Genomic DNA, 57,671 nt, shown 5'->3' with positions numbered 1-57,671 from the left:
CGATAATATCAGCACCCGCTTGTGTCATCGCAATCGCATCTTCGCGGCTAAAGACATAAGGTGTGGTGAGTAAATCTTTTTCATGCGCTTTGCGGATCATCTCCACCTCAAGCCCATAACCCATCCCTGTTTCTTCTAAATTAGCGCGAAAATTACCATCAATTAAACCGACAGTTGGGAAATTTTGTACACCTGAAAAACCTGTTGCTTTTACTTCATCTAAAAATTTATCAAAGTTACAGAAAGGGTCTGTACCATTAACACCCGCTAGAACAGGGGTATGTTTAACAACCGGTAATACTTCTTTTGCCATATCCATAACGATTTCATTAGCGTTACCATAAGCTAATAAACCCGCTAAAGATCCTCGACCTGCCATACGGTAACGACCTGAGTTATAAATAACAATAAGGTCAATACCACCTGCTTCTTCACATTTAGCGGAAAGGCCAGTACCTGCACCACCACCAATAATGGGTTCATGGCGTGCAATCATTTCGTTGAATTTTTTTAGTAACGTTTCACGTGAATGAGTCATTCTTCTTTCTCCGTGGTTAACAAATAAGTTCCTGGTGTAAATCATAAATTTGTTGAGTAAACTCAACAGAGTTTATGTGATAAGGACTGATGACTAATTGACGAGTCTCTGTCTCTTTAAATGTTGTTATAAATGCATCAAAAAACGCTTGGTTTGCTGTTGGATCCCAGAAAGGACCCCCTTCAATATCCAGAGCAGAAAAACCGCCCTGTGGTAATACAAACCGTAATGGCCCTTCACACTGATTTAATTTTTCAGCGATCCAAATACCCAATTGACGGTTTTCCTCTGGTGTTGTGCGCATTAAGGTAACTTGCGCATTGTGATGATAAAACTGACGCCCTTTATATTTCTCAGAAATGCTAGATGGGCGACCAAAGTTCACCATATCTAATGCACCACAAGAACCGATATAAGGGGTTTTGGTGCGGGCGATTGCGCCAAAACGATCTTCATCACAAGCCAGTACGCCGCCAAACAAATAATCACACACTTCGGTTGTGGTCAGATCAAGCACACTATGAAGCAGGTGACTGTCTACCAATTTTTCCATTGCTTTTCCGCCACTTCCCGTTGCATGGAAAACAAGGCAGTCATAATTATTTTCAAGTTTTTGTGTAAGTTGTTGTACACAAGGTGTTGTTACACCAAACATCGTTAATGCGACTGCGGGTTTATCAATAACCTGTTCTTCTTGGTAAAAATAAACTGCACCCGCTATTTGATTCGCTGCATTTCTTAACACTTTCCGAGAAATGCGATTTAAGCCAGATACATCTGTGACGGAGTACATCATTGAGATATCACTTGCGCCGATATAGCCTGAAATATCGCCAGACGCCATCGTAGATACCATCAATTTAGGTACACCAATTGGCAAAGATTGCATTGCTGGTGTAATCAGTGCCGTTCCCCCTGATCCGCCTAGCCCAATAATGGCTAAGACATCATCACAGCGAGTTAAATAATGTTCAAAAGCAACAGACATCGCTTCTATGGCTTTACCTCTATCACCACAAAAAACGGCTTCTTTACCGTTAGGGTGAAAACAGGCTATTTCTGCTGCGCTAACATCCGCTTCCCTTGTTAATGCTGTAGGTTTGGTTGTCAAGTCAACGGTTTTAACCGGAAGGCCTGCTTTTTTAATTAAATCGCTGACATAAAAAATCTCAGCACTTTTAGTATCAAGCGTTGTGGCAATATAAATAGAACCAGCATACTGTTTCATCAGCCTTCCCATACCTTTTATGATTATCAACGAATAGATTATAATCATAATGAGACTTGAGTTTCATTTATAATAACACTGAATTGAGACTGGTGTCTCATTATTTTTTATTTTTTGTACGTTATTAGTCGATAAGGTGGTATTAATCACCTAAAGTAAACATTAGGTATTGTGAGTATTTACCTTAAGATAAGTTAGACACAGAAAAGTGTAGAAATAACGAAGGATTTTCTATGAGTTACAGTGATGAAACGGATGCGATGTCCGGTACACGAAAAAGAACCTACCAATTATTAGTAACAACCGCGTTGGGACTTTTTGAACAAGGAATGTTACCGACAGTGTCAGAATTAGCGGCACATGCAGGTGTTTCTAGAGCAACAGCATATCGTTATTTTCCAACACAAAGTGATTTAATCAGTGCCACCGTTGATGCAAGTTTGGCACCGATCATTGCATGGACACCGACTCCCGAAGATAATACACAACAACGTATGACTGAGTTGCTCAATCTTGCCTATCCTCAGATGTTTAAACATGAAGGTGCATTACGGGGAGCATTGCAAGTGTCATTGCAACAATGGGCAAAAGAAAGGCAATCAAGTGAATACGCAGAAAAGCGATTTATTCGTGGTCATCGTAAAGAGATTTTACTGAAAGTTATTGAGCCATTAAAAGCTCAATATCCCCCAGAAATGTGGGATAAAGTAATAAAGTCATTTTCACTGATTTATGGCTCTGAAGTCTTTTTAGTGATGAAAGATATCTGGAAAATGGATGATCAACAGGTCATTGATATGACTCAATGGATGGCAAAAGCTATCCTAAATCAGGCAAAATCTGATTATCCTGCAGATAACGATTAATTATTTGAATAAATCAGTTAAAATTGTATAAATCATTTACGTTTTAGCTATTGCAGGGATCGTTATGTCACACAAAACAGAAGACCAAGAGTGGCTGGTAGAACAACTACAATTTATTGCACAAGGCATCGGTAAAACATTATCGCCTTTTTGTGAAGTTGTACTTCATGATCTAACCGATAGTGAAAATACCATTATGGTCATTGAAAATAATCTATCAGGTAGAAAAGTCGGGGACAGAGCAACAGAATTGGGAATGGCACGTATTGAATCGTCCGATTTCCCACAAATTGTGGCTAACTACCCAAATCAATTTCCTGATGGAAGAACGGCGAAAAGTACGTCTATTGGTATTAAAGATAAACAAGGTAATTATGTTGCTGCGTTATGTTTAAATATCGATATTTCGATGATTAAAGGATTACAGATGGTACTTAACCAATTTGCAACCCTTGAAGAAGGTGATGATATTATTGAAACCTTTAGTTCCGTGACAGAAGATTCACTGAAAAAACGTATTGATGAGTTTTCTGCAACTTATTCAGTGACACCAAGAGCATTAAAGCCACATCAACGACGCGAATTGTTACTCTGCTTACAGGATGAAGGCTATCTTTCATTGCGTAAGGCAATGGAAATAACGGCACAATATCTTGGTGTTTCAAGAGCAACGGTATATAACGATTTAAAAGAATAGTGATTTATGTTGTCATTACGTTGTATTTAACGTTCCTTTTTTAAGTACCAAAGACTCATGAAGTCAACTAAAAAAAAGATATCACTTATTGATATCTTTTTTTATTTCTGTCAGTTTAATTTTATAATATGTCGTTTTTTTATTGAAAATAATAGATTGATTACTATTGTGTGATTTTTATAAATCTAAAAAAACAAAAGGAATACACTGTCTTTATTGATGAAAATGGAGGCAGTGAAAATGCTAGGTCATGTAACAATAGAAAGTCATGTAAATAACAGTCCAAATACTATAAATAATATTGATAATGCGCTTTGCTCTAAGTTTAATTCTTTATGTGAAAAAATTTATAATACAAATAATATTTATTCACAAGAAGTTAAAAGTAATGATAAATTATTATCTCAAAATGAAATTGAAAGTAAGTTTAATCATCTTATAAGTATAATAGATAACTCCGTAAATTTCTCAAACCAAGTATATATCGAATCTTTAACTGTTAATAATGTAACGAATGAAAATATTAATTCAAAACCGATAAATAAGTTAGATGAAAATATTGCAGAGAATTTAACTGAATTAGGAAAGAAAAAGTTAAATGTGAATGAAGAAATTAACTTTAAAATCAATAAAAAACACAGTCTTAAAAATCTAATATCACTCTTTATTTCTCCATTTAAATATATATCAAGGATGACAATTAATATAAATGTAAATATTATTAACCAAGAGCTTAGTAAAGAGTTAAATGAGTTTAATTTTAGTGATAAAGTGAAAGGTAATAAAGATGTCAAATGTTTCTTAGAGCGATTTGAACAGTTAAATAAAACATTTTTTATTAATATAGATAAAGTAAATAAAAAAATTAAAAAATCAGCAGAAAGAAATAGTGCTGATAAATTAATTAAATATTCAACCTTAGAAAAAGCATTAGAGTGTAAGTTTATTAATGATATTAAAAAATTAAAAAATGAACTAATTAATGACTTTATAAAAAGTAAGTTTATTTCTATTTATCCAGAGTTATCGAAAAAAATAAATAGCTGTTTAGATAAAACATTATACAAATCAGCAAACTCTAGTGATGTTAATGTGTTATTTTCATCTGAATCTATTAATAATCTAACAAGCGTATTAAAAGAGGTTATTAATGATGGTAATAACGGTATTTATTTTGATGATATTATTCTGAAAGCAGTTAAGTCAGTTATCAATGAAGAAGATAAAGAAAAAATAATTAATAATGAACGTAATGATATAAATTATATTAAAAGTGAAATTTCATTAGATATTATTAAAGGATTATTTAATAATCTTATTAATAATGAAAAATTTATTGATGAAAATGAATCACTTTCAAAGGTAAATATTTTAATTATGAAGTTTCATAATCATATTTTCAAGAATATTGGGAAGTTAGATAATAAAATAAATAAAAATTTTTATGAGAACATAAAGAAAAGTGATGAGGGTAATAATTTACTTACAAGGTTATTTAGAAACTCAAGTAATAATATTAATTATAAATGGGCACAAGATGCAGTGGTGTTATTGATAAATTATGAAACTTTCTCTAATGAAAATAGAGATATAAAAAAATATATTAGTAATGGAGTCGCAAATAACGGAGGAATAGGATCAAAAGTTAAGGAATCATCAGAATTAGAAGAAAAGTTAAAAAATATTTTTAATCGATTGGGGTTAGATGGAAATAATTTAGAGGGATCTAAAGATGAAGTATTAAGAAAGTATTTCGCTAATTATTTTGAGCATGTTTAATTTTTTAATTTATATAGTTAACAGTGAAGATATTAAATCTCGCATTAATTAATATGTATAAAATAGGGTGATTTATGAATATTAAAACAAATCTATTTGATTCTACTGCTGTATTTTATAAAATAAAACATCATCTTCCAACTAGAGAAGATTATGTTTGTACAAAGAGAATAAATAAAATAAAAAATACACCGGTTATTCCTTCTTTTAGTAAAAAAATCATTCATGCCTTTACTTTTTTATTTCATAAATTAGAGGTTAAATTTCTGATAAGAGATATAAAAAATAATAAATTATCTAGTTTTATTGATATAAATAAACATGATGATTTATTTAATGAAATTGATATTAAAATAAATAAAATAAAAGAAGAAGTTAAAATAGAAGGTAATGAAAGTAAGGTTTTATATGATTCTTTTGGTATTCACCCTTATTATGTCGATTCCTTCGCTAAAGATGAAATAAATAAAAAAGAGATGGAAATAGAAGCGTTAATCAAAGAAAAGCAAGAAATAAAAAATAAAAATTTAAACGCTATAAATAACATAATTTCTCATGCAAATGATAAATTCGATTTTTACAGTTTCTGTGATTATTTAACTGAAGTGAAAAGAGCTAAAGATTTTTTTTCATCATTAAATGATGCGGAACAAGAATACTCTGCTAGTAAATTAATTGTAGAAGATTTAAATGAGATTATTAAACATAGGTTAAATGCAATAGATGATAAAAGCATAAGAAATATTTTTGAGTTAATAAACTTAAAATTTAAATTTGAAAATATGCATTTAAATAAAAAGTATGATTTTATGCATAATTTTTCGAATGAAAAAGAAAGAGATCGTTTTATAAAATTAATTAATCTTTTCCTCATTAGTATAGATGAAGTACAAATACTTAATAAATTTGATAATAATATAAAAAATGAAATGAAATATAAATTATCAACTATTATGATGATAGCCCTTGAAAAAAATTCTGATAGTGAATGCTCCTTTGATAGCTTAAGGCAAGAATGGAGTGAGAAATATATTGGTGATACGTTTAAGTTTGTAACTGAAAGCACAACTCTGGAATCATCTAGACAGCCACAGATTAAAATATCTGCAGACGAAGAAATGGAAAATATTATAGAAATACCAATGAAATCATCAAATAACAACCAAGAAACAAATTTATTAATTGATAAATATAATAATATTGATGAGTATGAAGCTGAAATAAAAAATTATGTATCAATATTGAAAAATAAAATATCCGATTTTAAAGGACATGATAAATTAAATAATGAATTAGAATGGGATGATAATGTTAATGAGTTATTTGAGGTTGTTGAAAATAATAAAATAGATGATCCGTTAACTTATAAAATAAATAATACTGTTCTAAATTCAAATGATGGTTTTGAGAGAATAAAAGATAAAATAGATGATATGTTATTAGATCTTGGAAATACTATCGATGATAAATCTATTTCATTACCTATAATTAAAATAAAAAAGTTTTCAGCCGATGATTATAAAATAACTTTTGATGATGAAGTAAGTAAAAGTGAAGAAGATAAAAATTAAAAATTATAAAATTTTTCTTAAATAATATTTTTTATCACTAATAGGATAGTTTTCTAATGTGCCAAATATCTCAAATCCTTGTTTTTGATAAAAGGGCAGGGCTTGAAAGCTAAAGGTATCCACTTCAGCATATTTGGCACCTTTTTCTTTTGCTGCGTTTTCCATTGCTTGCAGTAATTCTGTCCCTATATTTTTTCCACGATAGGCTTTATCAACCCACAAATAGCGAATACGCAGCCAATTCCCTAAAATATCACCCGTGATCCCCCCCCTCTTTTTACCGTTTTCCTCTTTAAAAACCGCAAGAGGTGTGTATTGATCCATATGAATATAGTGAAGGTTGTGTGTTAACAGGCCTTCATAGATTTCATTAATCTCATTGTGAGTAGGATTGGTGGTGATTTTTAACGACATAATTGACTCTTAATATTAAGAAAAGTAATAAGAACATTACCACTATTTGGTTATTAAATATTTATATCGATGCTAGGATAGAACAATAATTAAAAAGGCCGGATAACACAACATGTCGTTTTTAAAAACTCTACCAGGTATTCTGTTTTGTGCATTAATTGGTGGTGTTCTCACACTTTCAGGTTTACCCATGGCGCTGATGTTTGGGCCGATTATAATTGTTATTATTGCTTATCGCTTTAAATGGGTACTTGCCGTTCCTAAGCACACATTGACGTTTATTCAACTTACTTTAGGGACTTCGGTTGGTTTGATGTTTAACCAAGTTCATTTAGGACGTGCTGATAGTTTAATTATTCTATTACTTACCCTTGTTATTTGTTTAGCGATTCAATTTTTTGTCAGTTACTTTTGGTTTCATCGCCATATTGGTTGGACAAAAGAAGAGTCAATGCTAGGAGCTGTACCAGGCGCAATGGCGGCTATTTTAGCGCTTACTGATCACACTAAAACGCCACCACAAAAAATTGTTATTTCTCATACTATTCGTTTAATGGTGCTGATTATTATGGCGGGTTTTATTGTGGGGTCAGATAAAGCCAATATGCCTGAGTTTGCTATACCTGAAATGACGTTGATTTCATTGTTGTGGTTATTATTGATTGTTGCTTTGGGGTTAGGCTCTGGGCTTTTATTACAGAAAATCCGATTTCCTGCTCCGTTTATGCTGACTTCATTAGGCAGTGCCGTATTTATTCAATCTTTTGTGAGTGAGCCTATTGCGTTTCCCATGTTACTAAATGAGCTAAGTATGGTTTTAATTGGGATGAATATTGGTGCTCACTTCGTTGTTTTTCCGTTGTCATCACTCATTAAAAATGCATTTTCTTCTGTGCAAGTGGTTATTATTAACGTGATTTTAACGGTGATTGTTGCGTATGGTGCAGCTTATCTCACGGGGGTTCCTTGGGCAACATTGATTTTAGCGTGGGCTCCCGGCAGTATGGAGGCGATGACATTTGCTGCCATCACCATGAATGTGGATGCTGCTTTTGTGATGTCGAATCATATTTTTAGAATGTTGATTATTCAAAGTATTCCCTCTGTTGCGCTGTATTGGGGGGAATATCGACAAAAGAAAAAGAATCATCACAAAGAAGAATAAAAGATAGCGGAAATAAGAGCGGAGTATTTGGATAACCCCTGCACAATAGCGTTTGGATTATATATTTTATGTCGCGACGCTATTTTAAAGAGGTTATCTTACTTTATAGTCTTAATTGGTTAGAAATGTCTGATGAGGTTGCATTATCAATAATTTAATAAACTTAGCGATTTATTTGCCAGTAGCTGACATTTTTTATTATGGGCGAGTTTGATGCCTTTTAAATCATTGTAACTATCTTCATTTAATTGTCCCATAGGGAGTGTTGAATAATTCGCCACATCCCACTTCTGAGACTGTGAAAAAACCATTAAGGCCCTTTCAATTTTCGGCTTTGATATTTGTTCATAACCACAATCTTTATTTAAAAAAAGGTAGATAGCTGTTAAATCTGCCAAGTCTTCTGCTTGCGTGTCGGTTAATGCTTTTGCACTCGAAGAAAAGAGTGTAGAAAAAGAAAGCGTTAGCGTGCAGAACAAGGCGAACATTTTTTTCATTAGGTATGCTGTTCCTTTGTGTGATGATTTAGCAAGTTTTGTTATTTGACTTAATGTAGTTAAAAGTTTTGCAAAGACCCGCTGTTTTGTCGGGTTTTAAATTGACCTTCCAGTAAGGGGAAACTTTAGCATTGGTAATAGTTTACAAGACTTTTTAATTCATCTTATTTCGATAAATACAAAATAGCGTGTTTTATTCAAAGGAATACATTATGCAACGTCGCGAATTTTTAAAATTAGGCGCCACATTAAGTGCTGTAACATTATTACCAAGTTGGAGTCGCTTTGCGTTTGCTCAAAGTAACACGCCTTCATTGGCTATTCCACCCCAAATTGCACCTGATGCTCAACAAAAGATTGTTCTTAATATTCAACAAGGTGTTTCTCAATTTATTCCAACTGCAAGCACAACCACGTGGGGTTATAACGGCAGTTTATTAGGGCCTGCATTGAAGCTTAAACGTGGCCAACCTGTGACTATTCATATTAATAATCAGCTACCTGAAACCACAACGGTTCACTGGCATGGTCTTGAAATTAGTGGTGAGGAGGATGGTGGGCCTCAAGCGACGATTGCACCAGGAAAGTCACGTACCGTCACTTTTACACCAGACCAAGCTGAATCTACCTGTTGGTTCCATCCCCATACACACGGTATCACAGGGCAACAAGTCGCAATGGGATTAGGTGGATTAGTTATTATTGAAGATGATGAAACCGCAAGCCGAAAATTACCTAGTCGTTGGGGTATTGATGATTTGCCTGTTATTTTGCAAGACAAGCGGTTAGACAGTGACGGGCAAATCGATTACCAACTTGATGTCATGACTGCCGCCATTGGTTGGTTTGGCGATATGATGTTAACCAATGGTGCCATTCAGCCTCAGCATATTGTGCCAAAAGGGTGGGTGAGATTACGTTTCCTGAATGGTTGTAATGCGCGTAGCTTAAATCTTGCCACAAGTGATGGCAGACCAATGTATGTGATTGCCAGCGATGGCGGATTACTTGCAGAGCCAGTCAAAGTGACTGAATTACCGATCTTAATGGGAGAGCGTTTTGAGGTTTTAGTGGATACCTCTGATGGACGCGATTTTGATATTGTCACCTTGCCGGTGCGCCAAATGGGTATGGTTTTAGCACCATTTGATAACGTATTACCTGTGTTACGTTTATTACCTTCAGCAGAAAAAGGGCAAGGTTTGTTGCCTGAGCAATTAGCACTTATTCCAGCATTGCCAACACTCAGTAATCTATCAACCCGTACATTACATTTACGTATGGATATGCGTTTAGATATGCAAGGTATGATGCTGCTAACAGAACGTTATGGTGATAAAGCGTTAGCGGGCATACATCATGGTATGAGTCATATGCGTCAAGGTAATGGCAATGGCATGATGGGGGGAGGCATGAATTGCGGTCATAGCAACGGTGATTTAGATATTTATAATGCGAATAGTATTAATGGCATTCCATTCTCAATGACAGATCCCGCATTCGATGTAAAACAAGGTGTTTATGAGCGTTGGGTTGTGTCTGGTCGTGGTGACATGATGTTACATCCATTCCATGTTCACGGTACCCAATTCCGTATTCTATCTGAAAATGGTAGAGCGCCTGAAAAACACCGCCAAGGCTGGAAAGATATTGTGAAAGTTGAAGGTCAATTTAGCGAAATTCTTGTAAAATTTGACCATTTAGCGACAAAAGAGCACCCATTTATGGCACATTGCCATTTATTAGAGCATGAAGATACTGGGATGATGGCAGGATTTACGGTTAGTCAATAATCTATCACTATAAAACTGATTAATATCAGTAAGATAAATCGATAAAAGGCACGAAATTAATATTTTGTGTCTTTATTTTCATTAAATCAGATCATCGCATGATGAAGGAACTTCTGGTACAATCGTTTGCTTTCCCCGTTAACCCAATCGAAATAAATCATGAAACATATTGTTGATGTCATGATCTCTGAAGAAGAGATCAAACAGCGTATTGCTGAGCTAGGTCGTGAAATCACAGAACATTACCGTCCACGTCAAGGTCAACATGATCTTGTCTTAATCGGCTTGTTGAAAGGTTCTTTTATTTTTATGGCAGATTTATGTCGTGAAATTGAAGTAGACCATGAAGTCGATTTTATGACGGTATCAAGTTACGGTAATGGTATGACGTCAACACGTGACGTTAAAATCATTAAAGATCTTGATGAAGACATTCGTGGTAAAGATGTTCTGATTGTTGAAGATATTATTGACTCAGGTAACACCTTAAATCGAGTTAAAGAGATTTTAAGTCTACGTGAGCCCGCTTCTATTTCTATCTGTACTTTATTGGATAAACCCTCTCGCCGTGAAGTGGATGTGCCAGTTGAGTGGATTGGTTACTCCATTGAAGATAAATTCGTTATTGGTTACGGCATTGATTACGCACAGCGTTATCGTCATCTGCCTTATATTGGGCATGTAACGTTATTAGATGAATAATCTATTACGAAAATAGCAGTGAAAAAACCCGCTTTATTTTAAGCGGGTTTTTGTTATTGAATTGAATATGCTTATTAACGCGGATGGCTTAATTTTGCCATCGCTTGACGATAAGAAAGCTCAAGTTTTTCACGGCTATCCGAGGTAACATCTAAATCGTGTAGTTCCCCGTTATTTAAACCGTAAACCCAGCCGTGGATCATCACTTTTTGTCCACGTTTCCATGCAGCTTGCATAATCGTTGAGTGGCCAAGATTATACACTTGTTCAATAACGTTTAGCTCACACAGTAGATTTAATCTATCTTGTGGGGCAAGCTCACCTAACATTGAACTGTGTTTATACCAAATATCGCGGATATGCAGTAGCCAGTTATTGATAAGCCCTAATTCAGTCCCTTCGATTGCCGCTTCAATACCGCCACAGCCATAGTGACCACACACAATAATATGCTCAACTTGGAGTACATCAACAGCATATTGGATCACAGAAAGACAGTTTAAGTCAGTGTGAATGACTAAGTTTGCTACATTACGGTGAACAAATAAGTCACCAGGTGCTGCATCGATTAATTTTTCTGCTGGGACTCGGCTGTCAGAGCAACCAATCCATAAAAAATGAGGTTTTTGGCCTTTGCAGAGATCTTTAAAAAACTGAGGATTTTCTTCAGTAACAGATTCTGACCATTGTTTGTTATTGGCTAATAGCTCTTCAATTTTTCTCATCATGACGTGACTGCCTGTAAATTTGGTTTCTCACCATTTGCGCTGACAGTACGCCAACACGAAATAGCATTGTGTTATTGTTGGATGCAAAAGATCCATTAAGAAAGGGTATTTTTATACCATTACTTTTGAATTAATCAGAGGGCTTTTTAAAGCCGAATGACAGATAATTGTCTGTTTTTTTTCGCTTTCAAATAAGATAGATCTTTTTATAGCATTTGTTTAATTAATTTATCAATACATTCTTTGATGTAAATAAAATGTGTAAAAAGATAACCGATTGTTAACCTTGCTATTGTACTATTCAGAAAATTATTTTTATTGGTGTTTTATAAATAAATCTTATATTTATAATTATCGGTTTAATAACAGTGAGGAAAACGAGCGTAATAAAAATACATATTCTTCGTTGATTAGGATAGTAAATGGCAGGATAATATCCATCAGTAAGATTGAGAGACAAGGGCAATAATTTTATTGGTATCAGCTTCACTAAATGATTGCGTTAGGAAATAACGTTTTTATTGCATAAGAATATAAGCAAAAAATAAAGAAGAGGTGTCTTATACGCTAATTTTCTTTCATATTCTCTTTTATTCTTCTTTATTGTAATAGTTAAAGTAAATTTATTTATTCATTTGTGTCATAAGCCCTAAAACGGTTTATTTGCCATCAAATTTTCTCTAGAATATCTTATTCCATTTTGATCTAAACTAAGCCCATTTTCTGAATCGAAGCGTGTGAGCAATGCGTGGCGAGAGTAATGCTTAGTTGAATAGCTATTTTCTGATTTCAGCTCAGTAAATGCTGAATAATGCAGTTGATAAAAGGTAATTCCCACTTATGACGTATGCATTGGAGTTAACGGAGTTAACGAAAACTTATCACAATGGCGTAAAAGCGCTAAAAGGAATTAATCTCACCGTTGAGGCGGGCGATTTTTATGCTTTATTGGGCCCTAATGGTGCAGGTAAATCGACCACAATTGGTATTATCAGCTCTTTAGTTAATAAGAGTAGCGGCAAAGTTAACGTCTTTGGCTATGACACTGACACCGATATGGTTAATGCAAAACGCCAATTAGGATTAGTGCCACAAGAATTTAATTTCAACCCCTTTGAAACTGTATTGCAAATTGTTCTCAATCAAGCGGGTTATTATGGCGTGCCCCGTAAATTAGCGTTAGAACGCGCTAAAACCTATTTAACACAATTAGATTTATGGGAAAAGCGTGAGGATAGAGCACGTTTTTTATCCGGCGGAATGAAGCGTCGTTTAATGATTGCACGTGCATTAATGCATCAACCGAAATTGCTTATTCTTGATGAGCCTACCGCAGGTGTTGATATTGAATTGCGTCGCTCAATGTGGACGTTTTTAAAACAATTAAACACGGAAGGAACAACCATTATTCTCACGACACACTATTTAGAAGAAGCAGAAATGCTGTGTCGGAATATTGGTATCATTCAGCGTGGTGAACTGGTCGAAAATACCAGCATGAAAAGCCTATTAGGTAAATTGGAGTCTGAAACCTTTATTCTAGACTTAGCGCCCAAAAGCCCATTACCTGAATTACAAAATTATCAATATCGTTTAATGGATACCTCAACATTAGAAGTCGATGTTAAAAGAGAACAAGGCTTAAACAGTGTTTTTGCTCAGCTTAATGCACAAGGTATTCAAGTATTAAGTATGAGAAATAAAGCCAACCGTCTTGAAGAATTATTTGTTCATTTAGTTAATGAAGAACACACCGTAGAAGGAGAGAGGGAATGATTCAGTTATATTGGGTAGCCCTCAAAACCATCTGGATTAAAGAAGTCACCCGTTTTGGTCGTATTTGGATACAGACATTAATTCCACCTGTGATCACGATGTCACTCTATTTCGTTATTTTCGGTAATCTGATTGGTAAACGCATTGGTGACATGGGCGGTGTTGATTATATGCAGTTTATTGTTCCTGGCCTGATTATGATGGCAGTAATAACAAACTCTTATGCGAATGTTTCTTCTTCTTTTTTTGGTGCTAAATTCCAACGTAGTATTGAGGAATTATTAGTTTCACCCGTTCCAACACATGTCGTTATCGCGGGATTTGTTGGCGGTGGTGTAGCTCGTGGTGTTTGTGTTGGCATATTAGTGACAGTGGTTTCACTCTTTTTCGTGCCATTAGAAATGCATTCTTGGACAATGGTTGTAGTGACGCTATTAATGACCTCTGTTGTGTTTTCACTCGCAGGATTATTAAATGCAATTTTTGCAAAAACCTTTGATGATATTAGTATTATCCCAACGTTTGTTTTAACCCCATTAACCTATTTAGGGGGCGTGTTTTATTCACTCTCACTCTTACCTGAATTTTGGCAAGGGGTCTCTAAATTAAATCCGATTGTTTATATGATTAGCGGTTTCCGCTATGGTTTTTTAGGGATTACGGATGTTTCTTTAACCGTGACGATCACCGTATTGTCCCTTTTCATTGCCGTCTTTTATGTTATTGCATGGTACTTAATTGAAAAAGGCCGTGGTTTAAGAAGCTAATCAAGAAAGCAAAATAGAAAGTTATAAAGTTTGAAATCGGTATCTTATATGAGAGATACCGATTTTTTTTGCCAATTTTTCAGCATAAATGTTAATTTTTATTTAAAACACAGCTTAGCTATTAACAAAACGATCTTTCTTGTTTAGTATACTAAACACATTGATAGGGGATAGAAAGGAAATGTAATGACAACGGCAAGCCAAACGAGTCAAGCACCTAAGGCGATCTCTCGTAATAAACTTTTATGTATTGCAGGTATGGGATGGACTTTTGATGCCATGGATGTTGGCCTACTTGCTTTTTTACTCACCGCATTAAAAGAAGATTGGGGACTTACTGCATCACAACTGGGTTGGATTGGTAGTGTAAATTCAATTGGTATGGCGGTAGGTGCTTTTGTTTTTGGTATTATTGCAGATAGAAAAGGACGAAAACCCGTTTTTATCTTCACGTTATTACTGTTTAGCTTAGGTTGTGGGTTAACGGCCTTAGCCAGCTCTTTAATGGTTGTGCTTATCTTACGCTTTTTTATTGGTATGGGGTTAGGTGGTGAATTACCCGTTGCCTCAACGCTAGTCAGTGAAAGCGTTGAAACTCATGAGCGAGGTCGTATTGTTGTTTTATTAGAGAGTTTTTGGGCTGTCGGTTGGTTAATTGCTGCGTTAATTGCTTATTTTATTATTCCTGATTACGGCTGGCGTATGGCAATGTTATTAAGCGCATTACCTGCAGTATATGCGCTTTATTTACGTTCTAAATTACCCGAGCCAATATCACCTTATATTTCACAGAAAAAAATACGTTTATCCATTCGCCAATCAATGGCATTAATTTGGTCACCCCAATATCGGCGTTCAACATTAATGTTGTGGATCTTATGGTTTTGTGTGGTTTTTTCTTATTACGGTATTTTCTTATGGTTGCCAAGTGTAGCTATGTTAAAAGGCTTTAGTTTAATTAAAAGCTTTCAATATGTGCTTATTATGACATTGGCACAGTTACCTGGTTATTTTACAGCAGCATGGTTTATAGAGCGTTACGGCAGAAAATTTGTTTTAGTGACGTATTTAGCAGGAACTGCCATTAGTGCTTATTATTTCAGTGTTGCCGATTCAACTGCGACACTGCTTATTTTCGGTATGTTGTTATCATTCTTTAATTTAGGTGCTTGGGGCGCTTTATATGCTTATACACCAGAGCAATATCCTGATGGAATACGAGCAACTGGTGTGGGAACGGCAACGGCAATTGGGCGTATTGGCGGAATATTAGGGCCTTTGATGGTGGGATATTTAGTTCAATATCAATTCCAAATAAGCTCAATATTTCTCATCTTTAGTTTTTCGATTGTTATTGGGATACTTGCTGTCATGTTATTAGGCCAAGAGACAAAAAATAAGCCACTTAACTCAATTTAATTCTGCTTTATGTGACTAAAAATACAGAAATTCCTTTTCTTGTAATATGATAGTGGTTAGGAATTTTATGAAGAAAGGGGATAAAAATGTCTCATTATGATGAGGTGGTTAAACAGGTTGATGATGCTATTGCGACAACCAGTATTGAAACTATGAATGAACTTTTAGTGGAATTAGGTAAAGATAAAACGATCGAATTTCCACTGCGTTATGAGCAACAAGAGCGTTTACGCACAGCTATTTTTCATCACGGTGAAAAACATCGCTAAATCAGATTTTTGCTAAGAAATAAGAAAATAAAAAGCGTTTGTACACTATCGATAAACAAGTACAAACGCTTTTCTTTTTTATCAATAAAATCGATACCGTTTAAAACGTTTTTTTACCTTCAAGTACAGCTATTCTATTTTCAATTGATGGATGCGTTGAGAAAAACGAGTCTCCTTTATTAAAAATAAAGGCTGCTTTACGGTAAGCGCGTCCCGTTGAGCCATCTTCAAAATTTTCAGTATCATGTTGTGCTGAAATTTTTTTTAATGCATTAATCATTGCTTGATTATCTTGGGTTAAATCAACGGCAGCAGCATCAGCCATATATTCACGAGTACGAGATAAATAAAAATAGAGCACTTGCGTAATAATCGGTAAAACAAGGTTTAATACAATTAAAATTAATCGTGCTTTGCTAGCGGCATCATTACTTTTACCACCTCGACTACCGGAAGCAATATATAAACGACTGCCAAAGATATTGGTTACCGTCAGAATAACATTCGCTAAAATACCGACATAGAGCGTTAACCTCGAATCACCATGAATAATATGCCCTGTTTCATGAGCTAATACAGCTTGAACTTCTTGGCGATTAAGGCGATTTAATAATCCTGTTGTTACCCCAATAAAGGCATTTTTCTCAGACCAACCCGCTGCAAATGCATTGGCTTCTGGCGTCTCAATAATATAAAGCTTAGGAATATAGCCCAGCGTTGCACTTAAACTAAGTTCTTCAACAATATTAAGTAATTGTCGCTCTTGAGCATTCAAAGTTTCATCTGGGCTGACTAATTTAGCATTCATTCCTGTCAGCATAATTTTATGCCCTTTGAAATGAATAAAAAGAAGCAATAAAATTGAGATAGCTAGAATAATTAATGAGGCAATGGGAAGAGACTGGAATGTCAGAAATGCCAACATATTATCAGTGAGATCTACATAGGGATCAGCGCCAATAGCGGTATCCACCAGCAAACCAATAATGAGCATTAATAATAAATACGTTGCTATAACAAAACGCGTTCGAATAGCATTTTTTCGTAGAACACTTCTGAAATCCATTAGTGACTCCAAACAGCACCGCGAAGTGCTGTTTTTATTAATCAAGAAGGAATAAATATCTTTTTATCACACTGAAATTTAATCGAAATTAATGCGGCGAGCTTCTTCTGTTTTAATGGTTCCTTCATCAAGACGCCAGTACTCTTTATCAATAGCTAAGCTTGGGAAAATCTTGACAATAAATACCGCAGGAATAGAGGCAATAAAAGCGCGATATTGTTCTAACGTACGGTTATAACCACGTTTTGCAAAAGAGAGTTTATTTTCCGTTGAAACAATCTCTTCTTGTAAATTCGCCATAATGGTATCAGATTTTAATTCAGGATAATTTTCAACCGCAACATTAATGGCTCCGCTTGAGACTATTTTTGATAATTCGTCTTCAGCCGCTTTGGCTTCTTTGCCATTGGTGTTTTGAGCTTGAGTTCTTAATTCAGTAATTTTAGTAAAGACGTCAGATTCATGGCTGAGGTATTTTTTGACAGTAGCTAATAAGCTATCGAATACTTTACCACGGCGATCCAATTGTACTGAAATTTCAGTTTCACTTGAAATAACTGCTTCACGCATTGAGATAATACGGTTGTAATAATAAAAAATAAGACCCAAAAACGCGATAGTAATAAGTAATCCAGTCATGGTGAAGCGCTCTCTTTTTTAATTGTAAACAGGGAATTGTGTTAAATCTTTAGTGTTAATTTTGCCTATGATTGATTCAGATAGCTAGATGATTATTTCATCAAAAACAAAAAGAGCGTGAATAAAATAAAATCGTGTTGATGAGAAGAGATAAGCGCCATTCTGTATTATTCAAAATATAAAAAAATGCCCCGAATAAAATCAGGGCAAAATTAAAGGTAATGCTAGGGTAAATAAAATATCAAGTGAAATAATGGGAATGAAACCCGTGTTAAATAGGGCTAATAGCTTATTTAACACAAAAATAAAACAAATTTAGCGCTCACTTAAAACCACGGTGCTTGTGCCATTACATTGCCATAAAACAGCATTCTTCCTGTAATTTCACCGCTAAACAGCATCAAAATAGCCATAATGGCGAGGGCGGCTTTAGTAAATGAAGTATAAGAAGATAACGTGATGACGCAAACACCCATAATCAGACTGGCAATGACTTGCCACCATAATAATAGGCTTGCCACATCTGCATCAGGCACTTGTGCTCGCATCACTAATCCCACTAAAACCAGTAGTACACCGATTAATGTTCCTACTTTTAATGAATTACTAATGGTTTTACCCTGTAAACGTAACCAAGGGATCATCGAGCCAAAACCAAGCAGTAGTGCTGTGCCTATAAAGCTAATTTGTGTTGCTGGTGTATGCCACAAAGGATGCGCCTGCATTTGGTAATAGATTTGTGCAGTAATTAAAATAACAGGTAATCCAATTACGCCACAAAATAATCCCAATAAGCTATTACGACGAATAGCATTCGGTTGTACCCAACTGGCTAATGCCCATAATGAAATCAAGCCATTTAGCATCACAAAAGCAATAGCTTCGCGACTTAACCAAGAGTGAGCGATACCTAATACAGAACGATAAGCGCCAAGTGGATCACCTAAGTGCCCCATCGACATTGATGAACCAATAACTTCAATGAGCCAAATCAGTGCAATGGTCGTGCGTAAGGTTTTGGTACTGAGTTGCACAGAATGCTGTTTTTGAGTTTGCCATTGATATAGTGAAAGCGCTAATACTGCGCCAATGCCCCACTGACTCATCACTGTAAACAGGACTAACGGCAGTTGATAGTCATGCATAATTAATCCTCCATACCAATAATGACAATATTAGGGTTGCTGATGGTGTGATCGGGTACACCGTAGCGTTTTTCTAATAAAGCCCAATTTGTTGTGTGTTTTTTACGTAGATCTTCAATTTCACCAAACTCAATGGCACCTGTTGGACAAGATTCAACACAACGCGGTTTTAAACCTTCATCTAGCCTATCTGCACACATATTGCATTTACTGGTTTTTCCTTCGACCGGATCATAAACCGGTGCGTTATAAGGACACGCCATAATACACATCTGACAACCGATACATTTGTCATGATCTTGCACGACAATACCATCTTCGCGTTTAGTATAGGTGTCAGCAGGGCAGACTTTAAGGCATTGTGGATCGTCACAATGGTTACAAGACATCGTAATAAAAGCTTGTGCATTGGGCTGATCTTCATTGAACTCACGAACTCGACGCCACAGCACGCCAGGAGGCGTTACGTTTTCAGATTTACAGGCCATCGAGCAGGTGCGGCAACCATAACAATCTTTGGTATTTATTAGAAAACCATATTGTTTCTTCGCCATGATTATGCCTCCCTTCTTACGTTAACTAAGGTGCTATTACAACAATGACCGTTACCTAAAGGCTCAACATGGTCGTTAGTCACATGGCTGCTGCTTCCGCCTTGTTGTTCCCACCATCCATTATCTAATGAGACAACACCTTGCTTAATATGCGTCGTCACAACAGCAATGGCGCGGTGTTCACCTCGGTCATTAAAGGCGATAGCCCATTCACCGTCTTTAATTCCACGCGCTAAGGCGTCATTAGGATGAATAAGAACGTTGGGCTGATTGCGTTGCACTTCTAAAATCCATTCATTCATGCCATGGCTGGAGTGAACACTTCGGGCCAGCTTGCGTTGTACTGCCATTAATGGGTATTTTTTTGCAAGCTCTGGTGAGCCTTTTGTGGATTCTTTTACTGGATAATAAGTGACAATTGGGGAGAAATTTTTGTCTTTCCACTCTTCAATAAAAAAGTGTGCTTTTTTCGTTGAAGTACGGAAAACGCCATCTTTAAAGGGGATCCAATCGCCTTCAACTGGACGAACAGGGCCTTTTTCTAACATTTCACGAGTAATACCAGAGCCTTTAAGGCAAGCATCAATGTAGTGTTCAATAGGTTGATTAAAGACGTCACCAAAGCCAAAACGTTCTGCAAGACGGGCAAAGATCCAGTAATCAGGTTTTGCCTCTCCTGGTGGTTCGACTGCTTTTTCCATTAATTGTACATATTGGCTACGAACCCCTGCCATTAAACTGGTGTCTTCAAAAATAGTGGTAACAGGAAGCACGAGATCAGCATAAAGCGCAGTGGATGACATTAAATTATCAGCAACGACCACAAAAGGGACTTTTTTCAGCGCGTTACGCACCATATTGGTGTTAGGTAATTGTGTCATCACACCCATGGTCATTATCCACCAGAAATTAATCGGGTGAGGGCGCTCATTGACAATCCAATCTCCGACTTTTGCAACAGGAATAGGTTTGATGGGTTTTGCATTAGGTGCGGGTGGTATTATTGGGCTAAATTTCGCCATTTGACGAGCTCCACCCGCGTCACAAATTCCAGCACCTTTTTTGCCGATATTGCCAGTTAATAAAGCGAGATAAAATTGGCTAGCAGCAACATAAGCACCAAATTCAGTTCGCTGTGCGCCTGACATATTTTGTACAATCATGGCAGGTTTTGTGGTGGCATAATCACGCGCTAAACGAATAATCGTTTCTTTCGGGATATCTGTTTCTTGGCTTGTTTTTTCAATTGTCCAAGATTGTGCTTGTTGGTAAATTTGCTCAAAGACCGTTATATAATCAGCATTAGCAGGAAGTTCATCATGCGTTAACGCAGGCACAATATTCGGTGTTTCATGGTGAACACATTGCTGACTTAAGGTATCAAAAACCAGATAACTATCTTTATCATCATCAGATAGGCGCAGTAGTTTTTGTTGTGAGTCTACAAGGTACACTGCACCTGTATGCGCACGTAAAAAAGGTTTATCAGTGAGATTTTCTTCAATGATAATTTTGATCATACCTAATGCTAGCGCGGTATCGGTGCCCGGAACGATAGGGATCCACTCATCTGCTTTGGCCGCTGTTTCGTTAAAACGAGGGTCAATGACGACCATTCTGGCGCCATTTCGGCGAGCTTGATTGTAATTTTTAAAATAGGCCTGCATGGTGACGGCTGGGTTATTTCCCCAACAAAGAATATAGCGGCTGTCTTTTACGGTATCACGGGTATCGGCATAACGCAGGCCAACCATTGGGATCATTGCTGCGGTTACTGCAGAGCAGCAAAGAGAGCCTGCTTGTTTTGTTGAGCCACCTAAATAATCAAAAAAAGCTTTACCCATATCATTTTTAATCGAGTCCATATTGCCTGCATGGGTGGAGATAAATAGCCCCTCATTGCCAAACTTATCAATGGTTTCTCTGATATTCTTTTCAATAAGATCGAGTGCTTCATCCCAGCTAATAGGCTTGAATTCCGCTTTTCCTTTTTCACCCACCCGCAATAAAGGTGTGGTTAAACGATCTTTATGGTATACCCATTTGGTTCGGCTCATACCACGTAAACAGCATTTCACATTAAAGCCTTCAGTGGCTTCAATTTTGATAAGTTGTCCGTTATGTGTAAAAGCTGTTAGGTTACAGTGCAGACATTCCATCGCACAGGTTGAACGAAAGGTTTTATATTCGGATAATTTGATCCGTAGCTTCTGATTAAATAGGGGTTTATTTTCATTAACTAGACTGAACGCGTTAGGAGAAAGAGCCGCCACGCCAATGGCACCCATTCCTTTTAACAACGTTCTTCTATTTAATTCCCACTTTTGATTTTTAGACATAGACATTCTCACGCACAAGAAAAGTTAACTATATATAAACTCAATTCATATATAGTTAACCTTGAGTTAGATCATCTAAAAATAGACAAAGAAAATAATCGACAGAAAATGGTTAAAAGTCCCTATTAAAAATAAGGTTTCAGTGAAATAAACTAGTAAGAATGATAAAAAAAGAATAATGGGATATCGTCATAAAGAAAAGTAAACAACGAATAGGTGTGAAGAAAATAAATGCAGAATTCTCAAGGAGTTAACTCGGTTGATATCGCTATTACTATTCTCGAATTTATTGCGTCGAATGGAGGTATCGCCCGATCGTCAGATATTGCAAAAGCCTGTTCGCTTTCAAAAAGTCGCTTACATAAGTATTTAGTCTCACTTTGTCGCGCTGAAATGTTGTATCAAGAAAGTGAAGGAAGTCAGTATTGTTTGGGCAGTAAAATTCTCTTATTAGCCGAAGCAACGCCTAAGCCACAGTCCTTTGTTGATGAAATTAATCAGCTATTATGTGAATTTAGAGATGAACATAATATGTCTACAGGGTTGGTCATTTCGCAAGGTAATCAACTTCTTTTAACGCGATATAATCGCAGTTTTAAACATGTTGATATTGATTTTTTACCGGATACTCCTGTGCCTTATAAAGTCAGTGCTGCGGGCGCTGTTTTTGCGATCTTTAGTGATTTAGAGATTGATGCAGGTTTGTCTGAAAAACAGCAAAATACTATTCGCCAACAAGGTTTTGCTATCCGTCATGAACCTGCTGAAGGGATCCCAGGCGCACAATCTATTTCATGCCCTGTGATTAATCGAAAAGGGAAAATGGTTGCTGCCGTACTGACGATGGGATTTATTGAACCTGAAAAGCAGATAGCGCTGGGCAATGCTTTAAAAGCAAAAATGGCACAATTTACGCGTTAATTGTAGGTGAGATTTATTGAGGCACTTTGCGGTTGCAGGGCAAAGTGCCTCAAAATAGAGTGGAAATTAATCAAATAATCCTTTTGCAAGCAGATCACTTTGTTGTGAAATACCAGGTAATACAAAGTAATATCCGCCACCGAACGGTTTGATATAGCGCTCTAAGGGTTCACCATCTAACCGTTTTTGGGTATCAATAAATCCTTTTTTAAGATCATTTTGAAACGAGATAAAAATCAGTCCCATATCTAACTGACCAGATGGAGTTAATCCTAACGAATAACTGTAACTGCGTCGGCGTAGTTTTGCGCTGTAACGTTCTGGATTTCTTGGTTCAGCTCTTCGCATATGAGAATCAAATAGCACTCTGTCACCATGAGGGTCTTTTTCAAACTCAGGATCGTCCATTTCTTGCTTCATCCCAATTGGTGCACCCGTTGATCGATGGCGACCAAAGTTATTTTCTTGATCTTCAAGCGGCGTTCTATCCCAAAATTCCAAGGCAAACCGAATAAGACGTACGGCTTGATAACTTCCACCTAAACACCATTGTGGCTCTTTTTGTTTTTCCGTGATCCAAACTAGAGAATCCATTAAGGCATTATCAGAAGAAGGTGCGTTCCCTGAGCCATCTTTAAAGCCAAAAAGATTGATCGGTGTTTGCCGATTATCAATATCACGAGCAGGAAGAAAACCATCTATTTTCCATACCGCATAAACCTGGCCTGAAAGGTATTTTAAAATATCTCTTAATGCATAAATCACGCTTTCTTGACTATTGGCACAAAGTTGAAGCAAGACATCACCACCACACCATTTGGGATCTAATCGGTCATTAGGAAAGGGTTTCATCGGTACTAAGCGTTTGGGCTTTTTAGCTTGAAAACCAAAACGGTGATCAAAAATGCTATCACCCAATGCAACCGTTACGGTTAATTCATCAGGGTGTAATTGTGTGCCTAAAATTCCTGACTCTGCGGGGGGCAGATGTGGGTTTTTTCTTTGTTCTAATTCACGAGGTTGAGTCAAAAATGCAATTCGTTGCGTTAGTGTGGTAAATATTTTTTTCACTTCATCAGCGGTTGTTACGGTCAGATTAAGAGCAATTAGCGAAGCATGCTTTTGTTCTGGTGTAATCACCCCAGCCTGATGTTTTCCTAAATACGCAATAGCACGTTGATAACGAGGTACTGACGAAGCACCTTGTTTTTCTATTGCATGGGCCCCCATACTGGCGAGTAATAAACTCCCGCCTAGCCATTTTAATGTTGTGCGTTTATTGAGGTTAACGGGAGCTGTTGATAACGATTTAAAGAGAGTTTTATTTTTCATCACTGGCTTCTTTATAGTGATAATAGACATCAATATTGAGCGTGCTACGTAAATTAGCGACTTGCTCTGCTAATTGTGTGACTTGAGAAAAAAGCCAACTTTTTTCTGTTTCAGAAAGTGTATTCAAAGGCTGAAATAGCCCTTCATCACGCTGATATTTTAAAAGTAGAGCACCAATATTGTCGTATTGTTTGATCAGAGATTGATATTCAGGGGGAGGAATATGGTCAGATAAGATCGTCACAATTAAGCGCGATCCGACTAAATTTGCGTAACTATCTCCCAGATCGCTATTTGAATATTGATTTTCAATTCCGGCCAGTTTGTCAGTTAAAATAAATTCTAAGCTATCCCCTGCGGATTGAACTAATTTTGGAATGGGAATGTCTTCAATGGCTAAGCGTTTCTTTAAGTCGCTGATATCTCTTAATAGTGCTTTGGCAGACGCTGTTGCTTTTTGGGTATCTTCTAATTTAAAGAGTTGATATTCAACTAAATGAAATCCTGAAAACCGAGGTGAATGTTCTCTTTCAAGAAAGAAATCAGCACGATTATTTAATAAGCGTTCACTTGATCCAAAAAGTGCAATAATAGGGCGGATCACTTCATAATGATAATGTGCTTGTTGGTAGGCATGTTGGGCATTAACAAGCTGATTATTTTCACTATTCACAATTAATATATCGAGTGCTTTTTCAACGAGTGCTAATTGTTCAACCGCCTTTTCGCGATAATGTAAAATATCAGCTTTGAATTTATCAGGGGTAGGAATATCCCCTTTAGCAACGACAATGTTTTCACCGTCTTGAATGATACCTTGAATGATCTTTTCAGCATAAACAGGAAAAGAAAATAGCAATATCAACAGAAAGGGAGTGAGGTTTTTACCTTTTGATTTTGAGCTATTTAGCATGTTGAGCCCCTCGCTTAAATAACAGCGCAACCGCGACCCAATACACAATAAACGTGACTACGCTTAGCCCAATAGGTTGAGAGCGATAAGCGAAGAACGACACTAAGAAGTTACCAAATACGCTTGAATCATCCAGAATATGACTGATATCCCAAAGTGGATAAATCAAGAAATCAGGGAGTTCAACATCTATTTCAATCAGCAGATTTGTAATTTCTTCTACGGCTTTTAAGAGTAAAGACACGGCAAGAAAGAGCAATAAGAAACCGGTTATCGTAAAGAAATAGCGCCATGAAACGACTTTGGAAGTGAGTAAAAATAGCCAAAGTGTTAATGCGGCGACCAGTAAACCAATAAAGACTTCGATAAAGAAAGGAAGTGCTGTTTGTGTATTGAGCGCCATAATATGGCTGGATAGAAAAACGACAACTTCACTGCCTTCTCTAGCAATAGCAATGGCGATAATTAGTAAGATACCCCACGCACTTTGCTGTTGTGTTTTTTGAGCGAGTTCATTTTCTATATTGGTTTTTAATGACTTCCCTTGCCCGTTCATCCAGTAAACCATTTGAACGATAAGTATACAGGCGAGTATCTCCATAATAATCATAAACAGAGATTGCCACATATCTTCTAACGAACTAAATACGCCATAAATACTCAGGGCCAGAATAATGGCAAGGAATATGCCTAAGCCGACCCCCCCCCATAGATACTTCATGCTTTGTTGTGGTGTTGATGAACGCTTTATCCAGGCATAAATAATCCCAATAACCAACAGTGCTTCAAAGCTTTCTCGCCAAACAACAAACAGAACTTGTCCCATAATTACTCTGCCTTTTCAGTTGCAATAATTTCACCCTGAGGATGAGATAGGTGAAAATCATCAAAGAAAGTGTAACGACCGGGTTTTAATGGTGCGATTACAACGACAGAATTTGCACCTGGCGCTAATACTTTTTCTTTACGTAACTGTGTGCTTTCAAACTCAACAGGGCTGGTGCCTGTATTACGAATTTTTATTCTAATGGGGGTTTTAGCAGGCACGTCGAGGACTTGAGGAATAAGTGCGCCATCTTTCATTTCTAGTTCAACGGTGTACTTTTCTGCGGCAAAAACAGAGGTTGTCACCATGAATAGCAGTAATAGTGTGTATTTATAGAGATGTTTAATCATCAGTGTTTCACTTAAAAAAGAGAAAAGGGATAAACCTACTTTGTTGGGCTTATCCATTATCAAACTAATTAATAACTGCCTTTACGACCAGTACCGCTGTAGGTGAAATCCCATGACACTTCAAAAGGTTCAAACCAAGGTGCTACACCTGTTTCTTTGTCAATATGACGACCAAAAGCAATATCTTTATTGTATGAAGGTGGGTAAATCTTATAAGTAACGTTATATTGACCGTTACCCTCTAGCTTCAAGTTTTCACCATAATGAGCACCATCATTGGCAACCATTGCCATGAAAACACCTTGTTGTTTTTTTGCGGGGGCATCAGATTTTGTTACGGTGTATTCGACAGTGAGATAAGGGATCCAATCGCCTTCAGCAAAGCCATTAGGATTATCTTCAGTGGCATGAATATCCGCTTCTAAATGGATGTCCGCTTTGTCGGCAGCCAAATGGTTCATCGCATGATGACCTTCTTCGGTATCCATTGTAATAGGTTGAAGATAAACCCCTTGAATTTCCATACCATTTTTAATAATAGGATGGCCTACGGGATACTCTAGAGCGAAAGCAGAAGTAGAGAGAAATGATAATGCAGTAAAAGAGAGCGCATAACGATATTTCATGTTTAATCCTTATTATTGAATGATAATTGTTATTATTCTTAATAAGGTTAACACAATTTGTATTAGAAATAGGAGATAATCTATATGAAAAATATCGCTTAAGTTTACGAGAAATTAAGTGAAAATAGCATTAACATTTTCTTTTATAAAAGAAAAAAAATTGGTGTTCTAAATAGAAAGGATAAATAAAATTGATATCTTCAGGTAATAATACTTAATAAAATCATCCAATTAAGAATGATATATGGAAATCTTATTTATCGTAGCTGAAAGATAAAAAGTCCGATTTCCATACGCAGCATTAAATTTGGCTCTGAGCACTCCAAAATTGTTTAGATTGCGTGAGAGCAATAGCAGAAACTTGTTCTTCATTTGGAGGTAAAAAAAACGCAGGGGTCACTTTCAGCTCTTGGGCAATATGAAAGAGCATATCAACATCAATTTTACACAGCCCATTCTCGTAACGTGAAAATTGTTGTTGGCTAATACCGACTCGTTCAGCGACAACTTTTGCTGATAAGCGGAGTTGCTGGCGTTGTTTACGAATTTTGTGCCCAATAATTTGAGAAATGGGATAAATCTTTGACATTAGTGACCTCATTCTTCCTATCAACCACCAATAATATCCAATATTTTGAATATCAAGTTTCTGTGATGGATCTTCAAAATAAACAAGCACTCCGGCTTGAATGAGTAAAATCCACACTACTGTGTTATCGGTTAATTGGATGAATTATTTATACCCTTCATGGTATAAGATGATATTAATTTTCATTAAACTATTTTGATATCAATCTTTTTTCTAGCAGGATAATCGAGAATAATTTGATAAACAGTGCTATATATTGCCTAAACACGGTTTTCTTTGTTATTTGTGCTCGCATTTATGATTAATAAAGAGTAAATAATGCAGTTATAACAAAAAAGATAAAACCCTCTTTGACTGTGTTTATACTCGAAAATACCTTTTATGTGATTTTTATAATGGGTTATTTTTGAGTTTTTTTTTGTCTCTTCTCGGTTTCCTTCTTAAATTGATGTTAAATCCAAACACCTATTTTCTCTTTATTGAAATTTATAAAATTACATTCACATCTAATAGTCTACGGCGTTAAGATTGTTATCTATGATACTTAGGCAGATTATAAGTATTACAGGGTAATTATTTATTTATCGTCAAGGTCGAGATTATGAATGTAAAAGATATCATTCGTCATGAACCATTTGGAACATTGCTAGGTTATGCACCTGGTGGTGTTGCGATTTACTCCTCAGATTACAGCAGTATTGATAAAGAAGACTACGCCGCTAATGATTCATTTCGTAGTTATATTGGTAATGAATATATGGGGCATAAATGGCAGTGCGTGGAGTTTGCGCGCCGTTTTCTTTATTTACATTACGGAACTGTATTTACTGATGTGGGAATGGCTTATGAGATCTTCTCTCTGCGTTTTTTACGCAAAACCATTGATGACGATATATTGCCATTACAAGCGTTTGCTAATGGCAGTAAACAGCCTCCCAGTGTCGGCGCATTACTGATTTGGCAAGACGGGGGAGAGTTTAAGGTCACGGGACATGTTGCGATTATTACTGAAGTCTATGAAGATAAAATTCGTATAGCAGAACAAAATGTGATCCACACTCGATTACCAGCAGGCCAACAGTGGACACGAGAATTACCGCTTCAGGTGAGTGATAACGGTTATTTTATTCAAGATACTTTTAATAATACAACGCTTTTAGGTTGGATGATCCAAACTGAGCCTAATGCTTATTGTCTGCCTGAACCTAAAATTGCGCCTGAATTGTTAGCCATTCATGCTGCAAAACTTGAAAATAAAGAGCAGTTTGAAGGCAAATGGTTAGATGAAAATGTGCCATTAGAAAAAGCGTATGTCTTAGCACAACACGGCCATATTATTAATCAAGATAGTTATGAATACTTCACTATTTCAGAAAGTGCGGAGCAAGAACTTATTCGCGCGAGTAATGAAATGCATTTGATGTATTTACATGCAACAGAAAAAGTGTTGAAAGACGATAATTTATTGCGTTTGTTCGATATTCCAGAAGTGTTGTGGCCTCGTATTCGCCTGTCATGGCAAAACAGACGTCATCAAATGATCACAGGACGATTAGATTTTTGTATGGATGAACGTGGTGTCAAAGTTTATGAATATAATGCAGATTCCGCCTCTTGCCATACAGAAGCGGGCTTAGTTATTGAAAAATGGGCACATCAAAGTGGTCTCAAAGAGGGCTTTAATCCAGGTGAACGCTTACTTGACGCATTAGCTGATGCTTGGAAACACAGTGATGCTAAGTCTTTTGTACATATTCTCCAAGATGATGACAGTGAAGAAGATTACCACGCTCTTTTTATGCAACAATCGCTGACACAAGCAGGGTATGACAGTAAAATTTTACGTGGATTAGCTGAACTTCATTGGAATAGTCGCGGTCAATTAATTGATGCAGACAAGCGTATTGTTGAATGTGTTTGGAAAACATGGGCTTGGGAAACGGCGTTAGATCAACTCAGAGAAGAGAGTGAACAACAAGCACTTATTCCTATACGTACTGGACATCCCGAGGATGAAGTACGTTTAGTCGATGTACTTTTGCGTCCTGAAATTACAGTTTTTGAGCCTCTTTGGACACTTATTCCTAGTAATAAAGCAATTTTACCAGTTTTATGGCAACTGTTCCCTGATAATCCTTATTTACTAGATACGGATTTTAAAGTGACTCCTCATCTTGCACAAAGTGGTTATGCAGTTAAACCGATAGCAGGTCGCTGTGGTAATAATATTGGTTTGGTTGATCATCAAGATAATATTTTAGATGAAACCCATGGACAGTTTGAGCACCAAGAAAATATTTATCAGGAATTATGGTGTTTACCTAACGTTGCAAATCGTTATATCCAAGTTTGTACCTTTACTGTTGGTGGGCATTATGGTGGTTGTTGCTTACGTTCAGATCCCACATTAGTGATTAAAAAAGAGAGTGATATTGAGCCATTAATGGTGATTGAAGATAAACACTTTTTGGCAAAACAAGGTAATTGAGTCTTGGTCATAAATAATAGCCCGCCTAATTGGCGGGTTTGTTTTAAATAACAGTCAATTTTGAGGTGAATAATAAAAATGATAAAAACATTCTTAACCCTTGATGCGTTATTGGCATCACTCTCAACACTTGAGTCGAATGAATGGATATATACTGAAATTGCAACATGGAATAGTCATCCTGATCAGGCCATTTTTTATTACATTCCTTGGGATTACCTACAAGAATTACCTGATGATGAGATCTACCTTGATGATGAAGGTATGGAAATGCCAAAGATTGTAGAAGATAAAAACTTACGAGGCTGGATGGTTATTGATGATCTCGCATTGTTTTATCAAACACAGCAAGCACAACAAAAAACGTTACAGTGGGTTATCGACGAGATTAACTATTACCGAGAAAATGATGCATTCCGATGTTTGAGTTAGATTTTTATATTTTACTTTTAACAATAAAATATAAAATCATTAATTTTAATTTTTTGATAAATAATGATTTTATATGTATTTATTGGTTTTAATAAAGAATGTTTTCAATATTGGGCCAATCATCAGCATAATGATCCGTCATTAATAAAAAACATTCAGCAACAGCACGATTTAAAGATCTATGTTCAACGGTATCTTTTTCCACTGAAGTGACTGACCATACTTTGTATTCTTGGTGGTAAGTGCATGTCATCTCGCAGTCTTCTAATAAAGAAAGTGCATCATCAGCATTTTTGAGTAAATCAAATTGTTTCTGTTCTGGCTCTAAAGAGCTCCAAACTTTTTCAGTTTCTGTATCAAATTCGATTTCATAACCATAACGACGATAGATGGCAGCGACATTAATTTGAAAATCAGTATAGTGGCTATAACGATGAACAGGGGGGTGATAGGTATTTGGTTCTGCTGTTTTTCGTGTATTTTTATAGTCTTGAATGTGTTCTTCACGGGTTTGTGCACGCTGATAGCCCGCGTCTCCAAATTCTAAAATGCGTGCTTTACGATAAACGTCACTAAAATCCAGCACTGCCGCACCATAATAAAGCCCTTCGTCTGTTTTCACATCCAATAAGTCAACTAAGATATAACGTTTATTCTCCGTGAGTTGTTCTTTATTTAAGATGGTTAAACCTGCATATTCTGCAATAGCGACTATCTGTTGGGTTGAAAAGGTCATTTCTTTCATCGGATTTTCCTTAGGAAATCACATGCCTTCCTTGATTTGCTTTTTAAGCCATTGGATAAAAAGCTGCACCTTGGCATTATTTTTTTCATTTCGAGTGACAAGATAATAACGTTGAGCACAGAAAAGTTCACTATTATCAAAGGGAATAATTAACGTTTTACTTGCTAATTGTTTTTGTACTAAACGCTTTCTTCCCATCGCTACACCTGAATGATTAGCCGCGGCAATAACGGCAAGATCAGAACGGTCAAAACAGATATTACTGCGATTAGGAAAGAGAGAAAGCCCCATATATTCGCTCCAAGCCCGCCACTCATCAAAATCAGAGTTATTACTCCAAGCTTGTCTGTCATGCAACAACGTACAATTGGAAAGATGATGAATATTACCTATAAGCTCATGTTTCTTTGCATATTCAGGGCTACAAACAGGAATAATTGATTCGGAAATTAAATCTTCACAATAAAGATTTTGTAGCTGTTTATCATCAAAATAAATAGCGAGATCAACGCCATAACCCCGAAAGTTAATATCATCATTTCCCGTAAGTAGGTTTAATTCAATGGATGGGTAGCGTTCAGTAAAATCAGCAATGCGGGGGACTAGCCAACATTGTGCAATAGAAGGACGCGAATAAACGGTTAATATGCCTGAAACTTCTTGGTTATGAATATCTAAAATTTCTTGGTTAATATCTTCTAGTGTTTTTTTAAGCGCCCAATAAATACGTTCACCTTCTTCAGTTAACTCAATACGTCGATGAAAACGGTCAAATAACTTAATACCCAATTCTTCTTCTAATGTATTTATACGATGGCTAATGGCGCTGGGTGTTAATGATAGTTCTTCGGCCGCTAAAGCAAAGGATAGATGGCGACCCGTTGCTTCAAAAGTGTGAAGTCTTGCTAATTGATAACTTGATAATCGTTTATTTCGTAAAATCACGCTAGAGGATTCAAACATTTTATTATTCTCATTTTCTTATTAATAGTAACTTATGGTAATAATCAAGGTAATGTTAATATGAAATACGGTGCCCTTACTCATCAAAATGTGATTATTTGTGGTTGTGATCACTTATTTGAGTTAACTGAGTTCATCTTAGTGTAAATTTTCATCATTTGTAAGTGTCGAATGATTAATATTCAATATGTTTAACAATAAATAAAATATTTGGGATGGATATATGGATTCAACGTTATGGGTGCTGGGTACTCTTATTATTAGTATCTTGCTCATTGTTTTTACTATAATAAAACTTAAGTTTCACCCATTTCTAGCCTTACTATTGGCAAGCTTCTTCGTAGGTACAGCGATGAAGATGAATCCATTAGAAATGGTTAATGCAATTGAAGGTGGTATTGGCGGTACATTAGGATTTTTAGCAGCAATTATTGGGTTAGGAACGATCTTGGGTAAAATGATGGAAATATCAGGTGCCGCAGAACGCATCGGTATTACATTACAAAAATGCCGTTGGTTATCTCCAGATGTTATTATGGTATTGGTTGGTCTTATTTGTGGTATTACACTCTTCGTTGAAGTTGGTGTGGTATTACTTATTCCACTGGCTTTCTCTATTGCGAAAAAAACAAATACTTCATTATTAAAATTAGCCATTCCTTTATGTACTGCATTAATGGCCGTTCACTGTATTGTTCCGCCTCATCCTGCTGCACTGTTTGTGACGAATGAGTTAGGCGCTGATATGGGAACTGTAATCGTTGCAGGTCTTGCTGTCGGTTTAGCTGCCTCTTTAGTGGGGGGACCTGTATTCTTGAAAATATTAGGTGATCGCTTACCGTTCAAAACTGTACCTGAAGAATTTTCAGATATGGAAGTGCGTGAAGAAAAAGATTTGCCTTCATTAGGTGCAACTCTTTTTACCGTTTTACTGCCAATTGTTCTGATGCTGATAAAAACAGCCGCAGAATTAAATATGACAAAAGGGACTTCGCTTTATACCGCATTACAGTTTATTGGTAACCCAATTACTGCCATGTTTATTGCTGCATTTGTTGCTTATTATATTTTAGGTATTCGCCGTAATATGGGCATGAATATCTTATTGAAGAAAACAGAAGATAGCTTTAGCTCTATTGCCAACATCCTATTAATTATTGGTGCGGGTGGTGCTTTTAATGGCATTTTAAAAGGCAGTGGTTTAAGTGAATCTTTAGCATTAATCCTATCCAATCTGGATATGCACCCAATTTTATTGGCTTGGTTAGTGGCAATTATCCTTCATGCGGCCGTGGGTTCAGCCACGGTTGCGATGATGGGTGCTACGGCAATTGTTGCCCCTATGATGCCTTTATATCCAAACATTAGTCCTGAAATAATTACATTAGCAATTGGTTCAGGTGCTATTGGCTGTACCATCGTCACAGACTCACTGTTTTGGTTAGTGAAACAGTATTGTAATGCAACTTTAAGTGAAACTTTTCGTTTTTACAGTGTCGCGACCTTTATTGCCTCCTTTGTCGCATTAGGCGGTACATTTATGCTTTCTTTTGTCATATAAAAGAGAACGACTATGACCCATATAGATATAAATAAACTTATAAATGATTTTCCACTAGTTCGTGACTTAGTGGACTTAAAAGAAGTGGTTTGGTTTAACCCAAAGGTAACCACCACTGCCCAGGGACTTCCTTATGTTGGTTTAACGCAAGATGACGTTATTGATGCGCAAGCAAGATTACAACGTTTTGCACCTTATTTAGCAAAAGCATTTCCAGAAACAGCGGTTACTCAAGGAATTATTGAATCAGAAGTGGTTGATATTCCTAAGATGAAAATTGCTCTTGAAAAGCGTTATAACACAACCATTAGCGGTCAGTTGCGTTTGAAAAAGGATAGCCATTTACCGATTTCAGGCTCAATTAAAGCGCGAGGTGGAATTTATGAAGTATTAACGCACGCTGAAAAATTGGCAATAAACGCGGGATTACTGAGTACAGATGATAATTATGAAAAATTATTCTCTGATGAATTCCGTCAATTTTTTAGCCAATACAGTATCGCGGTGGGTTCAACAGGCAACTTAGGTATGTCTATTGGGATCATGAGTGCGAAGTTAGGCTTCAGTGTAAGTGTTCATATGTCTGCTGATGCACGTCAGTGGAAAAAAGATAAATTACGCTCTCATGGCGTTAATGTTGTTGAATATGAACAAGATTACAGCATTGCGGTAGAAGAAGGTCGTAAAGAAGCTGAGAAAGATCCTAACTGTTTCTTTATTGATGATGAAAACTCAAAAACCTTATTTTTGGGTTATGCCGTTGCTGGATTACGTTTAAAACGTCAGTTTGAAGAACAAGGTGTTCGTATTGATAGCGAACATCCTCTGTTTGTTTACCTGCCTTGTGGTGTTGGTGGTGGCCCTGGTGGTGTTGCGTTTGGGCTGAAATTGGCATTTGGTGATGCAGTACACTGTTTATTCGCAGAGCCAACACATTCACCTTGTATGTTACTGGGCGTTTATACTCAGTTACATGAAGGCGTTTCAGTACAAGAAATTGGTATCGATAACGTGACGGCGGCGGATGGCCTTGCTGTCGGTCGCGCATCAGGCTTCGTGGGGCGTGCAATGGAGCGCTTAATTGATGGTTATTACACCATTGATGACCAAGCACTTTATGATTTATTAAGCCTATTGAACAAAGAAGAAAGCATCAAGTTAGAACCTTCAGCTTTAGCGGGAATGGCGGGGGCTGTACATGTCACTCAAGCTAAAGATTATCTGCACGGTTTATCGCTAGACAGTCAAAAAATGCAAAATGCAACGCATTTAGTATGGGCGACTGGTGGTGGTATGGTGCCGGCAGATGAAATGCAAAAATATCTCGCTCAAGGAAAATAGAGCGCAGATCGGGTGCGATGAGTTTTTTCTTTAGCACCCAGATAAAAATAAAAGGGAGTAGTACAAGTATCCGTAATAGTTATATAAAACAATAATATAGTAGCAATGTGTTATACCAAGTGTTACATCAAACATTCACACCAGGATGTCACACCAGGGGAATATGTCGTAGTGTTATAATTATAAAAAAAGAGGCACCCATTGGGTGCCTCACTCATTGATACCGTTAGAATGCTTCTGTTTATTCTAAAATAAACATGCCATAAGGGTGGATTTGCAGATAATAGCTGTCACCTTCATTAGGCTGAAGTTGTGTCGCATTGACTTGTAATAGCAAAGTCTGATTTTGCCATTCAACGGTTACCTCATACTGAGGCCCCATATAAGCCACATGCACGATTTTACATTGCTGGCAGGCATCGCCTTGTTGGGATAACGTAATTGCTTCTGGTCTAACACCCACTCTCACGTCTGTTTTTGTGGTGTTAAAGGTATCAGGCTTAGGTAAGCGATATTGGAAAATATCAACATAATCAGGGCCTAATGTGGCTGGGAATAAGTTTGCATCTCCCATAAAGCTTGCCATAAATTCAGATGCAGGTTGGCGATAAAGCGTTTGTGGTGAGCCTAATTGCATTATCTTGCCTTTATTCATCACCAATACCATATCAGAAACCGCAAATGCTTCACTTTGGTCATGGGTTACGTAAAGAGAAGTGATATTAAACTGTTGCTGTAATTCACGAATTTTCTCTCTCATACTACGACGTAAGTTAGCATCAAGGTTACTCAGAGGTTCATCAAAAAGCAGTACTTTAGGCTTTAAAATTAAGGCGCGAGCTAAGGCAACTCGTTGCTGTTGCCCCCCTGAAATTTGGTCAACAAAACGATCTTCAAAACCTGCTAAATCCACCAACTCTAAGGCTTCAGTCACACGCTGTTTGATTTCTGCTTTAGGACGGCCCAACATTTTTAAGCCATAACCAATGTTTTCCCCTAATGACATATGAGGGAAAAGGGCGTAAGACTGAAACACCATACAGATATCGCGCTGTTGGATAGAGCGATCTGTCACATCTTCACCATCAATAAAAATTTTACCTTCTGTCGGTTTTTCTAACCCGGCAACTAAGCGTAAAACCGTCGTTTTACCGCAACCTGAAGGCCCCAATAATGAAACCATTTTGCCTTGTGGAATAGACAGGCTGAGATCTTCAATGACCGTATTAGTGCCAAAACGCTTAACGACATTTTTCAGTTCAACGAAATGTTGTTGTGTCATGATTTGTACTCCGTATTACTGTGCATTTTTGGCTTTAGAGCGTGAAACACGGGCTTCGCCAATCAAATAGTCAAATAAGAAAATAATTGCCAACATCACGACGATTAAAATCGAACCGTAGGCAATTGCGACGCCGTATTCACCATCTTCAACACGGTTTAAAATATAAGCCGTTGCAACGCGTGTATCTGGTGTAACAAGGAAGACAATGGCACTGACTGTGGTAATGGCACGTACAAAGCTATAAATTAGCGCAGACAAAATAGCGGGGCGCAATAACGGTAATAGCACATAGAAAATCGTTCTCATTGAATTTGCTCTTAAGCTTAAAGAGGCTTCATCAAGTGATTTATCAATTTGCCCTAATCCCGCAATACCTGCACGTATCCCTACTGGCACATTACGCATTGTCATCGAGATAATCACAATCGCCGCCGTGCCCGTTAAATAGAACGGTGAGTCGTTAAACGCAAGAATATAAGAGACACCCGCTACTGTACCCGGTACGGCGAAACAGAGCATTGTCGTGAACTCGATGCTTTTTTTACCTTTAAAGTCTTGGCGTACCACAATATAGGCAATGAGTAAGCCGAGAATAGCCGTAATAGGTGCTGCAATACCTGCATATAACAAAGTATCTAGCAGTGAAGGCCATGCACCGTCACTCATTCCTTGACCAAATAACTTGATAAAGTTATCGAATGTTAAGGTGTAATCGACGCCCCAGTTAACGGTAAAGCTACCGTAGAAAATGCTGCCATATAACAAGATATTAAAGACGACCCAAATGCCGAGAACGGTCGTGACAAACGCAATCAGTGACGATGGCAGTGGTTGAACATCTCCCCGGTAGGACTTACCTGAAACGGTGACATAAGAGCGTTTACCAATCCACATATACTGCACACAGAACACTAAGAGTGAGAACACCAGAAGAGAGGCACCTAATGTACTGGCTGACTGATAATCAAGCTGAGAGCCTGTGATATAGAAATAAATTTGGGTGGCAATAACATCAAAGTTGCCTCCTAAAACGAGCGGGTTACTAAAGTCAGCGAGAGATTGCACAATGACAATTAAAAAGGCATTGGCTAACGCGGGCTTAAGTAACGGCATAAAGACGTTAAAAAAGGTTTGATAACGGTTGGCTCTTAAGGTGTAAGAGGCTTCTTCTAATGAAGGATGAATAGTTTTAATGGCGCCATCTAAAATCATAAACGACATAGGGGTAAATGCGAGCACTTGCGCTAACCAAATACCGGTAAAACCGTATAACCAGTTGGTATTTTCAAGTCCCGCATAAGTGGCGAGAAACTCCGTAATATACCCAGAGCGACCCATCATTAGCGTTACGCCTAAACCGACAACAAAAGGCGGCGTGACAATAGGTAAGATAGAAAATATACGACCAATAATGGCAGAACGTACTGCAATACGAGAGGTATAAATTGCCAATATTAAACCAAAAAAAGTACAACCTATTCCCACTGCGATAGAGAGCATTATTGAGTTAAGCATGACTTGCACAATATGGGCTTGGCTTAAGATAGCAATAAACGCAAATGGGGCAAAATCACCCGCACTGTCTTTAAACATCGGGATAAAAATAGCGATACTTGGGAAGATAATAAAGGCACCGATAAGTGCAACAACAGCAATAAGAGAGCCAATAACAAAGCTATCACCACCTAGCCACTCAAGGCGTGTTAAGGCGGTTTTCATTATCATACCCAAGGAGATAAACAAGATAATAGTAGAATAGCCTAAACCACGACCTTCAAGCGTTGCTGTTACTATCATAATAAAGGCACACAGCAACGCAAAACCAGCATCAAAATAATGACGAGAGCGGTTTTCACGTTTAGGGGCACTAAATGGGCGGAAGAGCAGTAAGTTTGGCAATACAAACCAGAGCCAACTAATATTTAGGCTACTCCAGCCATACGAGGTGAGTAATTCATCTGCTGTAGAATCTAAAAGACCGTAATCAAGGCTCCATGACGGCAGTAACACAAAAGCCATCCACGCAATTAGGATCCATAAAAATATGGGATCCCGCCTCTTTTTTTCAGGTAAAGCGAGTGTGTGAGACATAAATCCCCCGAGAGTAAATGTATTTATTATTATGTGAAAAAGAGAGCGAGAGGGTATCTCGCTCTATTAATGAGCTATTTACCCATTTTTACTTCGGTTACCCACTTATTAATCAACTCTTTACGCACTTCGCTATCGCCATATTTATCCATGTCGTAGTTGATGAGTTTTAAGTCTGATAATTTCAGTGCCATTGGTGAAGATTCAGCCGAGGTATTAGTCAGAATTTGGTAAGATTTACCTTCTTTCCAACTAATTTCTTGCGCTTCTTTTGAGAGTGTCCAATCTACGAATAATTTTGCGTTATCCATATTACGGGCATTTTTAATGATACTGACACCCCCAATTTCATAACCTGTACCTTCACAAGGTGAAATCAATTCAAGCGGTGCGCCATTTTCAACTTCTAATGAGTAGTCATGTAAGAAACCAATCCCAATGGCAGCTTCACCACGAGCGGCATTTCGCGCTGGAGCAATACCTGACTTGGTGTATTGTGAAATATTAGTATTAATTTTTTTCAGATAATCAAAGGCTTGTTCAGTACCCCATAACTGGTCAAAGGTTGCCAGTGCGGTGTAAGCGGTTCCTGAACTTTGTGGATCAGCAATTTGGATTTCACCTTTATATTCAGGTTTAATTAAATCTTTCCAGCACGTTGGGATAGCGATGCCTTTTTCTTTTAAGCGATCTTTATTGACGCCAAAACCTAAAATTCCGACATAAACCGCAGAAGAGTAGTTACCTTTGCGTTTAGCGGGATCACGAAACTGTGGCATGATCTGATCAAGATTAGGTGAAACATACGGTTCTAGCAGATCCATTTCACCCGCTTGTGAGTGAGGATCCATTGTACCGCCATACCAAACATCAGCTTGAGGGTTACGCTTTTCAGCTTCAATTTTGGCTAAAGTACTGCCTGAACCATTACGGACAAAGGTTGTTTTAACATCATACTTTTCAGCGAAAGCTTTTGTTTCAGCTTCGCACATCGCATTTGTCGCACTACAGTAAACGACTAAGCGGCCTGCCGCGTGGGTTGATAAGCTAACGGCAGAAAGTGCCAGACCGGCGGCAACGAGTGTAGAGAGGGTTTTCAATTTCATGTTCAGAACCTTTTAAATGTGTCGTCATCGGAAAATGAAAGTGGGCCAACTGAATGCTCTTGTTTGCTAACATCAGCAATCAATAACGGCATTAGCAGTAGTCCCATTAAGGCCGCAGCACTGGTTAATAATGCAAACATCCCAGTCCAACCATAATGCGCCATGACCTGACTTAATGGCCAACCTGCCATTGCAGCCCCTAAATAGGCATACAATCCCAAGTAGCCAGTTACCGTGCCCGCTGCGTTTTTATGACAATATTCTGTTGCAGCAAGCCCGATTAACATCTGTGGTCCAAACACAAAAAAACCGATACTAAAAAAACAGGCGGCAAGCAGAGCATAATGATGAATTGGTATTAACCAAAGCGCAGCCACTGCGGTAAAAAGCCCGAGTGAAAACAGCAATATCATTGGTGCTCGTTGGCCTCGGAATAAGAGATCCGACCCCCAGCCTGAACATAACGCGCCTAATAAACCACCCACTTCAAATAACGATAGAATGGCATTAGCACTTAATAAGTTGGCGCCATGTGTTTCTGATAACCAGATATTTCCCCAATCGTTTATCGCCATACGTATGAGATAAACCAAAATATAAGAAAAACCCAGTAACCAAATCATTCGGTTAAATAAAATGCTCTCTTTCAATATCGTTAGCATCGGCTTCGGTGGAGAAGCTTGCTCTTGACGTAATTCAAAAACATCGCGTCGCCACACACCCACAGTCGGCAGGCCTTCTTCTACCGGAGTACCTTTTAATCGCACACACAGCCATAACCCAATCATAATGCCGATAATACCGGGTACAATCAGTGCAACTTGCCAACTATAATGTGTCGCTAACCATGCGGTTAAAATAGGAAGGCTCATCCCGCCAAGATTGATTGAGATATTCCATAATCCCCACCAGAAGCCTCGCTCATTGCGTGAATACCAGTGTGTTAACAACCTTGCACAAGGTGGCCACCCAAAGCCTTGAAAGAAACCATTTAGTGCCCAGACCAAAAGCAGTGCGGGAAAAGAGAGGCAGTAGGCAAAAATAATATTCATAATGCCTGTCATCACCAATCCCACACCCATAAACCAACGGTATCCCCATTTATCATGGAAAATACCGGAAATAAATTTAGATAAACCGTAAGTCAGATAAAACAGACTCGCTATCCAACCGATATCACTTTTATCTAAATTTAATTCAATCTGCATAACAGGCATAACAAAGTTGACGCTTTTACGTGTGAGGTAAAAGGTGGCATACCCAATAATCATCGACAGCATTAAATTTTTGCGCCAAAAGTGATAGGTCTTATTAATTGATGCCGAATTTTTACCTGACATAACATCCTCTTTGATGTTGCAAATGTAAAAAAAATGTCGCGAAAAAGAATGAGATAAGGTTGTAGATGACTAAGACTTATTCTTAGTTTTCACTGTTTTCTTTCGAATTTGTGGGTAAGTTAACAATTATTTTCGTACCGTGATGATTTATCACTTCCCATTCTCCGCCTAAAGCGCGAATGCGTTCTTCAATACCTCGCAATCCAAAGCCACTACTTTGTTGTGCAGATAATGACGTGGGTGACATACCAATGCCATTATCGCTGATAATTAACCGTAAGCGGTTTTGGCTTTGAGTCAAAGAGACTTGGATATCAGTGGCGTTAGCGTGTTTACTAATATTATTTAAGAGCTCTTGTACTAAACGGTAAAGGGTAAAAATAATGGTTTCGTTGTCAGGCTCTTTTTCTAATGAATAATTAAAATGGCAGGTAATGCCGTTGTCATTGAACGAAAATTCATTAATAAGATGATGAAGGGCTTTTTCAAGTGACATTTCATCTAACACAGGAGGGCGCAATTGTCGAAGCAGTTGGCGTGTAGATTGATGAATTTGCAAAGCAAGCCGTTCGATTTGTTCGCTTGTTTGGCGTGCTTTATCATTATTAGCCGTTTTTTTCATCAGCATAGATTGAATTTGGATAGCGGTAATATTTTGTCCAATTTCATCATGCAATTCGCGAGCAATGGCTTTCTTCACATCCTCTTCCGTATGAACCAGTTTTTCCATTAGATCACGACGAGCTTGTAACTCTTGCTCTAGGCGTAAACGGTAATGACGTAAATTATGAGCAAGCTGCTGTTGTCGGCTAATCGCAATCCCCAAACCAATACCGATAATGGCTTGTGTGGTTAAGAACATTTCTAATTCACGTAAGTCATTAAATGCGCCATTAACTTGGCGAGCAAAGGTAATAATCAAACTGCCTAATAGTGCGGATAATACGCCACCTTGCCAGCCATAACGGTACGCCATAAAGACATTAGGAATAAAAACGAGAATAACTAATAAACGCTCTATTTCAGGTGTTAAGAAAAACTGCGCACTTAATCCGATAAGGCAAAATAGAAATCCCCACATGAGTAATGATGTTCTTAATGGGGGATCAAGGGTTCCATCAGAGATTAACGCGCGACTTTGCAGTTCACGAAGGTATTCATAAAGTAAAAATACAAAGGGGGCGAGTAGTATGCCTCCGGTGACAGAGGTCAGAAAAATTTCGCTGGTGGTATTAATGAAAAAGCCAAGAATAAAGGCTTGTAACAGGCTATTAAAACCGACAGCGCCAATTAAAAGTGTTAAACGTTGCCAATAAAGCGGATATCGCCACCAAATACGCTGAATTTCTAACGCAATAATCAAGCTTAATAGCGGAGAGAGATAAATAATAGTATGGGTGATTAATTGCTCTTGTGTCAGCCAATAATAAAGCCCCCATTCAGCAAATAGCATCGGCAACCAAAAACGCCGCCAAAGTAAAATGATCAGCGCTAACCGCAGGCCTTGAGGTAAAAAAAGAGCAGCTTGTTGTCCATTTTTACTTAAGTAAAAGCCAATCACCCAAAGTGATAGCCAAAGTAAAGAGTAAGTCAGTAATAAAAAAAGGGACTGAAGAAGAAAACGTAGCCCTCTTTTCATTTTATAGCGAGCCTGTAATTAACTGATTTTTCAGTGCGAAATGGACTAAATCGATAGTGGTTTCACAGTCTAATTTACCCAGTACATTGGCACGGTGGACATGCACTGTTTTATGGCTAAGGTTAAGTTGTACCGCTATTGTTTTGACGTTAACACCTTGGACAAGAAGATTAAAAATCTCTCTTTCACGCGGTGTTAAGGTATGCAATGCATCTTCTTTTTCAGGGGTGTGTCGTAATGCTTTCATTGCATCAGAGCAAAGATAGCAACCGCCTTGATGTACCGCGCGTACGGCTTGTACTAATTCTTCTGGGCCACAGCGTTTGGTTAAATAACCGCGTGCACCTGAATCTAACGCGCTTTGAACAAAAGCGGGCGTATCGTAGATACTTAAAATAATGGTACGAAAATCAGGGCGTTTTTGTTTTAAACGATTTTGCAGTTGTAGGCCACTTTCACCCGGCATAGAGAGATCCATGACAGCAACATCAATATCATCATGCACTAAATAAGGCCATGCTTCTTGCCCATTAGAATATTCACCCACAATATGAATATCAGGTTCCAGCATTAAGAGTTGTGCAAATCCAGAACGGACAACAATGTGATCATCTACTAAAGCCACTTTTATCATAATTTTTTATTAGTCAGAGAGTAGTCAGACAATACTTATATGATTTATAACAAGCTACAGAAAGATAAGCGAGGAAAAATGGAGAAGAAACCTAGTTTTGAACCTTATATCTCGTTTTTATCAAGGTGAATCGTGACAAGCAAATAATAACAATGGGTTATTTATTGTTCTTGTTATTGTTTCCCATAAGCAGGGAAACTCTGCCTATGGGAAGTTGGCAATATTTTATCAGGTGCGCCGTAAAATCCCGTCCTTTAGGGTGGGGAGGATGTCAATGATTAAGCAACTTGAACAGGCACCGCTTTGGCAATACGTTTCATTTCATTGTTGTCTTCAAAATATGCAATGTTTGGCTTATGGCTACGCGCATCGCTATCAGGAATTTGTACATAAGAGCAAATAATTAAGCGATCGCCAACGGCAGCACGACGAGCGGCGGCACCATTGACAGAAATAATTCGTGAACCTCTTTCTGCACAAATGGCGTAAGTTGAAAAACGTTCGCCATTATCAACGTTATAAATATCGATCGCTTCATTTTCAAGAATGCCAGCGGCATCCATAAAATCCTGATCAATCGCGCAAGAGCCTTCGTAATGAAGATCGGCTTGTGTTACTTTTACGCGATGAAGTTTGCCTTGTAACATAGTGCGTAGCATTGTTGTGTTTCCTATATTCTAATAATTAATTACACAAGATTAACTTGCTGGTTATCGATAAGGCGCGTATTACCTAGCCATGCAGCCATTAAAATCACCGCTCGACGACTCTCTTCATTGAGTGGTGTTAGCGTATCCGCGTCACAAATAAAGCACTCATCCGCACGAAAACCTTGTTGCTCTAAGGTGTTTTTTGCACGTTGTAGCAACTGATTAACATCGTGATTACCCGACTTTAATTGCTCTGCAATTTCTTGCATTGCTTGATAAAGTGCGGGAGCTTGTTGTTTTTCATTATCAGATAATAGGCGATTACGTGAACTTAGCGCTAAACCATTTTTGTCACGTACGATAGCAACAGGAACGATGCTGATATCCATACATAAATCGCTTACCATCTTTTTGATAATTTGTAGTTGTTGGAAGTCTTTTTCACCAAACATCGCAACATCAGGTTGAATAAGATTAAATAGCTTGCTGACAACGGTAGTGACACCACGAAAATGGCCTGGACGGCTCGCCCCTTCTAAAATAGTAGAAAGCATCGGCACATCAACCGTTGTCTGGTTTTCCATGCCCTGTGGATACATCTCTTTAGCCGATGGGGCAAAGATAATATCGACATTTTTATCGCGGAGTAATTCACAATCTTCTTGTAAGGTACGAGGGTAATTGGCTAAATCAGCTTCTCTGTCAAATTGAAGAGGATTAACAAATACAGAAGTAATGACTACATCAGCATGAATACGGGCTTCTTCAATTAACTTTAGGTGACCTTCATGAAGATTACCCATTGTTGGAACCAATGCAATGCGTTTACCTTCTTGCTTTAATCGCTTGATTTCTCTGCGTAAGATAAGCGTAGTTTCAATAATTAGCACGCGTGACTCCTTTAAACGATGTTTATAAATTGAGATGATAAATCAGTTAAATGAATGTTGTTCTTGTGGAAACTGGCCTTGTTCTACTTGCTGAACATAAAGGCTGACGGCACCTTTTAATGAGCCAGCTTCTTGTAAAAAATCTTTTGAGAATTTAGGGGCTTGAGGTGTTAGGCCTAATAAGTCATGCATAACAAGAATTTGCCCGTCAGTAACATTTCCTGCACCAATACCAATAACAGGCATAGTCAGTGTATCGGTAATCGCTTTTGCGAGAGTAACCGGAACACATTCTAATACTGCGAGTTGTGCTCCCGCTTTTTCAAGGGCGATAGCATCTTGCTTTAATTGCTCAGCGGTATCGTTTTCTCTACCTTGAACTTTATAGCCTCCAAATACGTTGACCGATTGTGGTGTTAACCCTAAATGAATACAAACGGGAACTGCGCGTTCTGTCAGCATTTTAACGGTAGAAATTAACCAGCTACCGCCTTCAATTTTCACCATATTCGCCCCTGATTGCATCAACGTAGCCGCATTAAGACACGCTTGCTCGGGGGTTGAATAAGACATAAAGGGCATATCAGCAATTAAAAAAGCGTTAGGTGCGCCAGCTCTGACACAACGAGTGTGATAGGCAATTTGCTCAACGGTAACAGGCAGTGTGCTGCTATGACCTTGTAGTGTCATTCCCAATGAATCACCAATAAGCATGGCCTGAATACCCTCTTGTGCAAAAAGGCGAGCAAAACTTGCATCATAAGCGGTGATCGTAGCGAATTTTTTATTTTCTTGCTTATAGCGATTTAGCGTTGAAAGTGTAGTGGGTTTCATTATAACAAACTCCATCATTGTTGGTTTTTTGTGTGCAGATAAAATAAAATGCTTCACATAATTGTTTGTTTATTAAAGGAATTTTTAAATTATCAATATAAAGCCGCTTTCGATTGTAGCATTTAAGGACTAAAAACGAAGAAAAAGTAACTACATGAGTAATAAAAAACAACAAATGATAATTTTTATTTATATTCATCAATTGGTTATATGTAAAAAATAAATATAAAAGAGTTTAGAGATTGAGGCGATGAGGGGAGTTTGAAAAATTGAGGGAAAGCAAAGGAGAAGAGATAGGCTGATACTGTTTATGTTTTTCACAGTATCAACCTTTAGCATTAAGGGCGTATTAGTGTGAAGTTACCACTTTTCCATGCCATTTTCAGGCACTAACGCCAATCTGTCTGCTAATAATTCACCATCAGGAAAGCGAAGGTCTGGTGCTAATTCAGCTAATGGGTAGAGCATAAATTCACGGACTTTAAGCCCGTAATGAGGCACCGTTAAGCGCTCAGTTTGGATAACATCATCACCAAATAACATGATGTCGAGATCCAGCGTTCTTGGGCCCCAACGATGGCCCTCTTTTCTGATACGACCTTGCGCCAATTCAATTGCTTGTGTGTTATCAAGCAATATCTCTGGTGCTAAGGTTGTATCAACAGCAATGGCAACATTAAGATAATCGGGCTGATCTTGTGGTCCCATTGGGCGTGTACGATACCAAGATGATTGTGCAATCAGTGTGGTTTGTGGAATTTCACTGATTGCTTTAATCGCAGAATTCACTTGATTTTCAGGTGAATCCAAATTGCTACCTAAAATGATATAAACACGCTTTCTCTGTTTACTCATTGCTGTCCTCTAGTCTTGATGCAGGTTTGGCATTTGGATGGCGGGGACGCTTACGTGGGCGTGTAGGACGCCGACGAACAGGGGCTTGACCTAATTCAGATACCATTGAACGCTGTTGCGTATTGTTAGAGGCTTGGAAATCGGCCCACCAACTTGCTAATGCTTCGAGTTCTGGGTTTTGTTGTACATTGGCACGCAATTCCAGTAAATCGAATGCAGCACGGAATTTAGGATGTTCAAGCAGTTTATTGGCACGACGACCTTGGCGTTTAGGTAAACGTTGTTGTAATTGCCAAATATCACGCATCATTGTTGTAATGCGTTTTGGTATTGCAATAGTACGACATTGTTCATCTAAAATATTATTCATTGCCATGGCGAATGAATCATAGTAGGAAAGACCACTTTCTTGGACAAGCTCTTCTGCGTGCTCAATTAATGGATACCACAACATTGCCGCAAATAAGAATGCAGGATTAACACGCATGTCTTTATTAATACGATAATCCGTATTTTTGAGAACTTGATCTAACATTCTCTCCATTGGCGTATCGTGTTGCTCTGTCATTCTGGATGCAATTAGAGGGAACAGCGGCTCAAGTATTTGATGGCGACACATTAACTGGTAAGTTTTATAGCCTTGCCCTGTTTGTAATAATTTCAGTGCCTCTTCAAAGAGACGTGCTGATGGAATATTACGTAACAATGGAGCAAGTCGACTAATTGGCTCTGCGGTTTCAGGGGCAATTTGCATATCAAGCTTACTGGCAAAGCGGATCGCTCTTAGCATTCTAACGGGATCTTCACGATAACGTGTTTCAGGATCACCAATTAAACGAATAATGCCCGCTTTTAAGTCAGCTAAGCCACCGACATAATCACGTACAGCAAAATCATCAACACTGTAATAGAGGCTGTTTAATGTAAAGTCACGGCGAATGGCATCTTCTTCAATAGAGCCAAAAATATTATCGCGCAGTAACATACCACTTTGTGCTTGCTGTGATTGGTTGTTGTCTGAAATTTCATGATCTTCATGAGAGCCACGGAAGGTGGCAACTTCAATGACTTCAGGGCCAAACATAATATGCGCAAGGCGGAAACGGCGACCGACTAAACGGCTATTGCGGAATAATCGGCGCACATCTTCAGGTGTTGCATTTGTGGCAATATCAAAATCTTTTGGTTTTTTTCCCAGTAATAAGTCACGGACACCGCCACCGACTAAATAAGCCTGAAAGCCAGAGTTATTTAGGCGATAAAGCACTTTTAATGCATTATCACTGATGTCTTTACGTGAAATTGGGTGTTGATCTCTTGGGATCACTGTCATTGGCAAATCACTCCCGTTCGCCTTTTCTTTATTACTCTTTTTCTTACGGGGACGGTCTGCAGATATAGCAGGACGCCGACGCACAGGTTTCTGTGTTTCTTGTATTGGTCGGTCAGATGCAGTTGTCACTGGCCTTTCATTTGCTACCGGTTGTGTGTCTGTTGACGTCGTTTGCCGCCCTAGCAGATTACGGCAGAAATGTGCTACTCGATTAAAAATATGACACCTCGAATAATAAAATCTAATAATTAAAAAAATTAAGCGGCTAATCATAGCCTACTGAACATTTTTTGAGAATGCTTTGTGTGGTTTATTCGTACCCTTGTTGCTGATGATTTTGTTTTAAAACCTCAGAAGGTGTCCACTGTACTATTGCAATCTCTAATAATGATGCTAACGAATAATCTTGCCAGCCAGCGATAATAGGCTGATTAAGAAATTGTAAGGCATCGATAATGACGGGTCTTGGATCAGAATCCGGCAACGCATGCGCGTGATTTTGCTTCGATAATTTATTACCGTCATGGTTTATTGCTAAAGGCAAATGAGCATAACGCGGAATAGGTAAATTCAGTTGCTTATGTAAACTGATTTGTCGCAATGTGGGGTCAAGTAGATCAGCACCTCTTACAACATCAGTTACACCCTGATAACTATCATCAATCACCGTCACTAGATTATACGCAAATAAGTTATCTTTTCTGTGAATAATCATATCTTCTAGTACGATAGATGTACTTTTAGCGTAATACGTACCTTGAATGATATCTTCAAAATGATAAATAGGATGCTGTTGGATCAGACGCCAAGCGCTGTTTTTATCAAATGGTGTGTGGTTATTTGTTAAAGCAGCATGGTGACGGCAGTGGTTATCATACACACCACCTAAGTCATGTAAACGATGACGGCTACAATGACAGTGATAACAGACACCCTCTTGCCAAAGTGAAGATAACACTTCATGGTAAGCGTCATGGCGTTGCGATTGATAAAGAATATCACCATCCCAGAGCAAACCATAATGTTCTAATGTACAAATAATTTGGGATGCCGTGCCGGGAGGTTCTCTTGAAGGGTCAATATCATCGATGCGCAGAAGCCAACGCCCTTGGTGTGCGCGAGCTTGAAGATAACTAGCAAGTGCAGTAACCAATGAGCCAAAATGAAGTTGACCCGTTGGTGATGGCGCAAAGCGCCCAGTATAGTCTGTAATCTCGTGCATCGAAAGATTCAGATAAACGCCTCAACGTATTACGTTGAGGCGTTGGCTCATCAATTAGCCTGCCATCTGCTTTTCACGGATTTCAGCTAATGTTTTACAGTCGATACATAAATCGGCTGTAGGGCGAGCTTCTAAACGGCGAATGCCGATCTCAACCCCACAAGATTCACAGAAACCAAAGTCATCATCTTCGACTTTTTTCAGTGTTTTCTCGATTTTCTTAATGAGTTTACGTTCACGATCACGGTTACGCAGCTCAAGACTGAATTCTTCTTCTTGTGCAGCACGGTCAACGGGATCGGGGAAGTTTGCCGCCTCATCTTGCATATGAGTAACGGTGCGGTTGACTTCATCCCTGAGCTGATTGCGCCAAGATTCAAGTATTAGCTTAAAATGCGCTAATTGGGCTTCGTTCATGTACTCTTCGCCCGCTTTTTCTTGATACGGCTCAACGCCAGCGATTGCGAGAATGCTCATGGACGATGTTTTACGCTTTTGCCCTTCTTGCATAATGCTTCTCCTACATACGCATTTCTGAATAATCCCCACCTTCAAAACAGGAAGGGGAAAAAATAGGGCGCTATAAATAGCAGATGCCCGCGAGGATAGCAATTATTCCTTTAATAAGTTTTCTCATGGTGTGAAGGCACGCAAGTAAATGTCCCTTTTTAGTTAAAAAATACTTAACTAACACGATGAAAATCAATTAACCATTTGAAATAAAAGGTAATTGCTGTCCAATTGTTAAATTGTACTCACTAATATTGATGCGATAACACAAGATTTCAACCCCTGCATCATGGGCTTCTTTTAACAATGAAGCATAGTCAGGGTCAATCTCTTTAGCAACAGTCACTTCCGTAATGCCAGTATGGGGAACTGCGTAGAATAAGACAGCCCTTAAACCTGAATTTGCGATAGCGGTCAACTCTCGCAGATGTTTCTGACCACGTTGTGTTTTGGCATCAGGAAAATAACCTATTCCGTTATCTAGTAATGTGACTGATTTCACTTCAATATAGCAGTCAACTTTATGATTTGATTTAAGTAAAATGTCAATACGGCTATTCTCATTACCGTATTTCACTTCTCGTTTTATCTCTTCATATTCAGATAATTCTGGAATGTCACCAGCTTCAATGGCATCGGCAATAATCCCATTTGCTCTTAAGGTATTTACACAGATCCAATCATCAGTTTGAGTCTGTGTCAGTTCCCAACTGTGTGGGTACTTTCTTTTTGCATTTGAAGAGGTGGAGTACCAAACCGTATCACCGGGGGTTGCGCATCCCGTCATTGCCCCTGTGTTGGCACAATGGAGCGTGAATTCTTCCCCACTAGGGGTGACAACGTCTGCTAAAAAACGCTTATATCGTTTTAGTAAAGTGGCAGATTGTAGTGGTTGCTCAAATTTCATGACGACTCCGATGAAAATACGACCTTTAATAAAGCGCTAATGCTACAATGCCGCGCAGAGAAAGTTAATCAATCATGGAGCCTGTGTGCATTTATTGCCAATCTTTGAGGTAACGGAAAAAATTGTTACTGCGTTAAAACAATCCCCACAAGTTTTACTGCATGCCCCAACAGGTGCAGGTAAATCAACGGCGCTTCCCCTCTATTTACTTCAGCAAAATCTCTTCGATGGGAAAATAATTTTATTAGAGCCAAGACGAATTGCGACTAAAAGCATTGCTTATCGTTTAGCGAGTCAGCTAAATGAAGAAGTTGGTAATACGGTAGGTTACCGTATGAAAGCGGAAAGCAAGGTCTGTTCACAAACTCGACTTGAAGTGGTAACTGAAGGGGTATTAAACCGGATGTTACAGCAAGATCCGGAACTCACGGGCGTGAGTCTAGTGATTTTAGATGAATTTCATGAACGTAGTTTACAAGCAGATTTAGCACTGGCTCTATTGCTTGATGTGCAGATGGGGTTACGTGATGATTTGCGTGTATTGATTATGTCGGCAACCTTAGACAATCAAAAACTTACCTCACTATTACCTGATGCCCCCATGATCAGTGCGCAAGGGCGCAGTTATCCTGTTGCGAGGTTGTATCATCCTATCAACACACATCAACCATTTGAACAAGAAATTGCCACAATGGCGTTGCGATTATTAGCACAAGAAACGGGTTCTATGCTGATATTCTTGCCGGGTAGTGCAGAGATAGTACGTGTTGCAGATATTCTAAAAGATAAAGTGGATGACAATGTTTTGCTATTTCCGCTTTATGGTGCGCTTTCATTGACAGAACAACAAAAAGCGATTGAGCCAACTGAAAAAGGTTATCGAAAGGTGGTACTTGCCACCAATATTGCAGAAACCAGTCTGACTATTGAAGGTATTCGCTTAGTTATTGATAGTGCTATTGAAAAACGCGCTCAATTTGATTTGAAAAGCGGTGTCACTAGCTTATTGCGCCAAAGAATTAGCCAATCGTCACAGACACAGAGAGCTGGACGAGCAGGGCGCCTTGAGACTGGCATTTGCTGGCATTTAATCAGCCAAGAGCAGGCAGAGCGTGTTGCTTCTCACCAAATACCTGAAATTTTAAGTAGTGATTTATCGTCGTTATGGCTTTCTATCTTGCAGTGGGGGTGTCGCGACATTAATCAGTTGAATTGGTTAGATACGCCAACACCCCAAGCATTACATGCCGCTCAAGATTTATTGTATCGTTTAGGTGCAACAGATAAACAAGGTGGATTAACCGCACGAGGCTCACGCATGGCGCAATGGGGCATAGAGCCTCGATTAGCTGCAATCTTAGATTATGCAAGTGAGCAAAGTGATAATCATCTTGCGACGGCAGCACGCCTATGTGTAATCTTAGAAGAGCCACCCCGAGGACAAGAAATTAATCTGGAGTGGATTGCTCAGCAAAAAAACACCTTCTGGATGCGACGTGAAAAACAGCTTTCTCAACATCGGAAAGGAATGTTTTGCCCTGAATTGTTAGGTTTATTATTAGCGGTTGGATTTCCTGATAGGATTGCTAAAAATCGTGATAATCAAGGTCGTTTTCGTTTAGCCAATGGGCAAGGTGCCATGATGGATCACTCGCACTCAATGAGTGATACAACGTGGATCTTAGCACCATTGTTATTACAAAATGCGCATTATGCCGATGTCCGAATTTTATTAGCGCTACCGATTGATATTGATGAAATATCAGCTACCTTTCCTGAACTTATTGAAAATAATACGACTGTTGAATGGGATGAAAAACGCGGTACGTTAGTTGCATGGCAACAAAGCCAATTAGGGCGATTAACCTTAAGCCAGTGCCAATTAGACAAACCCAATAAACAGCAAATGCAACAAGCATTATTAAATTGGCTGAGAGATAACGGTTTAAATGCTTTAGCACTGAATGAAGAGACTCAACAGCTTTTTATACGCCTTTCTTTGGCGAAAAAATGGTGTCCAGAAGCCTTATTGCCTGATTTAGAAGAAACGGTGTTACTTGAAACGCTAGAAACATGGTTATTGCCCGAACTTGGCGATAGACAAACATTAAAAGCGTTACAACAAATTGATATTAATACAATTATTAAAAACCAATTAACATGGCATGAAAATCAGTTGCTTCAAAGCTTATTTCCGACGCATTATTTGGCACCAACAGGCACAAAAGTGATTATCAACTATGATATGGAGTTACCTCCTGTGATCGCGATCCGCATTCAAGAGGTTTATGGCGAACAGCAAAGCCCTATTGTAGCGAATGGTCAATTACCCGTTGTGATGGAGTTACTATCACCTGCTCATCGACCTATTCAGAAAACACAAGATTTGGCGACATTTTGGGCAGGAAGTTATAAAGAGGTGCAAAAAGAGATGAAAGGGCGCTATCCCAAGCATTTATGGCCTGACTCACCCGCCGATACGGCACCCACACGACGAGTAAAAAAATATAGCCAATAAATGAGTATTAGTTTTACCCTAGTTTTATGTGTATTTGAGAGCTTTCTTGTGGGATCACACAGAAAAATAGCGACAATGTTAGGCTTCTTTATCCCGTGATAAAGGGGTTTTAATGAGAGATACAGTTCATGAGTAGAAAGAAAAGACCAGTGAAACAAACCAAAAGAGGTCGTTCTTGGTTTTGGTTATTTGTCAAAATCGCCATTGTGGTTGCGGTTTTAATGGGCATTTATGGTGTTTATTTACATTCTCAAATTAAAGAGCGCCTTGATGGCAATGTTTGGGAATTACCTGCCGCGGTTTACGGACGTACTGTTAACTTAGAACCGGGCATGAATTATAGCCAAAAAGAGATGGTGAGCTTACTTGAGGGTATGCAATACCGGAATGTTAACAAAATCACCCGTCCTGGCGAATTTGTGGTAAGAGGTAACACGATTGAAATGTTGCGCCGACCTTTTGATTTTCCTGATGGTCGTGAAGAACAAATTTTAGCTAAATTGACCTTTGAGCAAAACTCACTTGCTAGTATTACTAATATGGGTAATCAGCGCCAATTTGGTTTTTTTCGCCTTGATCCTAAACTGATCACCATGATGCAATCTGCAAGTGGTGAACAACGTTTATTCTTAGCAAGAGATAAATTTCCACAGCTATTAGTGGATACGTTAATTGCAACGGAAGATCGCCGTTTTTACGAGCATGACGGTATCAGCTTTTATTCTATTGGCCGTGCGGTATTAGCGAACTTTACGGCGGGTAAAGCGGTTCAAGGTGGGAGTACCTTAACGCAACAGTTAGTGAAAAACCTGTTTTTGACTAACGAAAGAACATTAAAAAGAAAGCTTAATGAAGCCTATATGGCGATCATTATGGATGCGAGTTATAGCAAAGATCGCATTTTAGAATTGTATCTTAATGAAGTCTTTTTAGGGCAAAGTGGCGATGAACAAATTCGGGGCTTCCCTTTAGCCAGTCTTTACTATTTTGGCCGTCCTGTTGATGAATTAAGCCTTGATCAGCAAGCGCTTTTAGTAGGGATGGTTAAAGGTGCTTCTGCTTATAATCCTTGGCGCAACCCTAAAGCAGCGTTAGAACGCCGTAATGTGGTATTAAAACTACTGCAAACCCAAGAGATAATTGACCAAGAGCTTTACAATGTGCTTAGTGCGCGCCCTTTAGGTGTGAAGCCACGTAGCGAAGCGTTAACGCCTCAACCTGCGTTTATGCAATTGGTTCGCCAAGAGTTACAAACAAACTTAGGCGATAAAGTAAAAGATTTATCGGGTACCAAAATTTTTACTACATTAGATCCTGTCTCACAAGATGCGGCTGAAAAAGCGGTTGAAGTGGGGGTCGCGGATATCCGTAAAGTGCGTAAAATTGACGATCTTGAAGGGGCGATGGTCGTAGTTGATCGTCTAAGTGGTGAAGTTAGAGCCTTAGTGGGCGGTTCTCAACCACAATATGCAGGCTTTAACCGTGCCTTATCAGCCCGTCGTTCAATTGGTTCTTTAGCAAAACCTGCCACGTACTTAACCGCATTAAGTGAGCCTGAACGTTTTCGTTTAAATACATGGCTTGCGGATGAGCCTATTTCTGTGCCTATTCCGGGGGGGAAACCTTGGCAACCGCGTAACTACGATCGTGGTTATAAAGGCAAATTAATGCTGGTGGATGCGTTAGCAACATCACGTAACGTGCCAACCGTGAATCTGGGTTTAGAAGTGGGATTAGACCAAGTGATCAAAACATGGATTAACTTGGGCGCACCTGCTGAAAATCTAGAAAAAGTGCCTTCCATGCTATTAGGTGCATTAAACTTAACCCCAATGGAAGTGGCTCAAACATTCCAAACTATTGGTAGTTTAGGTAACCGAGCAAAAGTATCTTCATTGCGTTCTGTTATTACCCAAGATGGCACGGTGCTTTATCAAAGTTACCCTCAAGCAGAAACCACAGTTTCATCACAAGCGGCTTATATGACGTTATTTGGTATGCAACAAGTGGTGAATTCAGGAACAGCATGGCGTGTATTAAAACCTAAATTTGGTCATTACAATCTTGCAGGTAAAACCGGTACCACTAACGATCTCCGTGATAGTTGGTTTGCGGGAATAGATGGCAAGGAAGTGACGATTTCATGGATGGGACGCGATAATAATGGCCCAACGAACTTAACGGGTTCAACAGGGGCATTGTTGCTGTATCGTAACTATTTAGAAAATCAGGCACCGCTGAAATTAAATCTACCAGTGCCAGAAGATATCGCAGAGATGTCTGTTGATGCTCAAGGTAACTTTGCTTGTTATGGCGGAGGTGTTCGTACTCTACCTGTATGGACAGCAAATCCAGATGGATTGTGTACACCTATTCAGCAAGATACTGATGAAAGTGGCGCACCAAAGTGGTTACAAGATCTGTTTTCTGAGTAAGTAATCACATAGATTAGCTAAAATAAAAACGGCACATAAGTGCCGTTTTTTGTTTATTCACATCTTATTTTTATTAAAAAACGAATCGAATATTAGCCCTTCATCTGAGCAAAAGCATATTCCGCAGCATCAATAGTGCGTTGAATATCTTCTTTGGTATGAGCAATAGACATAAAGCCAGCTTCAAATGCAGAAGGTGCAAGGTAGACGCGTTTTTCTAGCATCAAATGGAAGAATTGTTTAAAGCGTTCAACATCGCAGTTCATCACATCTTGATAGCAAGTGACTTCTTTTGCATCCGTAAAGAACAGACCAAACATCCCGCCAACATGATTGATAACCATTGGAATGCCCGCTTGTTGTGCTTTTTCAAGTAAACCATCAGCTAGCATTGTTGTTAGCTCATCTAATGTTTGATGAACTCCCGGTTGTGATACTTCGTGTAAACACGCGAGACCTGCTGCCATAGCAATTGGGTTGCCTGATAAAGTACCAGCTTGATAAACAGGACCAATTGGTGCGAGTTTAGACATTACTTCCATATGTCCACCAAAAGCACCCACTGGCATACCGCCACCAATGATTTTACCTAAGCATGTTAAATCAGGATCAACATCGTAATAAGCTTGTGCGCCCCCTAATGCCACGCGAAAACCTGTCATAACTTCATCAATAATCAGCAATGCACCAAACTCATCACATAATGCGCGCAAGCCCGGTAAGAAATCGGCTTTTGGTGGTACGCAGTTCATATTGCCCGCAACAGGCTCAACAATGATACAGGCGACTTCTTCAGGGTAGTTTTCAAATGCTTGGCGTACAGAATTTAAATCGTTGTAAGTACAGGTTAAAGTGTGCTTTACAAAATCAGCGGGTACACCCGGTGAATTTGGTTGTCCCATCGTTAATGCGCCAGAGCCTGCTTTGACTAATAGGCAATCGGCATGGCCGTGGTAGCAACCTTCGAATTTAATGATTTTGTCACGACCCGTATAACCACGAGCAAGGCGAATAGCGCTCATTGTCGCTTCTGTACCTGAGTTCACCATGCGAACCATATCCATGGAAGGCACAAGTTCAGTCACTAGGTTTGCCATTTCAACTTCAGCTGCTGTTGGTGCGCCAAAGCTTAGGCCTTTTTGTACCGCGTCAGTAACAGCATGGCGAATAGAAGGGTGGTTGTGGCCTAAAACCATCGGTCCCCATGAGCCGACATAGTCAAGGTAAGCGCGCCCATCGACATCATAAATATACGCACCATTAGCACGTTCAATAAAAAGCGGGGTTCCACCTACACCGTTAAATGCTCTAACAGGTGAGTTGACACCGCCGGGGATCACTTGTTGTGCGAGATTATAAAGCGTTTCAGACTTGCTCATGTCAGACTCCTAATGATGGGTGAGCGTAAGATTAAGGCGTATTCTAAAGCACCACGCAGATGAAGCCAAATACACGGCAACAACATTTTGATTTATCACTGTTATTGTGAGTACGTGATTTATCGTAAAAAGCGATAGGTAGCAAAAAGTGTATTTTGTCCACAACAAACTTGAAGGTTATGAGCAGGTATTAGATAATCATCACATTATATCAGCAAGAAATATAAATTTTTGCTGACTGTTTTTTTGCTGGAATACCCAGTCTGGAGTGAACAATGAGTGATGATATGGCTCTGCCGTTACAATTTACTGACGCGGCTGCAAATAAAGTAAAAGATCTGATTGCGGATGAAGAAAATCCAAATCTGCGTTTACGTGTTTATATCACGGGCGGCGGTTGTAGTGGATTCCAGTATGGTTTTACCTTTGATGATGCAATGAATGAAGGTGATATGACCATAGAAAAACAAGGCGTTGCCTTAGTGGTTGATCCGATGAGTTTGCAGTATTTAGTGGGTGGCTGTGTGGATTATACCGAGGGGTTGGAGGGTTCGCGTTTTATTGTGACGAATCCTAATGCTACAAGTACGTGTGGTTGCGGTTCTTCCTTTAGTATTTGATCCTTCTTTGGCGTCGTGGCTGTGCAGTAGTGCTGTGGCGTTATAGCAACACTCGTAATGCTTTACGCTGTTTATATTCTTTGGCGTCGTGGCTGTGCAGTAGTGCCACGGCGTTAGAGCAGTGCTCGTAATGCTCACATACTAATGTATGCTCCGCTTACTGTGCGCTGTCTGCCTTGTTGCACAGCTTGCTCGCTCACGACTTTTGTCTGTGAGAGTTTGTTGGTTACTCTTTTCTTTTTTTCTTCTCTTCTCTTCTTTTCTCTTCTTTTCTTTTCTCTTCTTTTCGTTATTTATTCTTTCTGAGCTTATTTCATAAAATCACTCTGTGGGTGATATTTCTGTCTCTATTTAAAGGGATCTTCTGCGATACACTAAATTTTA

51 protein-coding genes and 1 pseudogene (1 of these 52 running past the window's edge) are annotated in these 57,671 nt (G+C 38.4%); 19 read left to right on the top strand and 33 right to left on the bottom strand.

All coding sequences use genetic code 11. The annotated features are described in order from the left end of the window. On the bottom strand, positions 1–538 hold the 5' portion of the coding sequence (locus INT04_RS04125; RefSeq protein ID WP_193014880.1) for a phosphoenolpyruvate hydrolase family protein. It extends 290 nt beyond the left edge of the window; only the first 538 of its 828 coding nucleotides appear in the window; its start codon is at positions 536–538; its stop codon lies beyond the left edge, outside the window. Positions 539–554: 16 nt separating this feature from the next. After that, the gene (locus INT04_RS04120) at positions 555–1,766 is read right to left on the bottom strand and encodes a Tm-1-like ATP-binding domain-containing protein (protein ID WP_193014879.1); all 1,212 of its coding nucleotides are present in this window, start codon (positions 1,764–1,766) and stop codon (positions 555–557) included. Between the two features lie 233 nt (positions 1,767–1,999). Between INT04_RS04120 and INT04_RS04115 the strand changes: the two genes are divergently transcribed. The 4 genes from INT04_RS04115 (at position 2,000) to INT04_RS04100 (ending at position 6,679) form a co-directional block, all read left to right on the top strand. Next, positions 2,000–2,632, top strand: a complete 633-nt coding sequence (locus INT04_RS04115) for a TetR/AcrR family transcriptional regulator (protein ID WP_193014878.1) — start codon at positions 2,000–2,002, stop codon at positions 2,630–2,632. A 64-nt stretch (positions 2,633–2,696) separates the two neighbouring features. After that, positions 2,697–3,329: a transcriptional regulator gene (locus INT04_RS04110; protein WP_193014877.1), complete on the top strand. Its 633-nt coding sequence runs from the start codon at positions 2,697–2,699 to the stop codon at positions 3,327–3,329. Between the two features lie 240 nt (positions 3,330–3,569). After that, positions 3,570–5,108: a hypothetical protein gene (locus INT04_RS04105; RefSeq protein WP_193014876.1), complete on the top strand. Its 1,539-nt coding sequence runs from the start codon at positions 3,570–3,572 to the stop codon at positions 5,106–5,108. Between the two features lie 74 nt (positions 5,109–5,182). Then, complete coding sequence (locus INT04_RS04100) at positions 5,183–6,679, top strand: hypothetical protein (RefSeq protein WP_193014875.1); 1,497 nt, start codon at positions 5,183–5,185, stop codon at positions 6,677–6,679. 3 nt (positions 6,680–6,682) lie between these two features. Here the strand turns inward: INT04_RS04100 and INT04_RS04095 are convergent, their stop codons facing one another. After that, entirely contained in the window at positions 6,683–7,093 is a 411-nt protein-coding gene (locus INT04_RS04095) for a GNAT family N-acetyltransferase (protein WP_193014874.1), read from the bottom strand. 112 nt (positions 7,094–7,205) lie between these two features. Here INT04_RS04095 and INT04_RS04090 point away from each other — a divergent pair, with 112 nt between their 5' ends. Beyond that, positions 7,206–8,258 (top strand): AbrB family transcriptional regulator, encoded by a 1,053-nt coding sequence (locus tag INT04_RS04090; protein WP_193014873.1) that lies wholly within the window; start codon positions 7,206–7,208, stop codon positions 8,256–8,258. 146 nt (positions 8,259–8,404) lie between these two features. Here the strand turns inward: INT04_RS04090 and INT04_RS04085 are convergent, their stop codons facing one another. Further along, positions 8,405–8,755, bottom strand: a complete 351-nt coding sequence (locus tag INT04_RS04085) for a YacC family pilotin-like protein (protein ID WP_193014872.1) — start codon at positions 8,753–8,755, stop codon at positions 8,405–8,407. A 212-nt stretch (positions 8,756–8,967) separates the two neighbouring features. On the opposite strand from INT04_RS04085, the gene cueO reads away from it, so the two are divergent. Continuing rightward, complete coding sequence (gene cueO / locus INT04_RS04080) at positions 8,968–10,548, top strand: multicopper oxidase CueO (protein WP_193014871.1); 1,581 nt, start codon at positions 8,968–8,970, stop codon at positions 10,546–10,548. A gap of 159 nt (positions 10,549–10,707) precedes the next feature. Next, positions 10,708–11,250 (top strand): hypoxanthine phosphoribosyltransferase, encoded by a 543-nt coding sequence (gene hpt / locus INT04_RS04075; protein ID WP_193014870.1) that lies wholly within the window; start codon positions 10,708–10,710, stop codon positions 11,248–11,250. 74 nt (positions 11,251–11,324) lie between these two features. On the opposite strand, the gene can is transcribed toward hpt, so the two are convergent. Further along, positions 11,325–11,978: a carbonate dehydratase gene (gene can / locus INT04_RS04070; RefSeq protein ID WP_193014869.1), complete on the bottom strand. Its 654-nt coding sequence runs from the start codon at positions 11,976–11,978 to the stop codon at positions 11,325–11,327. Between the two features lie 840 nt (positions 11,979–12,818). Between can and INT04_RS04065 the strand changes: the two genes are divergently transcribed. The 4 genes from INT04_RS04065 to INT04_RS04050 all read left to right on the top strand — a co-directional run bounded on the left by INT04_RS04065 (position 12,819) and on the right by INT04_RS04050 (position 16,209). Continuing rightward, positions 12,819–13,754, top strand: coding sequence for an ABC transporter ATP-binding protein (locus INT04_RS04065; protein WP_193014868.1), 936 nt, complete (start codon positions 12,819–12,821; stop codon positions 13,752–13,754). Further along, entirely contained in the window at positions 13,751–14,521 is a 771-nt protein-coding gene (locus INT04_RS04060) for an ABC transporter permease (RefSeq protein WP_193014867.1), read from the top strand. The genes INT04_RS04065 and INT04_RS04060 overlap by 4 nt, the downstream gene beginning before the upstream one ends. Positions 14,522–14,707: 186 nt before the next feature. Further along, complete coding sequence (locus INT04_RS04055) at positions 14,708–15,940, top strand: MFS transporter (RefSeq protein WP_193014866.1); 1,233 nt, start codon at positions 14,708–14,710, stop codon at positions 15,938–15,940. Positions 15,941–16,026: 86 nt separating this feature from the next. Beyond that, a complete protein-coding gene (locus tag INT04_RS04050) occupies positions 16,027–16,209 on the top strand; it encodes a DUF2526 family protein (RefSeq protein ID WP_109407946.1) in 183 nt (60 codons plus the stop codon). A gap of 100 nt (positions 16,210–16,309) precedes the next feature. Here INT04_RS04050 and htpX read toward each other — a convergent pair whose 3' ends face one another. The 5 genes from htpX to INT04_RS04025 all read right to left on the bottom strand — a co-directional run bounded on the left by htpX (position 16,310) and on the right by INT04_RS04025 (position 21,952). Then, positions 16,310–17,275 carry a zinc metalloprotease HtpX gene (gene htpX, locus INT04_RS04045; protein WP_193014865.1) on the bottom strand — a complete coding sequence of 322 codons (966 nt, stop codon included), beginning with the start codon at positions 17,273–17,275 and terminating at the stop codon, positions 16,310–16,312. Between the two features lie 78 nt (positions 17,276–17,353). After that, entirely contained in the window at positions 17,354–17,914 is a 561-nt protein-coding gene (locus tag INT04_RS04040) for a LemA family protein (RefSeq protein ID WP_193014864.1), read from the bottom strand. A 326-nt stretch (positions 17,915–18,240) separates the two neighbouring features. Further along, complete coding sequence (locus tag INT04_RS04035; RefSeq protein WP_193014863.1) at positions 18,241–19,059, bottom strand: dimethyl sulfoxide reductase anchor subunit family protein; 819 nt, start codon at positions 19,057–19,059, stop codon at positions 18,241–18,243. A 2-nt stretch (positions 19,060–19,061) separates the two neighbouring features. Further along, on the bottom strand, positions 19,062–19,613 hold the full coding sequence (locus INT04_RS04030) for a 4Fe-4S dicluster domain-containing protein (protein WP_072070981.1): 552 nt from the start codon (positions 19,611–19,613) through the stop codon (positions 19,062–19,064). 2 nt (positions 19,614–19,615) lie between these two features. After that, positions 19,616–21,952 (bottom strand): molybdopterin-dependent oxidoreductase, encoded by a 2,337-nt coding sequence (locus INT04_RS04025; RefSeq protein ID WP_193014862.1) that lies wholly within the window; start codon positions 21,950–21,952, stop codon positions 19,616–19,618. Between the two features lie 231 nt (positions 21,953–22,183). Between INT04_RS04025 and INT04_RS04020 the strand changes: the two genes are divergently transcribed. After that, on the top strand, positions 22,184–22,873 hold the full coding sequence (locus INT04_RS04020) for an IclR family transcriptional regulator (protein WP_193014861.1): 690 nt from the start codon (positions 22,184–22,186) through the stop codon (positions 22,871–22,873). A gap of 66 nt (positions 22,874–22,939) precedes the next feature. On the opposite strand, the gene efeB is transcribed toward INT04_RS04020, so the two are convergent. The 6 genes from efeB to INT04_RS03990 form a co-directional block, all read right to left on the bottom strand. Then, positions 22,940–24,205: an iron uptake transporter deferrochelatase/peroxidase subunit gene (efeB, locus tag INT04_RS04015; protein ID WP_193014860.1), complete on the bottom strand. Its 1,266-nt coding sequence runs from the start codon at positions 24,203–24,205 to the stop codon at positions 22,940–22,942. Then, positions 24,195–25,118, bottom strand: coding sequence for an EfeM/EfeO family lipoprotein (locus tag INT04_RS04010; RefSeq protein ID WP_193014859.1), 924 nt, complete (start codon positions 25,116–25,118; stop codon positions 24,195–24,197). Before INT04_RS04010 ends, efeB begins: the two co-directional genes overlap by 11 nt. Then, positions 25,108–25,944 carry an FTR1 family iron permease gene (locus INT04_RS04005; protein ID WP_193014858.1) on the bottom strand — a complete coding sequence of 279 codons (837 nt, stop codon included), beginning with the start codon at positions 25,942–25,944 and terminating at the stop codon, positions 25,108–25,110. Before INT04_RS04005 ends, INT04_RS04010 begins: the two co-directional genes overlap by 11 nt. Positions 25,945–25,946: 2 nt before the next feature. Next, complete coding sequence (locus tag INT04_RS04000; RefSeq protein ID WP_193015050.1) at positions 25,947–26,294, bottom strand: cupredoxin domain-containing protein; 348 nt, start codon at positions 26,292–26,294, stop codon at positions 25,947–25,949. A 68-nt stretch (positions 26,295–26,362) separates the two neighbouring features. After that, positions 26,363–26,920, bottom strand: coding sequence for an iron transporter (locus INT04_RS03995; protein WP_193014857.1), 558 nt, complete (start codon positions 26,918–26,920; stop codon positions 26,363–26,365). Between the two features lie 301 nt (positions 26,921–27,221). Then, the gene (locus INT04_RS03990; protein WP_036932801.1) at positions 27,222–27,509 is read right to left on the bottom strand and encodes a helix-turn-helix domain-containing protein; all 288 of its coding nucleotides are present in this window, start codon (positions 27,507–27,509) and stop codon (positions 27,222–27,224) included. Positions 27,510–28,110: 601 nt separating this feature from the next. Between INT04_RS03990 and gss the strand changes: the two genes are divergently transcribed. Next, a complete protein-coding gene (gene gss, locus INT04_RS03985; RefSeq protein ID WP_193014856.1) occupies positions 28,111–29,997 on the top strand; it encodes a bifunctional glutathionylspermidine amidase/synthase in 1,887 nt (628 codons plus the stop codon). 78 nt (positions 29,998–30,075) lie between these two features. After that, entirely contained in the window at positions 30,076–30,429 is a 354-nt protein-coding gene (locus INT04_RS03980; RefSeq protein WP_193014855.1) for a hypothetical protein, read from the top strand. A gap of 88 nt (positions 30,430–30,517) precedes the next feature. On the opposite strand, the gene INT04_RS03975 is transcribed toward INT04_RS03980, so the two are convergent. Both INT04_RS03975 and dsdC read right to left on the bottom strand, forming a co-directional pair. Further along, on the bottom strand, positions 30,518–31,174 hold the full coding sequence (locus INT04_RS03975; protein ID WP_193014854.1) for a hypothetical protein: 657 nt from the start codon (positions 31,172–31,174) through the stop codon (positions 30,518–30,520). An 18-nt stretch (positions 31,175–31,192) separates the two neighbouring features. Further along, on the bottom strand, positions 31,193–32,137 hold the full coding sequence (dsdC, locus tag INT04_RS03970; RefSeq protein WP_193014853.1) for a DNA-binding transcriptional regulator DsdC: 945 nt from the start codon (positions 32,135–32,137) through the stop codon (positions 31,193–31,195). A 223-nt stretch (positions 32,138–32,360) separates the two neighbouring features. Between dsdC and dsdX the strand changes: the two genes are divergently transcribed. After that, the gene (gene dsdX, locus INT04_RS03965) at positions 32,361–33,698 is read left to right on the top strand and encodes a D-serine transporter DsdX (RefSeq protein WP_193014852.1); all 1,338 of its coding nucleotides are present in this window, start codon (positions 32,361–32,363) and stop codon (positions 33,696–33,698) included. A 12-nt stretch (positions 33,699–33,710) separates the two neighbouring features. After that, positions 33,711–35,039, top strand: coding sequence for a D-serine ammonia-lyase (locus tag INT04_RS03960; protein ID WP_193014851.1), 1,329 nt, complete (start codon positions 33,711–33,713; stop codon positions 35,037–35,039). A gap of 241 nt (positions 35,040–35,280) precedes the next feature. On the opposite strand, the gene fbpC is transcribed toward INT04_RS03960, so the two are convergent. From fbpC to sfsA, 14 genes are all read right to left on the bottom strand, one after another. Then, positions 35,281–36,321, bottom strand: a complete 1,041-nt coding sequence (gene fbpC / locus INT04_RS03955; RefSeq protein WP_193014850.1) for a ferric ABC transporter ATP-binding protein — start codon at positions 36,319–36,321, stop codon at positions 35,281–35,283. A gap of 15 nt (positions 36,322–36,336) precedes the next feature. After that, positions 36,337–38,415 carry an ABC transporter permease gene (locus INT04_RS03950; protein ID WP_193014849.1) on the bottom strand — a complete coding sequence of 693 codons (2,079 nt, stop codon included), beginning with the start codon at positions 38,413–38,415 and terminating at the stop codon, positions 36,337–36,339. 74 nt (positions 38,416–38,489) lie between these two features. Next, positions 38,490–39,521 (bottom strand): ABC transporter substrate-binding protein, encoded by a 1,032-nt coding sequence (locus INT04_RS03945; protein ID WP_109392034.1) that lies wholly within the window; start codon positions 39,519–39,521, stop codon positions 38,490–38,492. Positions 39,522–39,523: 2 nt separating this feature from the next. Next, positions 39,524–40,876 carry an MFS transporter family glucose-6-phosphate receptor UhpC gene (uhpC, locus tag INT04_RS03940; protein ID WP_319022958.1) on the bottom strand — a complete coding sequence of 451 codons (1,353 nt, stop codon included), beginning with the start codon at positions 40,874–40,876 and terminating at the stop codon, positions 39,524–39,526. Between the two features lie 67 nt (positions 40,877–40,943). Next, positions 40,944–42,500 (bottom strand): MASE1 domain-containing protein, encoded by a 1,557-nt coding sequence (locus tag INT04_RS03935; protein WP_193014847.1) that lies wholly within the window; start codon positions 42,498–42,500, stop codon positions 40,944–40,946. Between the two features lies 1 nt (position 42,501). Continuing rightward, complete coding sequence (locus INT04_RS03930) at positions 42,502–43,134, bottom strand: response regulator transcription factor (protein ID WP_193014846.1); 633 nt, start codon at positions 43,132–43,134, stop codon at positions 42,502–42,504. Between the two features lie 278 nt (positions 43,135–43,412). Further along, complete coding sequence (gene panD, locus INT04_RS03925) at positions 43,413–43,793, bottom strand: aspartate 1-decarboxylase (protein ID WP_064719124.1); 381 nt, start codon at positions 43,791–43,793, stop codon at positions 43,413–43,415. Positions 43,794–43,822: 29 nt separating this feature from the next. Further along, positions 43,823–44,674 carry a pantoate--beta-alanine ligase gene (panC, locus tag INT04_RS03920; protein ID WP_193014845.1) on the bottom strand — a complete coding sequence of 284 codons (852 nt, stop codon included), beginning with the start codon at positions 44,672–44,674 and terminating at the stop codon, positions 43,823–43,825. 42 nt (positions 44,675–44,716) lie between these two features. After that, positions 44,717–45,508, bottom strand: coding sequence for a 3-methyl-2-oxobutanoate hydroxymethyltransferase (panB, locus tag INT04_RS03915; protein ID WP_193014844.1), 792 nt, complete (start codon positions 45,506–45,508; stop codon positions 44,717–44,719). A 360-nt stretch (positions 45,509–45,868) separates the two neighbouring features. Then, positions 45,869–46,363: a 2-amino-4-hydroxy-6-hydroxymethyldihydropteridine diphosphokinase gene (folK, locus tag INT04_RS03910; RefSeq protein ID WP_193014843.1), complete on the bottom strand. Its 495-nt coding sequence runs from the start codon at positions 46,361–46,363 to the stop codon at positions 45,869–45,871. After that, entirely contained in the window at positions 46,356–47,915 is a 1,560-nt protein-coding gene (gene pcnB / locus INT04_RS03905) for a polynucleotide adenylyltransferase PcnB (RefSeq protein WP_413465698.1), read from the bottom strand. Before pcnB ends, folK begins: the two co-directional genes overlap by 8 nt. A 91-nt stretch (positions 47,916–48,006) precedes the next feature. Then, positions 48,007–48,918 (bottom strand): tRNA glutamyl-Q(34) synthetase GluQRS, encoded by a 912-nt coding sequence (gene gluQRS, locus INT04_RS03900; RefSeq protein ID WP_193014841.1) that lies wholly within the window; start codon positions 48,916–48,918, stop codon positions 48,007–48,009. 54 nt (positions 48,919–48,972) lie between these two features. Then, positions 48,973–49,428, bottom strand: a complete 456-nt coding sequence (gene dksA / locus INT04_RS03895) for an RNA polymerase-binding protein DksA (RefSeq protein WP_023580786.1) — start codon at positions 49,426–49,428, stop codon at positions 48,973–48,975. Positions 49,429–49,624: 196 nt separating this feature from the next. Further along, entirely contained in the window at positions 49,625–50,335 is a 711-nt protein-coding gene (gene sfsA, locus INT04_RS03890; RefSeq protein WP_193014840.1) for a DNA/RNA nuclease SfsA, read from the bottom strand. An 85-nt stretch (positions 50,336–50,420) separates the two neighbouring features. Here sfsA and hrpB point away from each other — a divergent pair, with 85 nt between their 5' ends. Continuing rightward, on the top strand, positions 50,421–52,853 hold the full coding sequence (gene hrpB / locus INT04_RS03885) for an ATP-dependent helicase HrpB (protein WP_193014839.1): 2,433 nt from the start codon (positions 50,421–50,423) through the stop codon (positions 52,851–52,853). Between the two features lie 128 nt (positions 52,854–52,981). Continuing rightward, positions 52,982–55,288 (top strand): annotated as a pseudogene (mrcB, locus tag INT04_RS03880) (bifunctional glycosyl transferase/transpeptidase); the annotation flags it as partial. Positions 55,289–55,380: 92 nt separating this feature from the next. On the opposite strand, the gene hemL reads toward mrcB, so the two are convergent. Further along, positions 55,381–56,667: a glutamate-1-semialdehyde 2,1-aminomutase gene (gene hemL / locus INT04_RS03875; RefSeq protein ID WP_193014837.1), complete on the bottom strand. Its 1,287-nt coding sequence runs from the start codon at positions 56,665–56,667 to the stop codon at positions 55,381–55,383. A gap of 275 nt (positions 56,668–56,942) precedes the next feature. Here hemL and erpA point away from each other — a divergent pair, with 275 nt between their 5' ends. Continuing rightward, positions 56,943–57,287 carry an iron-sulfur cluster insertion protein ErpA gene (erpA, locus tag INT04_RS03870; RefSeq protein ID WP_088493601.1) on the top strand — a complete coding sequence of 115 codons (345 nt, stop codon included), beginning with the start codon at positions 56,943–56,945 and terminating at the stop codon, positions 57,285–57,287. Positions 57,288–57,671: the final 384 nt, after the last annotated feature.

It is taken from the genome of Proteus sp. FME41 (genome assembly GCF_014897315.1).
Classification (GTDB): domain Bacteria; phylum Pseudomonadota; class Gammaproteobacteria; order Enterobacterales; family Enterobacteriaceae; genus Proteus.
Note: the sequence above shows the minus strand (reverse complement) of the source record. Positions and strands in the feature narration are given on the sequence as shown.

Coding starts and splice junctions, on each gene's coding strand:
- INT04_RS04120 (WP_193014879.1), bottom strand. CDS start 1,766: ATGAAACAGTATGCTGGTTCTATTTATATTGCCACAACGCTTGATACT.
- INT04_RS04115 (WP_193014878.1), top strand. CDS start 2,000: ATGAGTTACAGTGATGAAACGGATGCGATGTCCGGTACACGAAAAAGA.
- INT04_RS04110 (WP_193014877.1), top strand. CDS start 2,697: ATGTCACACAAAACAGAAGACCAAGAGTGGCTGGTAGAACAACTACAA.
- INT04_RS04105 (WP_193014876.1), top strand. CDS start 3,570: ATGCTAGGTCATGTAACAATAGAAAGTCATGTAAATAACAGTCCAAAT.
- INT04_RS04100 (WP_193014875.1), top strand. CDS start 5,183: ATGAATATTAAAACAAATCTATTTGATTCTACTGCTGTATTTTATAAA.
- INT04_RS04095 (WP_193014874.1), bottom strand. CDS start 7,093: ATGTCGTTAAAAATCACCACCAATCCTACTCACAATGAGATTAATGAA.
- INT04_RS04090 (WP_193014873.1), top strand. CDS start 7,206: ATGTCGTTTTTAAAAACTCTACCAGGTATTCTGTTTTGTGCATTAATT.
- INT04_RS04085 (WP_193014872.1), bottom strand. CDS start 8,755: ATGAAAAAAATGTTCGCCTTGTTCTGCACGCTAACGCTTTCTTTTTCT.
- cueO (WP_193014871.1), top strand. CDS start 8,968: ATGCAACGTCGCGAATTTTTAAAATTAGGCGCCACATTAAGTGCTGTA.
- hpt (WP_193014870.1), top strand. CDS start 10,708: ATGAAACATATTGTTGATGTCATGATCTCTGAAGAAGAGATCAAACAG.
- can (WP_193014869.1), bottom strand. CDS start 11,978: ATGATGAGAAAAATTGAAGAGCTATTAGCCAATAACAAACAATGGTCA.
- INT04_RS04065 (WP_193014868.1), top strand. CDS start 12,819: ATGACGTATGCATTGGAGTTAACGGAGTTAACGAAAACTTATCACAAT.
- INT04_RS04060 (WP_193014867.1), top strand. CDS start 13,751: ATGATTCAGTTATATTGGGTAGCCCTCAAAACCATCTGGATTAAAGAA.
- INT04_RS04055 (WP_193014866.1), top strand. CDS start 14,708: ATGACAACGGCAAGCCAAACGAGTCAAGCACCTAAGGCGATCTCTCGT.
- INT04_RS04050 (WP_109407946.1), top strand. CDS start 16,027: ATGTCTCATTATGATGAGGTGGTTAAACAGGTTGATGATGCTATTGCG.
- htpX (WP_193014865.1), bottom strand. CDS start 17,275: ATGGATTTCAGAAGTGTTCTACGAAAAAATGCTATTCGAACGCGTTTT.
- INT04_RS04040 (WP_193014864.1), bottom strand. CDS start 17,914: ATGACTGGATTACTTATTACTATCGCGTTTTTGGGTCTTATTTTTTAT.
- INT04_RS04035 (WP_193014863.1), bottom strand. CDS start 19,059: ATGCATGACTATCAACTGCCGTTAGTCCTGTTTACAGTGATGAGTCAG.
- INT04_RS04030 (WP_072070981.1), bottom strand. CDS start 19,613: ATGGCGAAGAAACAATATGGTTTTCTAATAAATACCAAAGATTGTTAT.
- INT04_RS04025 (WP_193014862.1), bottom strand. CDS start 21,952: ATGTCTAAAAATCAAAAGTGGGAATTAAATAGAAGAACGTTGTTAAAA.
- INT04_RS04020 (WP_193014861.1), top strand. CDS start 22,184: ATGCAGAATTCTCAAGGAGTTAACTCGGTTGATATCGCTATTACTATT.
- efeB (WP_193014860.1), bottom strand. CDS start 24,205: ATGAAAAATAAAACTCTCTTTAAATCGTTATCAACAGCTCCCGTTAAC.
- INT04_RS04010 (WP_193014859.1), bottom strand. CDS start 25,118: ATGCTAAATAGCTCAAAATCAAAAGGTAAAAACCTCACTCCCTTTCTG.
- INT04_RS04005 (WP_193014858.1), bottom strand. CDS start 25,944: ATGGGACAAGTTCTGTTTGTTGTTTGGCGAGAAAGCTTTGAAGCACTG.
- INT04_RS04000 (WP_193015050.1), bottom strand. CDS start 26,294: ATGATTAAACATCTCTATAAATACACACTATTACTGCTATTCATGGTG.
- INT04_RS03995 (WP_193014857.1), bottom strand. CDS start 26,920: ATGAAATATCGTTATGCGCTCTCTTTTACTGCATTATCATTTCTCTCT.
- INT04_RS03990 (WP_036932801.1), bottom strand. CDS start 27,509: ATGTCAAAGATTTATCCCATTTCTCAAATTATTGGGCACAAAATTCGT.
- gss (WP_193014856.1), top strand. CDS start 28,111: ATGAATGTAAAAGATATCATTCGTCATGAACCATTTGGAACATTGCTA.
- INT04_RS03980 (WP_193014855.1), top strand. CDS start 30,076: ATGATAAAAACATTCTTAACCCTTGATGCGTTATTGGCATCACTCTCA.
- INT04_RS03975 (WP_193014854.1), bottom strand. CDS start 31,174: ATGAAAGAAATGACCTTTTCAACCCAACAGATAGTCGCTATTGCAGAA.
- dsdC (WP_193014853.1), bottom strand. CDS start 32,137: ATGTTTGAATCCTCTAGCGTGATTTTACGAAATAAACGATTATCAAGT.
- dsdX (WP_193014852.1), top strand. CDS start 32,361: ATGGATTCAACGTTATGGGTGCTGGGTACTCTTATTATTAGTATCTTG.
- INT04_RS03960 (WP_193014851.1), top strand. CDS start 33,711: ATGACCCATATAGATATAAATAAACTTATAAATGATTTTCCACTAGTT.
- fbpC (WP_193014850.1), bottom strand. CDS start 36,321: ATGACACAACAACATTTCGTTGAACTGAAAAATGTCGTTAAGCGTTTT.
- INT04_RS03950 (WP_193014849.1), bottom strand. CDS start 38,415: ATGTCTCACACACTCGCTTTACCTGAAAAAAAGAGGCGGGATCCCATA.
- INT04_RS03945 (WP_109392034.1), bottom strand. CDS start 39,521: ATGAAATTGAAAACCCTCTCTACACTCGTTGCCGCCGGTCTGGCACTT.
- INT04_RS03935 (WP_193014847.1), bottom strand. CDS start 42,500: ATGAAAAGAGGGCTACGTTTTCTTCTTCAGTCCCTTTTTTTATTACTG.
- INT04_RS03930 (WP_193014846.1), bottom strand. CDS start 43,134: ATGATAAAAGTGGCTTTAGTAGATGATCACATTGTTGTCCGTTCTGGA.
- panD (WP_064719124.1), bottom strand. CDS start 43,793: ATGCTACGCACTATGTTACAAGGCAAACTTCATCGCGTAAAAGTAACA.
- panB (WP_193014844.1), bottom strand. CDS start 45,508: ATGAAACCCACTACACTTTCAACGCTAAATCGCTATAAGCAAGAAAAT.
- folK (WP_193014843.1), bottom strand. CDS start 46,363: ATGAGTAAACAGAGAAAGCGTGTTTATATCATTTTAGGTAGCAATTTG.
- gluQRS (WP_193014841.1), bottom strand. CDS start 48,918: ATGCACGAGATTACAGACTATACTGGGCGCTTTGCGCCATCACCAACG.
- dksA (WP_023580786.1), bottom strand. CDS start 49,428: ATGCAAGAAGGGCAAAAGCGTAAAACATCGTCCATGAGCATTCTCGCA.
- sfsA (WP_193014840.1), bottom strand. CDS start 50,335: ATGAAATTTGAGCAACCACTACAATCTGCCACTTTACTAAAACGATAT.
- hemL (WP_193014837.1), bottom strand. CDS start 56,667: ATGAGCAAGTCTGAAACGCTTTATAATCTCGCACAACAAGTGATCCCC.
- erpA (WP_088493601.1), top strand. CDS start 56,943: ATGAGTGATGATATGGCTCTGCCGTTACAATTTACTGACGCGGCTGCA.